Origin of the sequence: Streptomyces sp. NPDC101393 (assembly GCF_044767385.1) — a bacterium.
Classification (GTDB): domain Bacteria; phylum Actinomycetota; class Actinomycetes; order Streptomycetales; family Streptomycetaceae; genus Streptomyces.
In genome coordinates, this window is sequence record NZ_JBIWNU010000011.1 from 225,572 (window position 1) to 280,116 (window position 54,545).

At 69.3% G+C, this 54,545-nt stretch carries 53 protein-coding genes and 1 tRNA gene (2 of these 54 running past the window's edge); 23 read left to right on the plus strand and 31 right to left on the minus strand.

Annotated elements, in window-relative coordinates; genetic code table 11:
* A protein-coding gene (locus ACIRQ7_RS31605) for a flavin monoamine oxidase family protein (protein ID WP_404266039.1) crosses the window boundary here: on the plus strand, nt 1-477 show its final stretch. It extends 837 nt beyond the left edge of the window; only the last 477 of its 1,314 coding nucleotides appear in the window; the start codon falls outside the window, past its left edge; the stop codon is at nt 475-477.
* On the plus strand, nt 470-1,900 hold the full coding sequence (locus tag ACIRQ7_RS31610; RefSeq protein ID WP_404266040.1) for an aminobutyraldehyde dehydrogenase: 1,431 nt from the start codon (nt 470-472) through the stop codon (nt 1,898-1,900). Before ACIRQ7_RS31605 ends, ACIRQ7_RS31610 begins: the two co-directional genes overlap by 8 nt.
* A gap of 72 nt (nt 1,901-1,972) precedes the next feature.
* On the opposite strand, the gene ACIRQ7_RS31615 is transcribed toward ACIRQ7_RS31610, so the two are convergent.
* Nucleotides 1,973-2,701: a L,D-transpeptidase family protein gene (locus ACIRQ7_RS31615; protein WP_404266041.1), complete on the minus strand. Its 729-nt coding sequence runs from the start codon at nt 2,699-2,701 to the stop codon at nt 1,973-1,975.
* A 94-nt stretch (nt 2,702-2,795) separates the two neighbouring features.
* Nucleotides 2,796-3,638, minus strand: a complete 843-nt coding sequence (locus ACIRQ7_RS31620; protein ID WP_404266042.1) for a DUF1206 domain-containing protein — start codon at nt 3,636-3,638, stop codon at nt 2,796-2,798.
* Between the two features lie 237 nt (nt 3,639-3,875).
* Here ACIRQ7_RS31620 and ACIRQ7_RS31625 point away from each other — a divergent pair, with 237 nt between their 5' ends.
* Nucleotides 3,876-4,457 carry a VanZ family protein gene (locus tag ACIRQ7_RS31625; protein WP_404266043.1) on the plus strand — a complete coding sequence of 194 codons (582 nt, stop codon included), beginning with the start codon at nt 3,876-3,878 and terminating at the stop codon, nt 4,455-4,457.
* A gap of 111 nt (nt 4,458-4,568) precedes the next feature.
* On the opposite strand, the gene ACIRQ7_RS31630 is transcribed toward ACIRQ7_RS31625, so the two are convergent.
* From ACIRQ7_RS31630 to ACIRQ7_RS31655, 6 genes are all read right to left on the minus strand, one after another.
* Nucleotides 4,569-6,002, minus strand: a complete 1,434-nt coding sequence (locus tag ACIRQ7_RS31630; RefSeq protein WP_404266044.1) for an FGGY-family carbohydrate kinase — start codon at nt 6,000-6,002, stop codon at nt 4,569-4,571.
* 177 nt (nt 6,003-6,179) lie between these two features.
* Nucleotides 6,180-7,643 (minus strand): FAD-binding oxidoreductase, encoded by a 1,464-nt coding sequence (locus ACIRQ7_RS31635; RefSeq protein WP_404266045.1) that lies wholly within the window; start codon nt 7,641-7,643, stop codon nt 6,180-6,182.
* 94 nt (nt 7,644-7,737) lie between these two features.
* The gene (locus tag ACIRQ7_RS31640; RefSeq protein ID WP_404266046.1) at nt 7,738-8,514 is read right to left on the minus strand and encodes an SDR family NAD(P)-dependent oxidoreductase; all 777 of its coding nucleotides are present in this window, start codon (nt 8,512-8,514) and stop codon (nt 7,738-7,740) included.
* Nucleotides 8,515-8,591: 77 nt separating this feature from the next.
* On the minus strand, nt 8,592-9,899 hold the full coding sequence (locus tag ACIRQ7_RS31645) for a nitrate/nitrite transporter (protein ID WP_404266047.1): 1,308 nt from the start codon (nt 9,897-9,899) through the stop codon (nt 8,592-8,594).
* A 289-nt stretch (nt 9,900-10,188) separates the two neighbouring features.
* The gene (locus ACIRQ7_RS31650; RefSeq protein WP_404266048.1) at nt 10,189-10,758 is read right to left on the minus strand and encodes a glycerol-3-phosphate responsive antiterminator; all 570 of its coding nucleotides are present in this window, start codon (nt 10,756-10,758) and stop codon (nt 10,189-10,191) included.
* A 356-nt stretch (nt 10,759-11,114) separates the two neighbouring features.
* Nucleotides 11,115-11,711, minus strand: coding sequence for a TetR/AcrR family transcriptional regulator (locus ACIRQ7_RS31655; protein ID WP_404266049.1), 597 nt, complete (start codon nt 11,709-11,711; stop codon nt 11,115-11,117).
* A gap of 167 nt (nt 11,712-11,878) precedes the next feature.
* Between ACIRQ7_RS31655 and ACIRQ7_RS31660 the strand changes: the two genes are divergently transcribed.
* The gene (locus ACIRQ7_RS31660) at nt 11,879-12,838 is read left to right on the plus strand and encodes an alpha/beta hydrolase family protein (RefSeq protein ID WP_404266050.1); all 960 of its coding nucleotides are present in this window, start codon (nt 11,879-11,881) and stop codon (nt 12,836-12,838) included.
* Between the two features lie 468 nt (nt 12,839-13,306).
* Here the strand turns inward: ACIRQ7_RS31660 and ACIRQ7_RS31665 are convergent, their stop codons facing one another.
* A complete protein-coding gene (locus ACIRQ7_RS31665; protein WP_404266051.1) occupies nt 13,307-14,869 on the minus strand; it encodes an alpha/beta hydrolase in 1,563 nt (520 codons plus the stop codon).
* Between the two features lie 398 nt (nt 14,870-15,267).
* Here ACIRQ7_RS31665 and ACIRQ7_RS31670 point away from each other — a divergent pair, with 398 nt between their 5' ends.
* The 4 genes from ACIRQ7_RS31670 (at nt 15,268) to ACIRQ7_RS31685 (ending at nt 20,884) form a co-directional block, all read left to right on the plus strand.
* Complete coding sequence (locus ACIRQ7_RS31670; RefSeq protein WP_404266052.1) at nt 15,268-16,170, plus strand: universal stress protein; 903 nt, start codon at nt 15,268-15,270, stop codon at nt 16,168-16,170.
* Nucleotides 16,171-16,684: 514 nt separating this feature from the next.
* Nucleotides 16,685-17,032, plus strand: a complete 348-nt coding sequence (locus ACIRQ7_RS31675; RefSeq protein WP_404266053.1) for a PRC-barrel domain containing protein — start codon at nt 16,685-16,687, stop codon at nt 17,030-17,032.
* A 377-nt stretch (nt 17,033-17,409) separates the two neighbouring features.
* Complete coding sequence (locus tag ACIRQ7_RS31680; protein WP_404266054.1) at nt 17,410-17,946, plus strand: Dps family protein; 537 nt, start codon at nt 17,410-17,412, stop codon at nt 17,944-17,946.
* A 370-nt stretch (nt 17,947-18,316) separates the two neighbouring features.
* The gene (locus ACIRQ7_RS31685; protein WP_404266055.1) at nt 18,317-20,884 is read left to right on the plus strand and encodes an ATP-dependent Clp protease ATP-binding subunit; all 2,568 of its coding nucleotides are present in this window, start codon (nt 18,317-18,319) and stop codon (nt 20,882-20,884) included.
* A 176-nt stretch (nt 20,885-21,060) separates the two neighbouring features.
* Here ACIRQ7_RS31685 and ACIRQ7_RS31690 read toward each other — a convergent pair whose 3' ends face one another.
* Nucleotides 21,061-21,417, minus strand: a complete 357-nt coding sequence (locus ACIRQ7_RS31690) for a PRC-barrel domain-containing protein (RefSeq protein ID WP_404266056.1) — start codon at nt 21,415-21,417, stop codon at nt 21,061-21,063.
* Between the two features lie 371 nt (nt 21,418-21,788).
* Here ACIRQ7_RS31690 and ACIRQ7_RS31695 point away from each other — a divergent pair, with 371 nt between their 5' ends.
* Together ACIRQ7_RS31695 and ACIRQ7_RS31700 are read left to right on the plus strand one after the other, a co-directional pair.
* Nucleotides 21,789-21,917 carry an LPFR motif small protein gene (locus ACIRQ7_RS31695; protein WP_403670140.1) on the plus strand — a complete coding sequence of 43 codons (129 nt, stop codon included), beginning with the start codon at nt 21,789-21,791 and terminating at the stop codon, nt 21,915-21,917.
* A 279-nt stretch (nt 21,918-22,196) separates the two neighbouring features.
* A complete protein-coding gene (locus ACIRQ7_RS31700; RefSeq protein WP_404266057.1) occupies nt 22,197-22,736 on the plus strand; it encodes a MarR family winged helix-turn-helix transcriptional regulator in 540 nt (179 codons plus the stop codon).
* A 28-nt stretch (nt 22,737-22,764) separates the two neighbouring features.
* On the opposite strand, the gene ACIRQ7_RS31705 is transcribed toward ACIRQ7_RS31700, so the two are convergent.
* Nucleotides 22,765-23,928 carry a PP2C family protein-serine/threonine phosphatase gene (locus ACIRQ7_RS31705; protein ID WP_404266058.1) on the minus strand — a complete coding sequence of 388 codons (1,164 nt, stop codon included), beginning with the start codon at nt 23,926-23,928 and terminating at the stop codon, nt 22,765-22,767.
* Nucleotides 23,929-24,501: 573 nt separating this feature from the next.
* Between ACIRQ7_RS31705 and ACIRQ7_RS31710 the strand changes: the two genes are divergently transcribed.
* On the plus strand, nt 24,502-24,675 hold the full coding sequence (locus ACIRQ7_RS31710; protein ID WP_404266059.1) for a CsbD family protein: 174 nt from the start codon (nt 24,502-24,504) through the stop codon (nt 24,673-24,675).
* Between the two features lie 164 nt (nt 24,676-24,839).
* On the opposite strand, the gene ACIRQ7_RS31715 is transcribed toward ACIRQ7_RS31710, so the two are convergent.
* On the minus strand, nt 24,840-25,985 hold the full coding sequence (locus ACIRQ7_RS31715; RefSeq protein ID WP_404266120.1) for an RNA polymerase sigma factor: 1,146 nt from the start codon (nt 25,983-25,985) through the stop codon (nt 24,840-24,842).
* A gap of 16 nt (nt 25,986-26,001) precedes the next feature.
* Complete coding sequence (locus ACIRQ7_RS31720; RefSeq protein WP_404266060.1) at nt 26,002-26,409, minus strand: YciI family protein; 408 nt, start codon at nt 26,407-26,409, stop codon at nt 26,002-26,004.
* A gap of 602 nt (nt 26,410-27,011) precedes the next feature.
* Here ACIRQ7_RS31720 and ACIRQ7_RS31725 point away from each other — a divergent pair.
* Nucleotides 27,012-27,752, plus strand: a complete 741-nt coding sequence (locus ACIRQ7_RS31725) for a hypothetical protein (RefSeq protein WP_404266061.1) — start codon at nt 27,012-27,014, stop codon at nt 27,750-27,752.
* 85 nt (nt 27,753-27,837) lie between these two features.
* Here ACIRQ7_RS31725 and ACIRQ7_RS31730 read toward each other — a convergent pair whose 3' ends face one another.
* Nucleotides 27,838-28,506 carry a restriction endonuclease gene (locus ACIRQ7_RS31730; RefSeq protein ID WP_404266062.1) on the minus strand — a complete coding sequence of 223 codons (669 nt, stop codon included), beginning with the start codon at nt 28,504-28,506 and terminating at the stop codon, nt 27,838-27,840.
* A gap of 403 nt (nt 28,507-28,909) precedes the next feature.
* Here ACIRQ7_RS31730 and ACIRQ7_RS31735 point away from each other — a divergent pair, with 403 nt between their 5' ends.
* Nucleotides 28,910-29,659, plus strand: coding sequence for a dienelactone hydrolase family protein (locus tag ACIRQ7_RS31735; RefSeq protein ID WP_404266121.1), 750 nt, complete (start codon nt 28,910-28,912; stop codon nt 29,657-29,659).
* Nucleotides 29,660-29,938: 279 nt separating this feature from the next.
* On the plus strand, nt 29,939-30,412 hold the full coding sequence (locus tag ACIRQ7_RS31740) for a carboxymuconolactone decarboxylase family protein (RefSeq protein ID WP_401478309.1): 474 nt from the start codon (nt 29,939-29,941) through the stop codon (nt 30,410-30,412).
* 133 nt (nt 30,413-30,545) lie between these two features.
* Here ACIRQ7_RS31740 and ACIRQ7_RS31745 read toward each other — a convergent pair whose 3' ends face one another.
* From ACIRQ7_RS31745 to ACIRQ7_RS31755, 3 genes are read right to left on the minus strand one after another with little or no spacing between them, the layout of a single operon-like run.
* Nucleotides 30,546-31,535: an MBL fold metallo-hydrolase gene (locus ACIRQ7_RS31745; RefSeq protein ID WP_404266063.1), complete on the minus strand. Its 990-nt coding sequence runs from the start codon at nt 31,533-31,535 to the stop codon at nt 30,546-30,548.
* Nucleotides 31,532-31,990, minus strand: coding sequence for a PaaI family thioesterase (locus ACIRQ7_RS31750; protein ID WP_404266064.1), 459 nt, complete (start codon nt 31,988-31,990; stop codon nt 31,532-31,534). The genes ACIRQ7_RS31745 and ACIRQ7_RS31750 overlap by 4 nt, the downstream gene beginning before the upstream one ends.
* A 53-nt stretch (nt 31,991-32,043) precedes the next feature.
* On the minus strand, nt 32,044-32,661 hold the full coding sequence (locus ACIRQ7_RS31755) for a LysE family translocator (protein ID WP_404266065.1): 618 nt from the start codon (nt 32,659-32,661) through the stop codon (nt 32,044-32,046).
* A 111-nt stretch (nt 32,662-32,772) separates the two neighbouring features.
* Between ACIRQ7_RS31755 and ACIRQ7_RS31760 the strand changes: the two genes are divergently transcribed.
* Nucleotides 32,773-33,225 carry an Lrp/AsnC family transcriptional regulator gene (locus ACIRQ7_RS31760; RefSeq protein ID WP_404266066.1) on the plus strand — a complete coding sequence of 151 codons (453 nt, stop codon included), beginning with the start codon at nt 32,773-32,775 and terminating at the stop codon, nt 33,223-33,225.
* A gap of 93 nt (nt 33,226-33,318) precedes the next feature.
* Nucleotides 33,319-33,756 carry a hypothetical protein gene (locus ACIRQ7_RS31765; protein ID WP_404266067.1) on the plus strand — a complete coding sequence of 146 codons (438 nt, stop codon included), beginning with the start codon at nt 33,319-33,321 and terminating at the stop codon, nt 33,754-33,756.
* A gap of 310 nt (nt 33,757-34,066) precedes the next feature.
* Here ACIRQ7_RS31765 and ACIRQ7_RS31770 read toward each other — a convergent pair whose 3' ends face one another.
* On the minus strand, nt 34,067-34,222 hold the full coding sequence (locus ACIRQ7_RS31770) for a hypothetical protein (RefSeq protein ID WP_404266068.1): 156 nt from the start codon (nt 34,220-34,222) through the stop codon (nt 34,067-34,069).
* Between the two features lie 262 nt (nt 34,223-34,484).
* Here ACIRQ7_RS31770 and ACIRQ7_RS31775 point away from each other — a divergent pair, with 262 nt between their 5' ends.
* Nucleotides 34,485-34,733: a hypothetical protein gene (locus tag ACIRQ7_RS31775; RefSeq protein WP_404266069.1), complete on the plus strand. Its 249-nt coding sequence runs from the start codon at nt 34,485-34,487 to the stop codon at nt 34,731-34,733.
* Between the two features lie 261 nt (nt 34,734-34,994).
* Here ACIRQ7_RS31775 and ACIRQ7_RS31780 read toward each other — a convergent pair whose 3' ends face one another.
* Nucleotides 34,995-35,351 carry a PRC-barrel domain containing protein gene (locus tag ACIRQ7_RS31780; protein WP_404266070.1) on the minus strand — a complete coding sequence of 119 codons (357 nt, stop codon included), beginning with the start codon at nt 35,349-35,351 and terminating at the stop codon, nt 34,995-34,997.
* 687 nt (nt 35,352-36,038) lie between these two features.
* Between ACIRQ7_RS31780 and ACIRQ7_RS31785 the strand changes: the two genes are divergently transcribed.
* Nucleotides 36,039-36,506, plus strand: a complete 468-nt coding sequence (locus tag ACIRQ7_RS31785) for a Pycsar system effector family protein (protein WP_401478285.1) — start codon at nt 36,039-36,041, stop codon at nt 36,504-36,506.
* Nucleotides 36,507-36,638: 132 nt separating this feature from the next.
* On the opposite strand, the gene ACIRQ7_RS31790 is transcribed toward ACIRQ7_RS31785, so the two are convergent.
* From ACIRQ7_RS31790 to ACIRQ7_RS31815, 6 genes are all read right to left on the minus strand, one after another.
* A complete protein-coding gene (locus ACIRQ7_RS31790) occupies nt 36,639-37,670 on the minus strand; it encodes an NAD(P)-dependent alcohol dehydrogenase (protein ID WP_404266071.1) in 1,032 nt (343 codons plus the stop codon).
* 38 nt (nt 37,671-37,708) lie between these two features.
* Nucleotides 37,709-39,067: an MFS transporter gene (locus ACIRQ7_RS31795; protein WP_404266072.1), complete on the minus strand. Its 1,359-nt coding sequence runs from the start codon at nt 39,065-39,067 to the stop codon at nt 37,709-37,711.
* Nucleotides 39,064-39,573 (minus strand): alcohol dehydrogenase catalytic domain-containing protein, encoded by a 510-nt coding sequence (locus tag ACIRQ7_RS31800; RefSeq protein ID WP_404266073.1) that lies wholly within the window; start codon nt 39,571-39,573, stop codon nt 39,064-39,066. The genes ACIRQ7_RS31795 and ACIRQ7_RS31800 overlap by 4 nt, the downstream gene beginning before the upstream one ends.
* An 811-nt stretch (nt 39,574-40,384) precedes the next feature.
* Nucleotides 40,385-40,948 (minus strand): GNAT family N-acetyltransferase, encoded by a 564-nt coding sequence (locus ACIRQ7_RS31805; protein WP_404266074.1) that lies wholly within the window; start codon nt 40,946-40,948, stop codon nt 40,385-40,387.
* Between the two features lie 42 nt (nt 40,949-40,990).
* Entirely contained in the window at nt 40,991-41,878 is an 888-nt protein-coding gene (locus tag ACIRQ7_RS31810; RefSeq protein ID WP_404266075.1) for an aminoglycoside phosphotransferase family protein, read from the minus strand.
* A gap of 227 nt (nt 41,879-42,105) precedes the next feature.
* Entirely contained in the window at nt 42,106-42,573 is a 468-nt protein-coding gene (locus ACIRQ7_RS31815) for an ankyrin repeat domain-containing protein (RefSeq protein WP_404266076.1), read from the minus strand.
* Nucleotides 42,574-43,018: 445 nt separating this feature from the next.
* Between ACIRQ7_RS31815 and ACIRQ7_RS31820 the strand changes: the two genes are divergently transcribed.
* Nucleotides 43,019-43,091, plus strand: a tRNA-Trp gene (locus tag ACIRQ7_RS31820).
* 468 nt (nt 43,092-43,559) lie between these two features.
* Nucleotides 43,560-44,255 (plus strand): ScbR family autoregulator-binding transcription factor, encoded by a 696-nt coding sequence (locus ACIRQ7_RS31825; protein ID WP_404266077.1) that lies wholly within the window; start codon nt 43,560-43,562, stop codon nt 44,253-44,255.
* Between the two features lie 328 nt (nt 44,256-44,583).
* Here ACIRQ7_RS31825 and ACIRQ7_RS31830 read toward each other — a convergent pair whose 3' ends face one another.
* The gene (locus ACIRQ7_RS31830) at nt 44,584-45,246 is read right to left on the minus strand and encodes a ScbR family autoregulator-binding transcription factor (RefSeq protein WP_404266078.1); all 663 of its coding nucleotides are present in this window, start codon (nt 45,244-45,246) and stop codon (nt 44,584-44,586) included.
* Between the two features lie 209 nt (nt 45,247-45,455).
* Here ACIRQ7_RS31830 and ACIRQ7_RS31835 point away from each other — a divergent pair, with 209 nt between their 5' ends.
* Nucleotides 45,456-46,385, plus strand: a complete 930-nt coding sequence (locus ACIRQ7_RS31835; protein ID WP_404266079.1) for a ScbA/BarX family gamma-butyrolactone biosynthesis protein — start codon at nt 45,456-45,458, stop codon at nt 46,383-46,385.
* Nucleotides 46,386-46,612: 227 nt separating this feature from the next.
* Here the strand turns inward: ACIRQ7_RS31835 and ACIRQ7_RS31840 are convergent, their stop codons facing one another.
* The 5 genes from ACIRQ7_RS31840 to ACIRQ7_RS31860 form a co-directional block, all read right to left on the minus strand.
* A complete protein-coding gene (locus ACIRQ7_RS31840; RefSeq protein ID WP_404266080.1) occupies nt 46,613-47,386 on the minus strand; it encodes an SDR family NAD(P)-dependent oxidoreductase in 774 nt (257 codons plus the stop codon).
* A gap of 472 nt (nt 47,387-47,858) precedes the next feature.
* The gene (locus ACIRQ7_RS31845) at nt 47,859-48,461 is read right to left on the minus strand and encodes a hypothetical protein (RefSeq protein WP_404266081.1); all 603 of its coding nucleotides are present in this window, start codon (nt 48,459-48,461) and stop codon (nt 47,859-47,861) included.
* 108 nt (nt 48,462-48,569) lie between these two features.
* Nucleotides 48,570-49,346 carry an LPXTG cell wall anchor domain-containing protein gene (locus ACIRQ7_RS31850; RefSeq protein WP_404266082.1) on the minus strand — a complete coding sequence of 259 codons (777 nt, stop codon included), beginning with the start codon at nt 49,344-49,346 and terminating at the stop codon, nt 48,570-48,572.
* Between the two features lie 691 nt (nt 49,347-50,037).
* A complete protein-coding gene (locus ACIRQ7_RS31855) occupies nt 50,038-50,610 on the minus strand; it encodes a transcriptional regulator (RefSeq protein ID WP_404266083.1) in 573 nt (190 codons plus the stop codon).
* Entirely contained in the window at nt 50,610-52,202 is a 1,593-nt protein-coding gene (locus ACIRQ7_RS31860) for a helix-turn-helix domain-containing protein (protein WP_404266084.1), read from the minus strand. The genes ACIRQ7_RS31855 and ACIRQ7_RS31860 overlap by 1 nt, the downstream gene beginning before the upstream one ends.
* A gap of 514 nt (nt 52,203-52,716) precedes the next feature.
* Between ACIRQ7_RS31860 and ACIRQ7_RS31865 the strand changes: the two genes are divergently transcribed.
* Entirely contained in the window at nt 52,717-53,166 is a 450-nt protein-coding gene (locus ACIRQ7_RS31865; protein WP_404266085.1) for a MarR family winged helix-turn-helix transcriptional regulator, read from the plus strand.
* On the plus strand, nt 53,163-54,545 hold the 5' portion of the coding sequence (locus ACIRQ7_RS31870; RefSeq protein ID WP_404266086.1) for an MFS transporter. It continues 99 nt past the right edge of the window; the window shows 1,383 of its 1,482 coding nt (coding positions 1-1,383); the start codon lies at nt 53,163-53,165; its stop codon lies beyond the right edge, outside the window. The genes ACIRQ7_RS31865 and ACIRQ7_RS31870 overlap by 4 nt, the downstream gene beginning before the upstream one ends.

A 54,545-nucleotide genomic window follows, 5' to 3' on the forward strand; every position in this document is an offset into this window, starting at 1 on the left:
TCCCTGCACTGCCAGCGGCAGGCCGTCGCCGCGAAATTCGTGGCCGCCTACGACAAGCCCTTCTGGCGCGCCCTGGACCTCAACGGCCTGTCCGAATGCGAGGGCGTGCTCGGCAGCACCTGGCCGCAGAGCGACGGCATCCTCTCCGCCCTGATTCCCCCCGAGCGCTACGGAGTGCTGCTGGGCATGCCGCCCGCCGCGCGCGACCACGAGCTGCTCGGTGACATCGCCCGCCTGTACGGCGCCGAGGCCCTCCAGCCGTTCATGTCCGCGCTGCGGATGTGGGGCACCGACCCGTGGACCCAGGGCTACGTCACGCACTGGAACCCCGGCGACGTGATGGCCGTCGGCCCGCTGCACGGCACCCATGAACCGCCCTTCTACGTCTGCGGATCCGACCAGTGGGTGGCCGGCTACATGGAGGGCGCGGTACGCACCGGCCGGGCAGCGGCACGGGAGGTGCTGCGCCATGGCTGATCCCCGTCCGCCCGCCCCCGTCCTCAACCACATCGCGGGGGCGGACCGCCCGGCCGACTCCGGCGCCACGATGGAACTCGTCAACCCGGCCACCGGCGTGGCGCACCGCAGCGCCGCCCGCTCCGGGCCCTCCGACACGGACGCGGCCTGCACGGCGGCAGAGACCGCCTTCGCCCGCTGGTCGCTCACCACCCCCGCGGAGCGGCAACAGGCCCTGCTGCGGATCGCCGACGCGCTGGAGGAGCACGCCGATGCCCTGGTGGCCGCCGAGGTCGGGGACACCGGCAAGCCGCCCGAGCAGTTCCGCGGCGAGGAACTGCCCGCGGTCGTCGACACGTTCCGCTTCTTCGCGGGGGCCGCGCGCAACCTGCCCGGAGCGGCGGCCGCCGAGTACACCGAGGGCCGCACCTCGGTGCTGCGGCGCGAACCGGTCGGTGTCTGCGCGCAGATCACGCCCTGGAACTATCCGCTGATGATGGCGGCGTGGAAGGTCGCGCCCGCCCTCGCGGCGGGGAACACCAGCGTCCTCAAGCCCGCCGACACCACTCCGTCCTCGTCCGTGCTGCTGGCCCGCGTCGCCGCGGAGCACCTGCCGCCGGGCGTGCTCAACGTGGTCTGCGGCGACCGCGACACCGGCCGGTCCCTGACGGCGCATCCGGTCCCCCGCCTCCTCGCCGTCACCGGGAGCGTCCGGGCCGGCCGGGAGATCGCCGCCGCGGCCGCGGCGGACCTCAAGCGGGTGCACCTGGAGCTGGGCGGCAACGCCCCGGTCATCGTGCATGACGATGTGGACGTCGACGCCACCGCGGCGGAGCTCGCGGCCGTCGCGTACTACAACGCCGGCCAGGACTGCACCGCCCCCACCCGGTTCCTGGTCCACCGGAGCGTGTACGACGCGTTCGTGGCCGCTTTCGCCGCATGCGCCCAACGGCTGCGCACCGGGGGCCCCGAGGAGCGCGCCGACTACGGTCCGGTCAACAGCGCAGCTCAACTGGCTGCCGTGACCGGCCTGTTGGGCCGCCTGCCGGAGCACGCCGAGGTGGTGACGGGCGGTACGGCACCGGAGCGGCCTGGCTGGTTCCATCTGCCCACGGTCGTCGCCGGACCACGCCAGGACGACGAAATCGTCCAGGAGGAGATCTTCGGCCCGGTGGTCACGGTGCAGCCCTTCGCCGACGAGGCCGAGGCGCTGCGGCTGGCGAACGGGGTCCGCTTCGGTCTGGCCGCGAGCGTGTGGACCACCCGGCACGACCGGGCCATGCGGGCCACCCGCGCGCTGCACACCGGGATCGTCTGGGTGAACACCCACGGAACCACGGTGTCGGAGATGCCGCACGGCGGGGTCAAGCACTCCGGCTACGGCAGCGATCTGTCCCTGGCGGGGCTGTTGGACTACACCCAGGCCAAGCACGTCATGCTGTGACGCGCCGGCACCGGCACGGCTGTGCCCGGTGGCATGGTTCTCGCCACCGGGCACAGCCTCGTGAAGCCGGCCTCAGGTTCCGGACTTGCGGCCGTACACGTGGACATCGTCACCGTTCTTGAGCAGCGACCAGTACTTCTTGGCGTCGCCGCTGCGCATGTTGACACAGCCGTGTGAGCCGGGTGCCGACCACACGCTGCCGCTTATGGAGTGGAATGCCTGACCGCCGTCGAAGAACTGGCTGTAGGGCATGGCCACGTTGTAGAGCGTCGATACATGGTGCAGATTGCGCCAGTAGATCTTCTTGGCTCCGCCGCGGGTCTCGTACCCGTAACGGCCGGTACGGACCGGCACCGGTCCGTACACCAGCTTCGATCCGTCCTGTATCCAGCTGAGCTGGCGGGTCAGATCGACGCAGGCTATGCGGCCTTTGTTGGTGGGGCACTTGTCTGCGCTGTTGGGGTTGTGCCCGGCGGCCTTCTGCTGGGCGACGACGCCCATCACGCCCCAGGTCACGGGCCCTGCGTAGCCGATGTTCGGGCTGATGCCATGACTGGTCTGGAAGGCACGGATCGCACGGCAGTCCGCGGCCGACTGGCGGCCGTCCACCGGGCGTCCGAGGAACTTCTCGGCCTGCTTCTGGTACGGGCCGCGGACAGCGGTGCACGAGGAGGACGCGGCCTCGGCGGTGGAGCCGAGGGCCACCGTCAGGGGAACGGTCAGCGCCGCGACGGCGAGCGCCGTACCGGCCCTGCGGCGTGCGCCGGGTCTCCCCAGGAGGCGGTTCAGTCTGCTTTTCATACACGGTATGACTGTTTGCCCCACCCGCCGGTTGCGGGCGTAACCAACCCGATATACCGGTACGCCGCACCGCCGCGCGTCGGGGCCGACGGCCTCACACATCCCGCCAGCGCGCCATGGTGAACGAGAAGAGCCCGAACAGGGCCAGCCCGGCCGCGACCGCGCCCAGCAGCCAGACACCGGCCGGGGTACCGGCCAGCGCACGAAGGGTGTCGTCCATCCCTGTGGCGCTCTCGGGGTCGTAGGTCACCGCCGCCTTGACGAGGAAGACACCGGCCATCGCGAAGACTCCACCGCGGGCGATGCCGCCGGGCACTCCGAGAACATCGACGCCCCGTCGGGCCCGACGCGACATCTCGCCCCGCTTCAGCTCCTTGTGGAAGGTACGGCGACCGGCACGCACCGCGATCCAGACACCCGCCACCGCGACGCCCAACCCGGCGCAGCCCACCAACCAGGGCCCCGCAGGCATGCCCAGCACTTCGGCCGTCACGTCATCGGACTGCCGGTCGCTCGCCCCGCTCCCGCTGCCCTTCTCGCCGGCGGCGAAGGCGAGCACGGAGAGGCACACCACGCAGTAGAAGACGAACCGGCCGAACGCGAGCAGCCGCTTGCCGGCCCCTTCGCCGCCGGGCCCGGCCGAGCCGAACGCCGCCTCGGACAGTCGCCACAGCGCCATCCCCGCCAGCCCGAGGCCGAGTGCCCAGATCAACACGACGCCGAACGGCTGGGCGGCGATCTCGGCGAGCGCCCCGCCTCGGTCCGCCTGCTCACCGGATGCGCCGAAGGCGATCCGCAGCGCGAGCACCCCTACCAGCAGATAGATCACTCCGCGGGCGGCGAAGCCGCAACGGGCCGCTCCCCGCACCGCCGGACTCCGGGCCGCCCGACGGGCTGTGCGCTTCCCTCTGTGCGGTATCGCCGTGAGTGGATTCATGAGCCGGCCCGCCTCCGAGGTTTCTCCCCCGGCCATCCGAGGTGCACTGCGGGTGCCCTCTTATCCCCCTGACAAACGCGATCGCCCAGGGCTCCGGGTGAGTGTCGCCGCCCACCACGGCGGCTTCCGGCACGGCCGCGGCCGCGATCCCATCCGGCCCGCATGATTCGTTTTACCTCGGGTAACTGAACGATCCATCCGGCGCTTGGCGCACCGCGTACACCAGGGAGAACTCCCATGCCACATACACAGCAGGGCAACAGAGCGGCGTGGTCGCCGGTGGCGGACCGCGCGCCGTTGGCCGTACGGATCATTGTGCTGATCCTGGCTTTTGCCGGAATGGTGGCGTTCGCGGTCGCTCTGGCCAAGGTGACGTTGACCCCCTCGGCGGCCTCGGTGCCGTTGACCCACCCCAACCTCCGCCCCGGCGACTCGATCAGGGACTACCTCGGGCAACCGCATCTGACGGACACCGTCAAGCAGCTCGGCGGCAACATCCTGCTGGGCGTGCCGTTCGGTGTACTGCTGCCGGTGCTGCTTCCGCGGGCACGTGGGGCGCTCCGGGTGGGGGTGGCCACCGCGTTGGTGATGGTGCTGGTGGAGCTGGTTCAGGGCGCGCTGATCACCGGCCGGGCCTTCGACATCGACGACGTGATCCTCAACTGCTCCGGCGCGGTGATCGGTTATCTGCTGCTGGGGCTCAAGCTGGGTCGCGTCGTCCACCCGCGGCGCCGTCATTGGTGGCATCGCCTGAGCGGCAGGCGGACGGCCGTCGGCTCCGGGACGGCGCACAAGTCGAGCGCCCGCGTGGGCGGCTGATCTGCCGGCACGCGGACGTGGACCGCTGGTCTAGCGAGGCCGGGAGCGCATCATGACCGCAGCCTGCGCTCGGGTCACGGGCGTTGCGAGCGCTCCGCGGCCGGCGCACCGTCAGCGTTCGTACGTACGGCGGTAGATCGCGTCCGTATGGCTTCGGACGTCCCGGTAGACCTCCTCCAGACGCCGGTAGAGGCTGTGATGCGCCCGGCTCGGCAGGAAGACCCTGCCGGGGCGGACCATCGATTGCACCGCCTGGTCGAAGTCGGGGTACACACCGAGCCCTGCCGCCGCGCAGATCGCCGCGCCGAGGCCGGCCGCGCTGGTGGCCTCCGCGCGGCGGGCCGGGATGCCGTGGACGTCGGCCTGGATCTGCATCATGAGGTCGGAGTGGGAGCCGCCGCCCGAGACGATCACATCGCTGTACTCGGTGCCGAGTTCGGCGGCCATGCGGGTGGCGGAGTCGTGGACGGTCATGGCGAGGGCTTCGAGGATCGAGCGGTAGAGGTGGAAGCGCCCCTGGCGGCCGTCGAAGCCGAGGATGGTGCCCTTGCGGAAGGGAGCTTCCGCGGGGGCGAGCCAGTCGAGGACGGTCATGAGGCCGTCGGAGCCCGGCGGGACCTTCTCCGCCTCGGCGTTGAAGTAGTCCTCGACCGAGAGGCCCGCCGCCCGTGCCTGGACGACCCCTTCCTCACCGAGCAGGTCGCGGTACCAGCTGACCGTCCACATGCCGCGGCGGACGCCGTGCGACTCGTAGAGGTAGGAGTGCGGCGTGGACGCGTAGTTGGTCCAGAAGTCGGTGGCGTGAGTGATGTTGCGCGGGCCGGTGGCCATGCCCGCGACATAGGTGCCCAGTGACACGAGCAGGGTGTCGGGGGTGCGCAGACCGCAACCGAGGGCTTCGACCGCCTTGTCGTTGGCGGTGGCGATGACGGGGATGCCGACCGGGATGCCGGTGTGGGCGGCGGCGGCCTCGGTGACCTGGCCCAGGGTGTCTCCGGGCAGTACGAGATCGAAGAGCATGGCCCGCGGGATGCCGGACCTGGCCAGTTCGGCGTCGTCGTCCGTCCACTGCCAGGTGTCGGGGTCCAGCGGCCACAACCCCGCGCAATTGGCTGCGGTGTCACGGAAGTTGCCGGTCATACGATGGCCGAGGTAGCCGGATGAGGTGGTCACGTACGCGGCGTCGGGGGCGGTGTGGACATAGGGCACGGACACGCGCTCGTCCATCCAGCTCATGACGGGCTGGGCGAGGGTGCCGTCCGCCTTCAGGACCGCTCGGCAGAACCGGATGGTGCACAGGCCCACCCCCATGATGTCGGCCGTGTCCCCGGTGAACGCCGCCATCGCCTGCCGGCCGGCTTCGCCGATGGACGTCCAGAGGTCGTCGTCCGGATGTTCCACGACGCCGGGGCGGGGGGTGTCGTAGGGACGCAGTGCCGCGCGTCCCTCGCTGACGGCGTGGCCGTGTTCGTCGAAGACGGTCACCTTGGAGGACTGGGAGCCGTTGTCGATGCCGATGAAGTAGCGGGGACGGGTGCTGGTCATGCCCACTCCGGGGTGCGGGGCCCGGACAGCGGTGTCCGGGACGGTGTTGGAGGGAGGGTCGGGGCGGGTGGGGCCCCGGCTGTCGCGAAGGTCAACCGGGGCCCCACCGAGGGATGTTGGCGAGCACGTCCCCGCCGACGGGTGTTGGCGAACGCGGCGGCTCGGCTGCGCTCGGATTCAGGCGTCGGTCGGGAAGATGGTGCCCTTGTTCATGATCCCGTTGGGGTCGAAGGTCTCCTTGAGCTTTGCCAGGATGGGGTAGGCGCTGCCGTGTTCCTGGGTCGTCCAGGGTGCGCGGTACTTGCCGATGCCATGGTGGTGGACCATCGAGCCACCGGCCTTGAGGGCTTCCTCGACGATGATCGCGTTGAGCGGGATGTGGTACTTGTCGATCTCTTCGCGCGGCTCGCAGTTGATCTTGTAGTCGTAGACGAAGTAGAGGTTGGTGCCCGTCTGATAGCTGTGCGAGGAGTGGGCGCCGAGCATCACCAGGTCGTCGGCCGCGGGGAACTCGCCGCGGATGCGGCGGATGACGTTCTCGTACAGCTCGACCGTGCGCGACCAGTCGACCGAGACCTCGGTGGTGTAGCCGAGTTCGGCCTGCTGGAGCATGACCTGCTTCTCGGCCTCGATCTTGTCGACGCCCCAGTTGAGGTGGTCGAACCAGTTCTCGATGAGCTTCGGGTCGACCTTGGTGTGCGGGTACTGGCCGATGACGCGCTCGATCTCCTCGCTGGTGGCGCGCACGATGCCCTGCGGGCCCTCGGCGACGAAGACCACGACGACCTTGCCCTCGTAGAAGTGCGCGAAGTGCTGGCGGGCGTCCTCGGGCGAGTAGACGCGTACGACGGACGGCTTGAATCCGCCGGTGACCACCTCACGGATGACCTTGATGCCGGTCGCGATGTCGTCGACGAGGAAGCCGTGGAACTCGTTGTTCTCCGGCTGGTACTTGAAGATCTTGACGGTGACCTCGGTGATGTAACACAGCGCGCCCTCGTTGCCGATGACGATGTGCCGGATGTCCGGGCCCGCCGCGCGGCGCGGCACGTTCTTGATGCGGGTGACGGTGCCGTCGGGGAAGACCGCCTCCAGGCCGACGACCATGTCCTCGATCGCGCCGTAGAGCGTGGAGAACTGGCCGATGGAACGGGTGGAGACCAGACCGCCGTACTGCGCCAGCGGCTTGGACTGGGGGGAATGGCCGGTGGTCAGGCCCTGCTCGCGCAGCGCGTCCTCAAGGACCTGGAGCGGGACGCCGCACTGGACGGTGGCCTGCATGTTCTCGGCGTCGATCGTGAGGATCTCGTCGAGGCCGGAGCCGTCCAGGACCAGGGTGTCCTCGACGGCCGTCTCCAGGCCGCCTTCGGTGCCGGTGCGGCCGGTGCGGGCCACCACATTGATCTTGTTCTGGTTGGCGAAGGCCAGGACCTTGGCGATGTCCTCGGTGGAGCGGGCGTTGACGATCGCGGCCGGAAGCGGGCCGTCGAAGATGTCGTGTACGGACTGGTACTTCTTGAACCGGTCGACGCTCGCCTCCTTGAGCTGCGCTGCGTCCGTGACGACCTGTCCGGCGGGGACCAGGTCCGTCAGACGGGCGACGATGTCTTCGCGGGTGAGCTCGGAGAGCGACTTGGCCATCGGGATCTACCTCGTGGAGTTCTGTGGGGGTGCGGGCGTACGGAGTGGGTGTTTGTGGGCGTACGGAGTGGCGGGCCGGCGTACGGCGGCGGGCTCAGCGGACCAGGTAGCCGCCGTCCACGGGCAGGACGTGGCCGTTGACGTAGTCCGATGCGCGGGAGGCGAGGAAGACGGTGGCCCCCATCAGGTCGGCCGGCTCGCCCCAGCGGCCGGCCGGGATGTGGTCCAGGACGCGCTGACCGGTCACCGGATCGGCCCGTGTCGCCTCGGTGATCTTCGTGGCGAAGTAGCCCGGGGCGATGGCGTTGACCTGGATGTTGTGCTGGGCGAGCTCGTCGCAGTACGCCTTGGTGAAACCGGCGATGCCGTGCTTGGTGGCCGCGTACGCGGGCGACCACCGGCCGCCGAGGAACGAGAACATCGACGCGACGTTGATGATCTTGCCGGAGCGCTGCGGGATCATGAACCGGATCGCCTCGTGGCTCAACTCGAAGGGAGCCGTGAGGTTCACGCTGACCATCGGGTCCCATTCGGCGCGGCCGAACTGCTCGACCTCGGCCAGCTTCGCGATGCCCGCCGAGTTCACCACGATGTCCACCGAGCCGAAGGCGTCGACACACCCCTCGATGATCTGCCGCGGCACGCCCGGCTTCGTCAGGTCGGCCTCCAGGACCTCCATCCGGCCCCCTTCGGCCTCGATCAGCTTCCGGGTGGTGCCGTCGTCGGCGGCGACGGACGGTACGAAGATGTTCGCTCCCGCCTTGGCCAGAGCCAGCGAGAAGGCCTGGCCGAGGCCGGTGTTGCCGCCGGTGACGATGGCGTTCTTGCCGCCGAGGGAGAAGAAGTCGAGGTGGAACTCGGTGATATCCATGCGGAGTTCGCTCTTTCTGGATGCGCTACGAGGTGATCCGGGCGGGTGTGGCGGGGCGGACGGGCGCCCGCGGAGCGTCAGGTGCCCATCGACACCGGCTCGGGCGACGCCGTGTCGGCGCGGGCGCGGGCGTCAAGATCGCGCCGCCGTGCACGGTCGGTGAGGGTGGTGAACAGCAGGCCGAGCAGTGCCATGGCGAGCAGGAAGACGAAGAGGGTGGTGTAGCCGCCGCCGCGCTCGGGCACCACGGGCGTGGCCGAGGGATCGCCGATCCACCAGGCGCACAGGGCGGGCAAAAAGGCATCGGGCAGGTACGCGAGCCCGGAGGCAAGGCCGATCACGCCGCCCCGCTCGCTCTCGGGCACCTCGACCTCGCCGACCTGTGCCCAGTACACGCCGCGGCTGGCGAACACCAGAAGGCACAGCGCGAACATCAGCCCGAGCGCCACCCACATGAAGCCGGAGTTGCGCGGCAGCACGAGGAAGACCAGGGCGACGACGGCGCTGCCCGCGAACATCCAGCGCAGGAAGCGGGGCGAGGACTTGGTGACCTTGTCCACGACGATCCCGCCGGCCGGCCCGGCCACGAACTGGAAGACGTAGGTCCGGGTGACACCGATGACGCCGATGAGCGCGGCCGCCATCCCGTACCGGTACTCCAGCAGCGGGGAGAAGTAGCCGAGGGTGGTGTAGAAGCAGTACATCAGCATGACCGTGAAGCCGATCAGCCAGGTGTACTTGTTCTTCGCGGCCAGCCACAGCTGCTTGAAGGTGACGGTGCTCGAACCGAGGGCCGCCAGGCGTTCCTCGTCGCCCTTCACGAACAGCCACACCAGCGCCGCGAAGACGAAGCACAGGACGCCGTAGATCCTGATCAGCCACAGGACCCCCGCGGCCTCGGCCACGGAGAGGGCGACGATGGCCGTCCCGGCGAAGCCGACGATCGTTGAAGTGACACCACGCACGCCTTCCAGGAAACCGAACAAGCGGCCCTGTTCCGTGGAATCACCCAGCATTCCGATGGCTTTCACCAGAGCGGACCAGTAAAGGCCCATTCCCATGACGGCCATCAGCAGGTGCGCGGCGAGTGTTCCCCAGTAGCCCGGGACAGTGCCCAGGTACAGGTCCGCCACTCCGGTACCGGCCAGGGCCACCACGATCAGGGTCTTGGGTGAGAATCTGTCGGCGAACCAGCCGCCGAAGAAATACATCACCATCGCGACAATGCCGAAGACCGACACGATGTTTCCGTAGTCCTGCGCCGAAAGGTCGAGCGCATGCGCGGTGGGACCGAGGAAAACAAACCGGATGTAGGCGACCTGGAAGATGACTCCGCCGGTCATCGACAGGATCACGAAGCTGATCCGCCGCTGGGACCTGGTCATCGGATGGTCCGCTCACCGGGAGCGGCCTGGGGGTTCGACGTCACGCTGACCACCTCGTCGTGGAAAGGCAGGGCAGGGGGCACGCCCGGAAAAGGGCACAAAAAAAGAACAGTAATCCTCCACAGGGAAGGGTTACTGTTCTCTGGTCTCTAGTAACTGCCACGGAACACGCGGCTAATGCCATGCGCTCCGGAAGCCGATATTTGTTTGTCGCCGCCCCTGTTCCAGGGCTGCTCCGCAAAAGTAAATGGGCGCTGTCCGCGGTGTCAACCCCCGTCTCGGCCGGGCGTCACATCTTCCAGACTTCCCTGTTGGACGAGGCGATGGCAGCGGCGCCCGCCTTCAGTGCCGCGAACACGTCCTCCCGGTCGCAGACAAGGCCACCCGCGATCAGCGGCACGTCGATGTCGGCCACGACCCAGGAGATGACCCGCGGCATGCAGCCGGGCAGGATCTCCACGCAGTCCGCCTTCGATATCCGTACCTGCGCCGCGAGATTGCGGTACGAGAGGGAGTCGATGAGGAAGAAGCGGTGCACCGCGAAGAGGCCGTGCTCCCGGGCCGCGCGGACCATGAACGCCTTCGAGCTGAGGACACCATCGGCGGCCGTCTTCTCCTTGACGTACCGCACGACGACCTCCTTGCCGGCGAAGCCCTCGATGAGGTCCACGTTCACGAGGACGATCCGGCCGTTGTCCTTCAGGCGCTGCACGATCGAGGGCAGGTCGAGCACCGACCCGTAGAGCAGGAAGACGATCCTGCACTCCGACCGCAGGACGGCATCCAGGCCCTCCTCGTCCTTCACGCTGGCCACGACCGGGTACTCCTCCAGGAGCGAGGGCAGTGAGGTGGTGTCCATGACGATCTCCCGGAGTGCGATGAAGCGAGAACACCCCCAGCCTAAGCTCGCCGGCTCCGCCCCCACCCCGCCGACCTTGGGGTTACCGCACGGGCCCGCGCCGGGTACGTCAGGTACGTACTCGCGGCCTTCGGCGCCAGGAAATGCAGGTGCCGACGCGGCGGAGCGCGACTGCTCCCGCACGGGGGGAACAGCAGGGGGCTGGGCGCGGGGGCCGTGGCCGTGGCATCACTGCCACCTATAGGGCACTGGCGCTTGCCGGCGTCTCCGGTTGTTGCGAGGCAGCCCGTTCGGTTCGCGTGGACGTCTCGCGGAGGGGCCGGGTAGGGGCCGGGTGGCGGTGTTGCTCGTCGGCATCACGACGTGTGGGGGCGCTGGAGTCCCTGGAGGAGGAGGGCGACCAGGCGCCGGGGGTCGTAGCGGGGGTCGTTGTCGCGTCCGATGCAGAGGTTGCCGATGCCGCGCATCAGCTCGTAGGGCTGCGTGCCGGGGGTGATGTCACCGGCCTCGACCGCGGCGTTGAGCAGTTGGGCGCAGACGGGCAGCAGGCGGTCGAGGAAGTAGGCGTGCAGCGCGGCGAAGCGGTCGCTGTCGGACTGCAGGGCGTCGGCGAGTCCGTGCTTGGTGACCAGGAAGTCGACGAAGAGGTCGGTCCATTGGCGCAGTGCGTCGAGCGGTGAACCTGCACTGGCCAGCAGGTTCGGGCCGGCCTCGGCGCATGCCTCGATCTGGTGCCGGTAGACGGCGGTGACGAGATCGGCCCGGGTCGGGAAGTGGCGGTAGATCGTGGCCATCCCGACGCCCGCCTTGGCCGCGATCTGGCGGATCGGCGCGTCCACACCGGAGGTGACGAACACTTCGGCGGCGGCGGTGAGCACCGTCTGGCGGTTGCGCTGGGCGTCGACCCGCTTGCTTCGGGACGACGACTCCCCTGCACGGCCCTCGGTGGCCATGACGTACTCCTTCACACCGATTGACAAAACGGAACAGCGCTCCGGATACTAAATGGAGCAGCGTTCCGTTTCAGGTTAGCCGAAACGGAACGCTCCTGACCGCCTTGTCCATCGCCGGTCGCAGGAGACCGGCGGGCGGCAGGTGTCACCGAAAGGGAACCCACATCGTGAGCACATCCACCACCGCCGACGCCTTGGGCACGCCCGCCCCGGTCCTGTCCTTCGGCCCCGTGGTCCTCTCCGTACCCGGACGTCCCGTGGACCTCCACATGCGCGTCTCCGCACCCGCGATCGGAGCCGGCCTTCCCGTCATCCTCCTCTCCCACGGCCACGGCCCCTCGAACAACCTCTCCTCGCTGAACGGCTACGCGCCGCTCGCCAACTACTGGGCAGCCCACGGATTCGTCGTCGTCCAGCCCACCCATCTCACCTCCAGGACACTGGCCGACCTGGTCTCCGACGCCCCCGGAGCCCCCGACTTCTGGCGCTCCCGCGCCGAGGACATGACCCATATCCTCGACCGGATCGACGTGATCGAGAGCGCCGTGCCGCAGCTCGCCGGGCGCATCGACCGCACCAAGGTCGCCGTCGCCGGACACTCGCTCGGTGGCTTCACCGCCGCCCTCCTCCTGGGCGCAGGGCTCACCGACCCCGACACCGGGGACGTGGCGCACCTCGTGGAACCTCGAATCAAGGCGGGCGTTTTGCTCGCCGCGCCCGGCAGGGGCGGCGACGTCTTCAACGGGCCCATGGCCGAACAGTGGCCGATCATCGGGGCCGTCGACTTCTCCACCATGACCACACCCGCATTGGTCGTCGCCGGCGACAAGGACCACTCCCGGCACTTCACGGACATGGGGCCGGACTGGCACGCCGACCCCTACACCCTCGCTCCCGGCCCCAAGACCCTGCTCACCCTGTTCGACGCGGAGCACGGACTCGGTGGGATCGCCGGATACGACGCCGCCGAGACCACCGACGAGAACCCCGTACGAGTCGCCGCCCTCGCCCGACTCACCGCGGCCTACCTCCGCACTCAATTCTCCCCCGGCGCTCCCACTTGGCAGACGACGTGCGAGGCGCTGACAACTGGCCCCGACCCGGTAGGACGAGTCGACTCCAAGTAGGCCCCCTGCGACCGTCCCGTACCCAACGGCCGGTCCCGTATCCAACGTCCCGTTCCGTATCCAGCGGCCGTTCCGTCGTCGTCCGGCTCGCCTCGTCCGGCGCGCCAGGGGGCGCAACCCCTCGCGCGGCACGAACACGGTGAGGCCCAGGGCCCAGGGCCCAGGGCCCAGGAGTCGCAGGGAACGGGGCGCAGCTAAGGCGCCCTGCCGCGGGAGGGGGCGAGGGGCGAGGGGGCAGTCGGCGGACCGGCACTCGACAATGGTGTCCGGGCAGGTGACCGCCACGGTGCGAAGTGCCTCCCCCCCCCGGATCCGCAGTCGTCATCAGCTGCCTCGGCGCTGTCCGGACACCCTCACTCACCGTGCAGATCGCAGACGACCGGGGAGAGCGCTCGAAGAGTGAACAACTGCTGTCGGTATCCGCGAAACTGAGCCGCCCCCTCTCAAGAGCGTGCCCGGGGAGCTGTCTCACCCGGTCGGCTCGACGGCCGGGCAGCGCGTGCCGCGGGCCGGGACCCTCAACGAGATCAGATAGTCGTCGATCGTCTTCCGCGCGCAGGGGCTGCTGCTGTACGTGCCGTGACCCCAGCCCTCGTAGGTGTGCAGGACTCCGTTGCGGCCGAGCTGCTCGGCGACGCCGGTGGCCCACGTGTAGCCGGATGCCGGGTCGTGGACCGAGTTGGTCAGCAGAAGGGGACGGGTGGTCCGCACCTTCAACCGGTGCTGTGGGTTGGCGGGTTCGGGGGCGCCGAGGCAGGCCGAGACGGACATCAGGGCGCGGGGGTACCGCATGTCGGGCGCGATCCTGGCGACGCGGCGCAACTGCCGTGCGTAGTCCTGGTAGTTGCGCACCGGCAGACTCCAGTCCTGGCAGAAGATCTCAAACGGACTGGCCTCGAGGACGGGCTCGGGCTTGCCCTCGGCCCGTATGGACACCGGATCCGCCGTCGCCTTGCCCGCGCTCAGTCCGCGCAGGAACTCCCCCAGCCTCCCCCACTCGGGGTCGTAGAGCAGCTTCATCACCTGAACGTTGAGGTCGAACGGGGCCAACACCCTGCCGCTGGCAGACAATTCCCCGCGCTCGGCCCGGTCCAGCAGATCCGCCCAGAGCGCCCGCACGTCGGAGCCGTGCAGGGCACAGCCCGTGGCCCGCTCACACCACGCCACGAACTCGTCAAAGGAATCCTGGAGCGTGGCGGCCTGCGTGGCGAGGAACTCCCTCGTGCCCAGGCTGTGGTCCACCACGGATTCCAGGACCACGGCACGGACCCGCTTCGGATACTGCTCCGCGTACTGCTCGCCGAGCAGCGTGCCGTACGAACTGCCGTGGAAGGTGAGGGACTTCTCGCCGAGTGCTGCCCGTATCGCATCGAGGTCCTGCACCATGCTGAGGGAGTCGACGTGGTCGAAGAGTCCCTTCTCGGTGTTCCTTCTGCAGTCCGCGCGCAGGTCGCGGTTGTACGTCACTGTGGCGTCGAACTCGGCCTGGCTCTTGATGACCGTAGAGGGACGCCTGCCCAGGCGCTCGTGCGAGCAGCGGATCGGATTGCTGGTCCCCACACCGCGCGGGTCGAAGCTGACGATGTCGAACCGGCTGCGGAGGTGGTCGCTGAACCGGCTCATGTTGCCCTTCTCCACGATCCGGTCCACGCCCGAATCCCCGGGCCCGCCGGGCCCGAACACCATGGAGCCGACACGCGCACCCGAGTCCGTGGCCTTCCGCCGGGCGAGCCGGAGGTCGAAGCGTTCCCCCTCCGGCTTGCGCCAGTCCACCGGCACCGACAGCCCTCCGCACTCCGCTGAGGCGTCGCCCTTGCACGGCTTCCACGCGATGTGCGAGCCCGCCCCCGGGGGCCCCGGCACCCGCTCCTCGCCCGCCTCTGCGCGGTCATGTCGGCTGGGCGCCCCGGACGCGATCTGCACACCCACGGCGCTGACCGTCACGGCCAGCGCCGCACCCCAGACCAGCGCTGAGCGCCGTCTCCAGCGACGATTGCGCCGCTCGCCCGATGCCTGATGGACCGCCACCATGCCTCCCCCTTCGACGTTCCCGAGGTCTCGATCTTCGCCCGCTGCGCGTCCGCCCGGTATCCGGCAAGACCCTGGAATGCCCCGTAGGGGTCTGCCCCAACACACCCTGATAGCGGCTGAATTGAGGTCCGGTCAGTCCGCAGCGAGGACCGTCCGCCGCCCACGACACGACTCCGCCCGCACACCCGGTGCCGCTCCGATGCCACCCCGTCGCCACCCGCGCCGGCGCACCACCGCCCCGGCTCAGCACCGCACTCGTCCACCCGCCCAACACCCAGCCCCTACGGCGTTCGGCCGTGACGGTGCCCCTGTGCTTGAGAGCCGATGGCACGGGTACCCGGAAGCACCAGCGGACAACAAGGCTTGCCGGCGTAATCGATCGGAAGAGGAGCGGCTCGATGAGCAACGCCACCGCACCAGTTGGTCCCGTCCTGGTGGGAGTCGAGGAGGGCAGCCACCAGCAGGACGTCGTCCGGCACGCGGCACGACAAGCAGAACTGCACCACACCCCTCTGCACATCTTGCACGTCGTCGAGGGGCACGGCCCGGCCGGGGGCGACGCAGACCAGGAAGCACGCCAGGGAAGCGACGCCACCCTGGCGGCGCGGGGAGCCTCCCTCGTGGAACCCCTCGCGGCCTTGGTGCGGCTGGAGTTCCCCGGTCTGATGGTGACGGCGGAGGCCGTGGCCGGCCGGGCCGCCGAAGTGCTCCTGGACCGTTCCTCCAAGGTGGCCTCGCTCGTGCTCGGCCATCGCGGCAGCGGCGGGTTCCCCCGCCTGCCGCTGGGCTCGGTCAGCTGGCAGGTGGCAACCCATGCCAACTGCCCGGTTCTCATCGTCCGCCCCCAGGAGAGTTCGGCTGCTCCGGAGCAGCGGGTGGTGGTCGGAGTGGACATCTCCGATGTGTCGGAGGAATCCCTGGACCTGGCGTACGCCGAAGCCGCGGCTCGCGGAGCACGGCTGGAGCTGCTGCACGCCAACTTCCATGTCAGCGAGCTGCCCACCGGCCCGGGAATGGTCGTACCGGACTTCAAGGCCCTCGACGACTCGGCACACCGCGCTCTTGAGGCGGCGGCCGCCGAGCGGCGCGATCGTTTCCCTCGCGTCCAGGTGGACACCCGGGTCGAGCGGGTGCGCCCCTCCACGATCCTGACGGAGGCCTCACACGGCGCCGCACTGCTGGTGGTCGGCTCTCACGGGCGTACCGGTCTGCGCAGGCTGATGCTCGGATCGGTCAGTGCCGAGACGCTGCACACCGCCGCGTGCCCGGTCCTGGTCGTACCACCGCTGACCCACGACTGAAGGATCGCCGCTGACGAGTGAGGGGCCGGCGCGCGCCCACGTGCGGCGGGCCCGCCGGCAGAACGCCACTCACGACGCCTGGGGCACCGCGGCTCACGAAGGCCGGACGAGTTCGAGGAGGCCGAGAGCCGGGTGGCAGAGACAAACGAGTGTGGCTGAGAGGGGGACCGTCATACCCTCTCTTTCAGGCTGCGCCCTCAGGGTAAGAGACGTTTATACCGGTGAGCTCTCCAGCTCACCGGTAATCCATCCAGGCCCTTCCATACGCGCCTCGGGTCACTCCATCAGTCAGTGCAGTCTTCGCATCCAGTGCGGTCTTCACATCGGGCAGCTCGGGAGCTCGGGCGAGGGAGTTCCGTCGCGTCCCCAGCGACCCGCGCCCGCAGGCAAAATCATGACGGCCGACGAGAATACGAGCCGATGTCGCGGGCACGTGACTTCGCAGCGGGCGGTCACCGCATCTCAAGAACCCGCCCGTCCGGAAAGGCATCGTCAGCGAAGGAGCGGATTTCTCATGAGCAATATCTGGGGATACCGTCCGACCGTCGCTCACGCCACGGACAATGCCCTGACGGGGTACAAGGTCGAGGCGACCGACGGAAGCATCGGCAAGGTCGACAAGCACTCCGGCGATGTGCGAGCGCAGTATCTCGTCGTGGACACCGGCCCCTGGATTTTCGGCGCTCAGGTGCTCCTGCCTGCCGGGACCGTCGTAGGGGTCGACGAGGAGAACGAGGAGATCTTCGTGGATCGCACGAAGGAGCAGATACGGAACGCCCCGCAATGGGACCGGGAAAAGCACATCGGCGATGCGCGCCTCCTCGATGAGATCGGCCGTTACTACGGCAGCACCCGGTTTTAGCCCGGCGCCCCTCAAAGCGGCCTCGCGCACCGGTCCCACGGCCACCTCCGCACGTATGCGAGTTCACACGTTTTCGAGCCGATTCACCGGGCATGCGAGGTTTTACACAGCTGCCAGGAGTACGAGATGTGGCGTGGCGAAAAAATGAGTCCATGAACGGCGGGCGGATGAACCGGACCGCGAAACGCTGAAAACAGGTACTGGTACGGCCCGGATGCGAGTGACGCAAGTGTTCGCCTGCACAGTTCATCTGTGTGCTGGTCGTCTGCGCTGTCGTCTGTGCAGATAAGCACTCCCCCACTCACATCCGGCATCACCACGAATAGGAGATTCTCACCGTGGCTGCGAGCAATACCCCTCAGTACACCGTTCCCGGAATGACCACGGCCGAGGGAGAAGAGGTCATCGGGCGCCTGCGTCTGCGACTGCATGCGCTCAATGACCTGGCCCTCACTCTCAAGCACGTGCACTGGAACGTGGTGGGGCCGCACTTCATCGCCGTCCACGAGATGCTCGACCCGCAGGTCGAAGCTGTCCGCGGCATGGTGGACGCCCTGGCGGAGCGCGTCGCGACGCTCGGCGGATCGCCCAGCGGCACGCCCGGCGCGCTGGTCAAGGAGCGGACCTGGGACGACTACTCCGTCGGACGGGCCCAGGCAATCGAGCACCTGGGCGCGCTGGACGTCGTCTACAGCGGGGTCATCAAGGACCACCGGGAGGCGGTGGCCGCCACGGATGCCACCGACCCCGTGACGCAGGATCTGCTCATCGAGCACCTGAGGTCCCTTGAGCTCTTCCAGTGGTTCGTCAGGGCGCACCTCGAAAGCGCCGGCGGGAAGCTCAGCACCGGCTCGGGTGACGGAGAAGCCGAGGCGGGCCGGGCAGCGGCGAAGCAGGCGCGCAATCAGCCCTGATCCGCCGGACAGGCCCCTGTCCTGCGGGGGGCGCGCCGTTCGGCCGGCCGAAGTCGACCGCAGTGCGTGAGGCGGGCGCCCGGCCCAGGACGAGCAGTGGGCCCCCATCCAGGATCGCACCCGGGGCCGAGCCCGGTCCCGGTGCGATCCCCAGCCCGGTCCCGGCCCGGTCCCGGTGCGATCCCCGGCCCGGCCCCGGGTGCGGATGCTCCCTGCCACCGTGATCCTGAAGTAGGAGCCAAGGATCCTGAAGCAGTGGTAGCCGAAGCAGTGGTAGCCAAGTAATCGTGGGGTGATCAGGTGCCCCGCCGCAGCAACGCAACGACAGCCAGCACGCCGCGGCACCGTCGTGGCAGCGGAACGGACGTACATGAGCAATGGATTCATGGGTCCGGAGGGCTACGGCCCGGACCCGTTCGGCGAATTCCTCGCCCGTCTCTTCCGCCGGGCGGCCGAAGGTCCCGGCGGCGCAGGTCCGCTGCCGCGGCAGGCGGACATCGCACACCTGATGAGCGAGCCGGCCCGTGAACTGGTCACCGAGGCGGCTGCTTACGCCGCCGAGCACGGGAGCCCCGAACTGGGCACCGAGCACCTGCTGCGGGCGGCACTGGCCACCGAGCCGACACGCAGCCTGATGGCACAGTCGGGCGCCGATCCCGAAGCGTTGGCCGCCGATATCGACAACAGCGCCGGGGAAGGCCCCCGGCAAACGCGCGTCATCGTCACGCCGGCGGTCAAGCGGGCATTGCTGGGCGCGCACGATCTGGCGCTGGGCTCGGGGGCCTCGTACATCGGTCCCGAGCATGTTCTGGAGGCGCTCGCCGACAACCCGGACTCGGCTGCGGGCCGCATTCTGAACGTCGCGCACTTCGATCCCCATGCCGCCGCCGCGGGAAGCAGTCCCGGGCACGAGACCACGACCGCCGAGCAGAGCGCCGCCCCGCGGCATGACACGCCGACGCTGGACAAGTACAGCCACGACCTGACCGATATGGCGCGCGCCGGCCGGATCGACCCGGTCATCGGCCGCGAGGACGAGATCGAGCAGACCATCGAGGTGCTGTCCCGCCGGGGCAAGAACAATCCCGTACTGGTCGGTGATGCCGGGGTGGGCAAGACCGCGATCGTCGAAGGCCTGGCGCAGCGTCTCGCCGACGGCGAGGTTCCCGCGACGCTGACCGGTCGGCGCATCGTGTCCCTGGACCTGAGCAGCGTCGTTGCCGGCACCCGCTACCGGGGTGACTTCGAAGAGCGCTTCCACGCCATCATCGACGAGGTCCGCGCACACGCGGACTCCTTGATCGTCTTCATCGACGAACTGCACACGGTGGTGGGCGCGGGCAGCAGCGGCTCGGAGGGAGGGTCGCTGGAAGCGAGCAACATGCTCAAGCCGGCGCTGGCCCGTGGCGAAATGCATGTCATCGGCGCCACCACCCTGGAGGAATACCGGCGCCACATCGAGAAGGACGCGGCGCTGGCCCGGCGCTTCCAGCCGGTCCAGGTGCCCGAGCCGGGCATCGCGGACGCCATCGAGATTCTGCGCGGGCTGCAGGACCGCTACGAGGCCCACCACCAGGTGCGCTACACGAACGAAGCGGTGACCGCCGCGGTCGAGCTGTCGGACCGCTACCTCGCCCACCGCTATCTTCCGGACAAGGCCATCGACTTGATCGATCAGGCAGGCGCCCGCGTCCGGCTCCGTTCGGGCACCCCCAGCAGCAGCGCACGCGACCTCGAACGCGAGGTGGAGCAGCTGGTCAGGGACAAGGACCAGGCTGTCGCCTCGGAGCAGTACGAACGTGCCACGGAACTGCGCGACCGCATTGCCGAACTCTGCGGCCGGATCGAGGCCTCCAAGGGCACCCAGCCGGGCGATGGAACGGTCGTCGAGGTCACGCCTCAGGATGTCGCCGACATCGTGTCGCGGCAGACGGGCGTCCCCGTCAGCAACCTGACAGCGGAGGAGAAGAGCCGGCTGCTCGGGCTGGAGGAGCGGCTCCGTGCGCGGGTCATCGGGCAGGGGGACGCCGTCAGAGCCGTGTCGGAGGCGATCCTGCGTTCGCGGGCGGGCCTCGCCGACCCGGAACGGCCCATCGGCAGCTTCCTCTTCCTCGGGCCGACGGGTGTGGGCAAGACCGAATTGGCCCGCGCGCTCGCGGAGGCCCTGTTCGGCAGTGAGGAACAGTTGGTGCGGCTCGATATGAGCGAGTACCAGGAGCGGCACACGGTGAGCCGGCTGGTCGGCTCACCGCCCGGTTACGTCGGCCACGAGGAGGCGGGCCAGCTGACCGAGGCCGTACGCCACCGCCCGTACTCCCTGCTGCTGCTCGACGAGGTGGAAAAGGCCCACCCCGACGTGTTCCACATGCTCCTTCAGGTGCTCGACGACGGACACCTGACCGACGCGCAGGGCCGCACGGTCGACTTCAAGAACACCGTCATCGTGATGACGAGCAACCTCGGTTCGGACGCCCTCAGCGGCGGCCGCGGCGTCCTCGGATTCGGTGCGTCCGAAGGCGATGCCGAGGCGGCAGGTGAGGGCGCGCGAACCCGGGCACTGGCGACGCTGCGTGAGCACTTCCGTCCGGAATTCCTCAACCGGCTCGACGAGATCATCGTCTTCCGGCGGCTCACGGACGACCAACTGCGCCGGATCACGAGCCTGTTGCTGGAGGCGACGAGCCGTCGGCTCAACGCCCAGGACATCGCGATCGACTACACCCCTGAGGCCGTCGACTGGATCGCCCGCCAGGGCCACCGGCCCGAATTCGGTGCACGACCGCTACGCCGCACCATCCAGCGCGAGATCGGCAATGTGCTCTCCCGGCTCCTCCTCGACGGTGGCGTTTCCGCCGGCGACCGGGTGCGCGTAGAGGTGGAGAACGACGGCCTGGCCTTCCGCACCTCGCCGGACAAAGCGGCGAGCGAGGAGGGTTAAGGGGCTCGTGTACTTGTGGACTCGTGTGGGACGGCGGGGGCAGGCGCGAGGCAGCGGCAGCACCTGCCCCATGCTGCCCCTGCCGCTCCGCAGGTCCGTGCCAGAACCACGCAGGTTCGTGCCAGATCTACGCAGGTCCGACGCGCACGCCTCTCGCGCACGCCGGTCACCCCACGTCAGCCGGTCGCGCTGCTGCCGTAGTAGGAACCGACCTGTTGGTGGTAGCCGGGGTCGCCGAGATGGGTGTCCTTGTCGAACTCCGGCGCATCCTTGATCTGTTGCTTGTCCCGGCTCACGTAGATCTTCTCCTCGCCGGCGTCGACACCCGTAACGGTGCCGGCGGGCAGCAGGACCTGCTTACCGAAGATCCATACTCCCGTATCGACGACCAGGTAGGCGGCACCGACCTCATCGGAATGCTTGTCGACCTTTCCGATACTGCCATCGATCGCCTCGACCTTGTAGCCGATCAGATTCGCGCCCGCGACAAGACCGGTCGTCTCCGACGGGTAGCTCCAGATATTGGCCGTCATTATCATTCTCCCTCTGCGGTGAGTAGTTGTTCCGTCACGCCGAAGTCATCCGGCCATGAAATTCCTTGTGCCCTGCACCGGGGCACGCACACCTGCATGAGCAAGGCGATCGAGAGCACTTTGCGACGGGCCTACCCGAACGGGAATACGTACCTGCCTATTCCCATCGAGCGAGGGAGATTCCCACCGGGTGGGGAAGGCGATTCCGTGCGGCTGATTCCACGCGGCCCGGAATTCGACAGGACGCCCCTGCTCTCCGTTTTGGCGGGCACGTGCCGGGCACACGGGGACAGGCAACAACCGCACAGCGGCACGTTGCCGGTACAGCCGGACGGAACACGACCGGACAGAACACCATCGGAGGCTCGCTCATGCTCAAGGCCATCGCAGACGTTTTCCGCGCCATCGGAGGCGCCATCGCCACCGTCATCACCCTCCCCTTCCGCGCCATCGCCCGACTCTTCGGAGGAGCGTCGGACAGTGTCCACGGCCGCCACTGAACGCTGGTGGGGGCGGGCAGGCCGGAGAAGGCCGCCGCGGCCCCCGTCCGCCGCCTCCCCCCGCCGCACCACAGCCCGCACCCCCGGGGCGAGGTGTGCGGCCGCGCCCGACGGGGCATGCGCGCCAGCAGAGATACGATTGCGGTGCGGGACGCATGATACGGGGACAAGCCCGGTGACTGCGGGCCATGCGAGAGGCGCGAGACTTTCGTTCGTTCGTCGTGCGACGCATTGAAGTGGTGATGTTGACGACCGAATGAGCGGATCGGAGTGTCAGTTATGGGCGGTAATCCCCTTAAGGGCGGTACCCCCGCACGGAATGCCTCCTCACGGAAAACCTCGTCGAATAACGCCGCTCTGGGCGCTTCCGAGGTGATCGAATTGCTGGAAATTCTCTGGGGTCGCGGCCGTGATGCGGCAGGAACTCCCGCAGTCTCTCCCTCGCAGCTGCGCGTGATGTACACCCTCGACCGCGAGGAGGGAATCAATATGCGCATGCTCGGCGAAGCACTCGGTGCGGCCCCGTCCTCGGTCAGTCGGCTGTGCGATCGCATGCAGGCCACCGGCCTGGTGGAGCGCAGCCCAAGTGCCGCAAGCCGACGGGAACTTGAGCTCCGGCTGACCAGCCGCGGCAAGACGTACCTCGCGGATCTGCGGGCGCAGCGGGAAGAGGTGCTGCTGGAGGCGATCGCGGCCATGACGCCCAAGGCCCGGAAGGCGCTGATCGAGGGGCTGTCCGGCTTTCAGGGCGCGGTGGCCGGGCACCACTCCGCCCTTTCCTTGTCCCCGCAGTCCGTATCGCCCCGCAGGCCTGCCTGAGCCTGCTGCGGAGCGGTCGTGGTCGTCCTCACCGGCCGTGCCAGTCGAGACACAGGATGAGGGCGTCGTCCTCCACCGGGACACCGCCCCGGTAGTCACGCAGATCTCGCAGGACCGCCTGGGGCACCTGGGGCGGCGGCAGGAAGCTGTTGGCGGTCAACGCCCTGGCGAGGGCGCGTTCCCCGTAGTGCTCGCCGGCCGCCGAGGTGGTGTCGTAGACGCCGTCGCTGCCGATGAGGAGCCGGTCACCGGGACGCACCTCGAAGCGTTCGGTGACGTACGCGGTCTCCTCGAACATGCCCAGCGGCAACTGAGCGTCAAAGTCCACCGCGTCTACCGTGCGCCCCCGCAGGCGCCACATGCGCGGGGAGCCGGCGTCGACGGCTTCGACCCCGCCGGTGGCGAGGTCGAAGCGCAGCAGGAGCACCGAGGCGTACGCGGCGCCCCGGTAGTGGGCGTAGACGGCCTGGTCGGCGAGGGCCGCCTGACCGGCGAGGTCGATGCCGGCGCGGCGGGCGTTGCGCAGCGCGTTCACGACGAGACCGGTCAGCAGCGCGGCTTCGATGCCCTCCCCCATGCCGTTGGTGACGGTCAGGGTCAGGTGGTCGGTGGAGACCGACCAGTCGAAGTTGTCGCCGAAGATCGCGTAGGCCGGTTCGAGGTGAGCGCCGAGGGAGAACTCGGCACGGGCGCAGGAGCGGCCCGGGAGCAGCTGCCACTGCATCTCGGCGGCGAGGGTGAGACGGGCGGCGCGGCGGGCGAGCACGTAGAGGTCGGTATCCCGTTCGGCGACGAGAATTTCGTGGCCGAGCGCCTCACAGACGTGCTGAATCTCGGGAAGGAGAGCCTGGGTGAAACGGTCCCTGGGCGCCGAAACGCTGAGCACCCCCATACGGTCGCCGCGAATCGTGATCGGAAAGTGCGCGGCGACCGAGGGGCCACCGGACCAGGGCTCCACGTATGGCTCCTGCGTACCGAAGGCACGGCCCTGGGGGCTGCTGTGGATGAACACCGCTTCGGTGGTGAGCGGCACCGGCTCGACGACCTGGAGCGAGGTCACGCTGTAATCGGCGAGGCGCAGCTCCACCCAATCGACGCCGTAACGCTCGCCGAGGGCGGCCCTGATGACGTCGAGCAGGGTGTCGGGGGCGGCGTTGCGCAGTGCTCGCTCGATATCGTCGAATCTGTCCACGTGTTCCTGCTCTTCCCGATGCCCGGTCCTGATAAGGCGGCTGGGCGCTTTCTCCCAGCGTGCCCGACGCGAGGGCGATACCGCGTCATGGGTCGTTGTCGTCGGCTTGCCGTCAGCCTGTTACCTGATCCCGCTGCGGCGTCCGGCCTCAACAGTTTCCCTACAGCAAACATATCGCGCCTCCGAGCGGAACGTACCGAGAAGGGCGCCTTTGCCCAGGTCAGAGCGGTACGAATGCCGCTCGACCGCGCCCGCGGGCCTACCGAACGGGGCGCCGCCGGCAGCGCTGGCTCGATCCGCGCCTTCGCCTTCGCCTTCGAGAATCCGGAAAGCGCGTCCTGAAAACCATATGAAAACGCACCTATAATAGGCATAACGGGATCTACCGCCGACGCCTGCGTCTGCGTCTGCGTCTGCGTCTGCGTCTGCGCCCAGGAAGACGTCTCGCCCGAGCCGCGATGGCTTCCCGGGTATCCCCCGTGCCCGGTCGTTCATCGCGCCGAGTCGGCGCAGCGTCATGACGACCCACCGTGTGATCGGAACCGTGTTGACGGAAGGGAAGGGTTACGTGCGATGAGCGCCAGCGAGAAGGCAAAGGCGAAGACCGAGCAGCTCAAGGGCAAGGTCAAGAAGGAGGCGGGACGCGCGGTCGGAAACGAGAGCGCCGCCGCCGAGGGCAGCGCCGAGGAAAGCAAGGGGAATCTTCGCGACGCCAAGGAAAAGGCGAAGGACGCGTTGAAGGACTGACGGCGAAGACCGCCCGCACGGCGGAAACTCGGCGGATCACACTGATCCGGCCGAGCTTCCGCCGCCGTGGCCCCCCACACGCTTCCTCGCCCCCACACGCGGCGACCGCTCTGTCCGCAGGGGCGGGCACAGCGAGTGCCGCGGGAAGGCCTAAGCGCGACCCGTCAGCGACTCCGGAGGGCGTTGAGCCGGGCGGCTTGGCGCGTCAGGTGGTCGCGCTCGGCAAGGTTGGGCGCCTTTGCGGCCGCCTCGGCGTACATCCGTGCCGCCGTCGCCAGGTCGCCGTCACGCTCGTGGAGGTACGCCGCCACCGCGGAGTGGCGGGGCAGTGAGTCGTCCAGCGCCGCGAGTGCCGCCAGGCCGGCGCGCGGCCCATCGGCCTCGCCCACGGCCACCGCGCGGTTGAGGCGGACGACCGGGCTGTCGGTCAGGCGCGCGAGCTCGTCGTACCACTCGACGATCTGCACCCAGTCGGTCTCCTCGGCGGCGGGCGCGTCGGCATGGAGTGCCGCGATGGCCGCCTGGGCCTGGAACTCGCCCAGCCGGTCGCGGGCGAGGGCCGCCTGCAGGATCTCGACGCCCTCGGCGATCGATTCGGTGTCCCACCGGCCGCGGTCCTGCTCAGCGAGCGGCACCAGGCTTCCGTCAGCCGCGGTCCGGGCAGCACGCCGGGCATGGTGGAGCAGCATGAGAGCGAGCAGCCCCGCCACCTCCGGGTGATCGATCGCGGCCGCGAGCTGCCGGGTGAGCCGGATGGCCTCGGCAGCGAGGTCGACGTCGCCGGAGTAGCCCTCGTTGAAGACCAGGTAGAGGACCCGCAGCACGGTGGCGACGTCGCCGGGCTGCTCGAACCGCACGCCGGAGACGGTGCGCTTGGCCCGGCTGATGCGCTGCGCCATGGTCGCTTCGGGCACGAGGTAGGCCTGGGCGATCTGGCGGGTGGTCAGCCCGCCGACGGCGCGCAGCGTGAGCGCGACCGCGGACGACGGTGTCAGCGACGTGTGGGCGCACAGGAAGTAGAGCTGGAGTGTGTCGTCCACCGAGGGCGCGGGGCCCGGCGCCGGCTGCTCGTCGACGAGGTCCTCACGACGGCGGCGGGCGGTGTCCGCCCGCGTCGCGTCGAGGAACCGGCGCCAGGCCACGGTGATCAGCCAGCCCTTCGGGTCCCGCGGCGCCTCGGACGGCCAGGCGCGGACCGCCTCGACCAGCGCGTCCTGCACAGCGTCCTCGGCCGCCGCGAAATCGGCTCCGCGGCGGACGAGGATGCCGAGCACGCTCGGTGTGAGGCTCCGGAGCAGGACCTCGTTCACCTCAGAGTTCACCCGTTCACTCCGTGATGGTGGGCGGCTCGGTAAGGAACGGGCGCAGTTCGAGCCACTCGTGGATCGCCTCCCCACCCTTACCGGGGGCGGCCGACAGTTCCCCGGCCAGCTCGACGGCACGCTCGTGGCTGTCGACGTCGATCACCATCCACCCGGCGATGAGGTCCTTCGTCTCGGCGAACGGACCGTCGGTGACCGGCGGCCGCCCCTCACCGTCGTAGCGGACCCACGTTCCCTCAGGGGCGAGCGCCTGACCGTCGACGAACTCGCCGGTCTGCTCCAGGCGGGCCGCGAAGTCGTTCATGTACTGCATGTGCGCCGAGATCTCCTCCGGCGTCCACTGGTCCATCGGCACGTCGTTGACCGCCGCCGGAGCGCCGCGGTAGTGCTTGAGCAGCAGGTACTTGGCCATGGTGATTCTCCTCGGTACTGGTGCGGCCCATTGTGGTCGCTTTCACCACGGGGACGGAGCCGGCCGCGGGTTCTCGACATCATCGACAGAATTTCTTTGACTCTCGTGGATGAGCCCGGGTGAGCGGCCTCGTGGCGTCCGGATCCGCGGGGGCGGGGGCGTGCGGGCGAGGGCGTGACGGACGGCGGCGAGACGGGCGAGGCCTTCCAAGATCGGCGGGCGAACGTCTCGTTCTTCCGCCGGCGTGCCAACGCGACGGGCCAGGTGGAAGCAACCGGGCTCGCACCGGCGCGGCGTGATCGCACGCCGCCGGTCGTCCAAGAGCCAGGACACGATGCTCGGCGGGTTCGTGGGTGTCGCATGCCGAGCACGGCAGGTGGCAAAACCGCCAAGGCCCTCTGGCCACCGGTGTGTTGAGTACGGACACCGCGGCGACGCCGAGGGGCCACCGCCTCGTCACCAGCCCCGCTGTCCAGCCCCTTCCGGCCCGTCAGCACTGGGTGAAGGGGGTTGGGTTAGCCTGAAACTTTCCGTATGGCGATACCAGCACGTGTGCGTTCACCGGGAGCAAGTCCCGCTTGCCGGTGCGCCCAGGAGTACCCATGTCCATGGATGAACAGGGCGGCCGGACGCTGCCGACCAAGGAAGCGGCACGCAAGGCGCGCGTCGCACGCAGGCTGCGGCGCATCCTCGCCGTGCCGTTCTGGGCGCTGCTGGTGCTCTTCATCGTCTCCTGGCCGGTCGGGGAGATCCATCCGACCACCGGGGGGAACGTGGCCCGTTTCCTCGCCCCGATACTGCTGATACCGATCACCCTGATACGCGCGATGCCCACCGCGCGCGTCGTCGGTCTCTCCCACTACCGGAGCCCTCGCTTCCGTCGCCGGCCCGGCTGCCTCGTGGGGTTCGGTGTCTTCTTCGGGGTCTTCGCCCTCTCCGGAGCCGCGAACGTCCTCGCTCCGGCGCTGGTTCCGACGATCCCGGTGAACGCCAAGGTCACCAAGTGCCACGTTGACGCCGGCGGCGACGATGTCGACTGCTTCGGCAACTGGACCGTCAACGGCATCCGCGAGACCGGTCAGGCCCTGCCCGTCAGCGCTCGGACCGGCAGTACGGTCCGCATCGAGGTCAGCCAGGTCGCCCCCCACGCCGCCTACGCCCGGCTCTCCGACGGACGTGAGGCACTGGGCGTGGTGGTCGGTGCGGTCGGTGTGCTCGTGACGGGTGCGAGCCTGTGCGAGCTGATTGTGGCCCGCGGCCGGATCCGTCGGGGGCTCGACGACGTGATTGCGGGGCGCGCAGCCGTACGCGCACAGGTCCTGACCATGCGCCAGGCAGGCTGACGGCGTCGCAGCCGTGAGCTGGTGTGACGGGCCGGAATTGGCGGCCCTCACAGCCCATGGGAGGGGTGAGGCACCGACGCCTGGGTCAGCCGCCGGTGTGCCACGGGGCCGGCCCGGTGCCTGCTTCCCAGGCGAAGAGCATGTCGTGGTCGAGACACCGGATGCCGCTCCGCTCGGCGTACTCCACTGCGGGCTCGGTGAAGGTGCTGGTGGTGACGACTGCCGCGATATCGGCGTCATGGACGGTGAAGCAGGTCCCGCCGAAACGTTGGACGTCCTGCGACCCGACCTTGTTGGTGTCGCGGTATTGCTTGCACTGGACGACGAGACGGCGTCCGTCCGGCGTCACGGCAAGGACATCGGCGCCCAGGTCGTTGGCGCCACCGACGACACGGACCTCCCGGCAGCCGTCGCGTTCACACAGGAGCGCCACGGCTCGCTCGAATTCATCCGGGATCAGCTCGGCGTCGTCGGCCAGATAGTCGACGTCGTCCGTTACGTCCTCCTCGCTCTGGAGGCTGATTTCGGGGGCAGCCGGGGCCACTTGGGCACGCACGGTGCCGGTGCGCCGAGGCGTGGCCCCGCCGCGCATTCTGCGCCGGACGATCACCAGGGCCGTCGCGACAAGCACCAGTCCGAGCAGTACGACTGCCCGGGGGTGGATCGCCGGGCCCTGGAAGAGGGCCTGAAGGGCGAGACCGATACCGAGTACGCCGCTGACGACGAGCCCGAAGGCGATGGTCAGCTTCCGCATGCTGAATCGAGGGCGGCGAGTGGTTGCATGCTCCCGGCGTATCGGTGTCACCATGAACAGTTGTCTCCCAGCAGTGAGTCGAAGATCGTTTGGATCTTGTACCCCACCGCCCCCTGATCATTGCCGCAAGATCACTCCGGACGCGCGCGCTCCACACCCCACATTCATTGCGCCGCATGACGTTTGCTGCCCAGGCGACCTCCGAGGGCTTCAGGCCTCCTCGGCCGCTCCTCGCCCCGCCGTACCCGCCGTACCCGCCGTACCCGCCGTACCCGCCAGAGAATGATCTCTGGTCTCCGACCTCTGGTCTCTGGTCTCTGGTCTCTGGTCTCTGGTCTCTGGTTGACCCTCAACCCCGATAGCGGCTGTGCGCCTGCATCAGCCCATGGAAGGAAGATCCGCCATTCCCATCAAGACTCTGCAGATTCCCACCACCGACGGTCAGGCCGACGCTTTCGCCGCCTTCCCGGACCGGGGTGAGCGGCACCCGGGGGTGCTGCTGTACACGGACGCCTTCGGCGTGCGGCCCGAGTTGGAGGAGAGGGCCCGCGAACTGGCCGGGCACGGGTACTACGTGCTCGTCCCCAACCTCTACTACCGGCACGGCCCGGCACCGGTGATCGAACTTCCCGAGCACATCGGAGAGGACGTCCGGTCCGCGGTCTTCGCCGAGCTGATGCCCTTGATCGAGGCGCACACCACCGAACGGGTCCTGCGCGACGCCGACGGCTACCTCAGGTTCCTCACCACCCAGCCCGAGGTCGGCGCCGGACCGGTCGCCGTGATCGGCTACTGCCTGGGCGCCGCCCTGGCGATGCGCACCGCGACAGCCCACCCCGACCAGGTGGCCGCCGTCGCCGGATTCCACCCCGGCTTCCTGGTCACCGACGCACCCGACAGCCCGCACCGCCTCGCCCCCAAGCTCACTGCCCAGGTACACATCGGCCTCGCCGAGAACGACCTGTCGCCCGAGGCGCTCAGCGAGCTCAACCAGGCCCTGGATGCCGCGGGTGTCGGCTACACCACCGAGATCTACCCCGGCACCCTCCACGGCTTCACGATGTCCGACACCGATGCCTTCAGCCCCTCCGCACTGCAGCGCCACTGGGACCGTCTGCTCCCCCTCCTCGACCGCACCCTGGCCAACAACTGACGCTCCGGCTCGGAACCGCACCCCGATCAGACGGCACGTACACGACTCCGGAGCCCTTGGCTCGCTCCCCGGCCGCAGTCCAGCGGCGGTATCGGCCAGGGCCCGGCGATCGTGACGACCGGGCCCGATGATCGTGGTCCCGCGCTCCGCGCCGCCCGTACGTCCGAAGCTCCCGCTCCCGAGCGTGAGAGAAGACGCAGGTCAGGCGCCCATGTCACATCCCGCCGAGCTGTGCCGTCGTACGTGTGCAAGCATCAATAAACGGCAGAGGAGATCACCATGAGTGCCCGTTTGGACGCCTTCAGCAGCCCGACCGTGGGCAAGGTCTTCAAGCACATCATCGCCGCAGGCAAGATCCTCGAGGACTCGACACTGCCGACCGCGACGCAGGAGCTGGTGAGGCTTCGCGCCAGCCAGATCAACGGGTGCGGTTTCTGCACCGACATGCACAGCAAGGACGCGACTGCGGCCGGTGAGACCTCGCTGCGTCTCAACCTGGTCGCGGCATGGCGGGAAGCCACGGTCTTCACCGAGGCCGAGCGGGCCGCGCTGGAGCTGGCGGAGCAGGGCACCCGCATCGCGGACGCGGCCGGCGGGGTCACGGACGAGGCCTGGGCGAACGCCGCCAAGCACTACGACGAGGAGCAGCTGGCCGCTCTGGTGTGCGCCATCGCCCTGATCAACGCCTTCAACCGGGCGAACGTCATGATCCAGCAGCCCGCCGGCGACTACCAGCCCGGCCAGTTCGGATAACCCGGATCGCCCGGCCGGACCGCCGGCGCCCCGCGGCTGCCGCACCCACGCCCCGGACACCCCTCGCCGGGACCCGGGGCGTCGCGGCGGCCCACCCCGCGGTCCGGCTGTTTCCGTACGGACGACACGCCATCTAGCGGGGCGGGGTCGCTGCCGGCCACGCACGCGGGTACGGCACGCGTAGCGACTCCGGCCGGACGGGGGTGTGGGGGGCGGCGGCGTACAGGCGCCCCTCGCGCAGGACGATGGCGCCATTGCGGAGCATCGTGTCGATCAGCTCGGCGGCGAGCGTCTCGGGCGTGCGGTCCAGAAGCCGTGCCGCGTCGGTGAGCCAGGCACGCGCGTGCAGGTACGGCTCGACCTCACCGGTCGGCATCCCGTCGCGGATCATCAGGGCGAAGGCGAAAATCCGCCGTGCGCCGTACCAGACGGCCCCGGCCGGGTCGTCGACAAGACGTTGGGCCCGGCGCAGGGCGGTGGTGAACGCCGCCTCCGTATCGGCGGGGATCGGCCCGTGGGAGGGCAGCAACACCCGTGGGGCGAGGCCGGCCAGCCGCTTCAGGGAGGCCAGTGCGGTGGTGGCGGCATCGGGCCCGTCGAGGGCGAGGTTCACCCAGCCGACGTCGTAGTCCGAGAGTGCGTCACCGACGACCAGCATCCGTTCGTCGGGCTGCCACAGCGCCAGGTGCCCGGGTGTGTGGCCGGGGGTGGGGATGACCTGCCAGTCGGCTTCCCCGAGGCGGAGGGTCTGTCCGTCGTCGAGCGACATGTCGACCGTGTACGGGGCGACAGGTTGGTCGAGGTACTCCGCTGCGCAGCAGCCCGGGTCTCTGCGGGTGAGGGCCTCGGCTTCGGGGGCCCCGGCCGCGATGCCCGCACCGCCCGCCTGCAAAAGGGCGTTTCCGCCGACGTGGTCGCAGTGCCAGTGGGTGTTCACGACGAGGTCGATGTGGCCTGCGTGCGCGCGGGCCCAGGCGGCCGTCGTGTCGGCGTGGGCGACGAACCCGCTGTCGATCAGGGCCGGTTGTCGTCCGTGAAGCAGGAGGAGGTTGGCGTCGGGGAACGGCTTTTGCTGCCAGGTCGCCCAGCGCGGCAACGGGTGCGGATGTGCATGCGGGCTCACTGCTCGGGCCTGTTCACACGGATCAGGGTCTGCTGGCCGTTGGCGACGAGTGTCTTTCGGCCGTCCTGGACGCCGAACACCTCCAGCCGGCACACGGTCAGGGTGCGTCCGGACTTGAGGACGGTTCCGACCGCTTCGATGTGGTCGCCGACGGCGGGGGCGAGGAGGTTGATCTTGTACTCGACGGTGAGCACCTCGGTGTCCTCGGGGAACAGCGTGTAGGCCGCGTAGCCGCCGGCGCTGTCCGCGATGGCGCTGGTGGCGCCGGCGTGGAAGTAGCCGTGCTGCTGGGTCACTTCGGGGCGGCTGGTGAGCGCGATGTGCACGCGGCCCGGCGCGATGTGGGTTATCCGTGCACCGAGGTGGCTCATCAGACCCTGGCGGTCAAAGCTCGCCTGGATGCGCTTTTGCACCTCACTGTTCGCCTGTTCCTGCTGCTGCGTCTGGTCTTCCACGTGCTCTCCTTCGACGGGCGTCACGGTCTCCGCGGACGGGTGAGGCGGGTTCGTCAGCCGGCCAGGCGTTCCACCAGCAGGACGCCGCCGATGACGATCATCATGGCACCGGAGCCGCGGGTGACCGCCCTGGCTGCCGAAGGCCGGGTCTTCAGCACGGTGCGGGCGAGCACGCCGACGGCGACGTAGACGAGGGCGCACAGCGCCATGTGGAGAGTGCCGAACAGTCCCGTCTGCACCGCAACCGGCCAGCCGCCCGCGGTGTCGATGAACTGCGGGAAGAGTGAGAAGTACACCAGCAGCGCCTTGGGGTTCAGTCCGCTGATACCGGCACCCTTGAGCATGATCTGCCCGGACGAGGAGGCCATGGGCTCCGTGGTCGCGCCCAGGACCACCGGCCGCGACAGCACTCCCCAGCCGAGCCACATGAGGTAGCCGGCGCCGGCGACGGTCAGCGCGGTGAGCACGGTCGCCGAGCTCGCCACGATCACCACCAGCCCGGCCACCGCGAGCAGCGTGTACCCCGCGTACCCGGCTATCAGCCCGGCGACGGCAGGGACGACGGACCGGTCCCGTAGTCCCGCCGCGATCGCGTAGGCCCAGTCCGCGCCCGGGGTGCACACCAGCAGCAGATCCACTGCCAGGAAAACCGCCAACGTCGTCGTATCCATCAAGCAATCCCTCTCGTACCCCTGTCCCAAGAGGGAAGATTAGGCCGCATTTGCCCGAAAGTGTTTTCGTTCTTACCCCACATCGCGCGCAGAAGAGGGAGAATCTTCTCCATGGATGCCCTGGACCGGAAGATTCTTACTGAGCTACAGCAGGATGGCCGCCTGACGATCACCGAGCTGGCCGCCCGCGTGCAGTTGAGCGTCTCGCCCTGCCACCGCCGGCTGCGCGACCTCGAACGCACCGGCGCGATCCGCGGCTATCGCGCCGTCGTCGACCCGCCCGCCGTCGGCCTGAACTTCGAGGCCCTGGTATTCGCCACGCTGCGCTGGGAAGACCGCGACACCGTCAGCACCTTCGAAGAGGCCGTGACTGCCATCCCGCACGTCATCCAGGCTCAGCGACTCTTCGGCGAACCCGATTACCTCCTGCGTGTGGCCACCACCGACCTCGTTGCCTACCAGCAGATCTACGACCAGCAGTTGGCCAAGCTGCCGGGAGTGCAGCGGCTGACGAGCACTCTGGTGATGAAGCACATCGTCAACGATCGCCCGCTGCCCGAGTAGCAATCGCTAGGATTCCGAGCCGGGCCTTTCACCAAGGCAACCGCCCCGGAACGACCACCCGGGCAGTGATTCACCACCTCATGGGGGAAACCGATGCGCACTCTCACCTCAGCCGGAGCCACCATCGCCGCCGTCGGCATCACCGTCGGCCTGATGTCCGCACCGGCGTACGCGGCGCCCGCCGCTTCCGCCGCACCGACCGCCTCCACGGCGTCCGCCCTGACCGCGCCGCACGCCCAGGCCGCTCCCCGCCCCCCGAAGTCGGGGAAGGACAGCATCAAGTGCAGCAAGCACTCCTCAGCGCGGGTCAACTTCTCGTGGAAGAACGGCTGGGAGACCACCACGCTGTACTTCAACAACCACTGCACGAAGGGCAAGCGCATCACCGCCGCCATCAAGTGGGCTCCCGTGGACGGGAAGCCGTGGTACGAGTGCTTCAGCACCAACGGAAAGACCAAGGGCAAGCACAAGTTCGGGCACCGCACCCGGATCGCCGACATCAACACGAAGACCAAGTACTGCGGTAAGTAGCCCACCCCGGCTTCCGACTGCGGCACCGACGCCACCCGCACACGAACACCGCCCGCCGGCCGATGAGTTGGCCGGTGGGCTACCCGGACCCCGGATGGCCAAAGGGGAAGAGAAGGCGTCGGACGATCTCACCGGTGGCATCAGAGGCGGGCTCGAAGCGGCGGCGCCGCGCGTGGACGTGCCGGCGCGCACAGTGGGCGATCCGCTCGGTGCGCGCCGGCTCGGACAGTCAGGTGCCGACGCACTCGGCACGCCGTACCCCGACCGCGCGCAGGTGGTTGAGGGCCTGCCGGGTCGCCACGCGCACCCGCTAGGCATGCGCATGCTGGACCGAAGGCGGGCCGACCGCACCCCACCGCAGGGAGCCCTCCTGCAGCACCTCCTCGGCGCCTGCGGCGCCGCCGAGCATCTTGTAGGCGGGGCTCAACAGCGGCGGACGGTGCTCGGCGAAGGCGCCGTCAGGCAATGACGCTCCCCCGCTCCCCTTGGCGGGTAGGCGTTCCGACGGTTGGCCGGCGTCCGGTCGACGAGCCTCGAACTTTGGTGACCAGACGTCAGTTACCGATGGCGGCGACCCGATCCGCACCCGCAGTTCCTGTGCACCATTGACGGCCCCGACTCCCCCAGTCGACGGACATTGACGCCGATTCACGCCGATATGTGAGGTTTTGAGCATCTCCGTCACCGAAACTGATGGGACATCAGTCGTCTCACGGCAAGGAACCGTTATGCGTCGAACCACTTCCGTCCTGGTAGGAGCCATCGTGCTCCTCGGTGTGCTCGCGCCGACCGCATCGGCCGACGAGCCTGCGTCCGGCAACGTCGAGCAACAGATCACAGGCAGCAGCGCCAACCCGTTCGACGGGAACTCCGGGCCCGCCGGGTTCGAGAACGCCGGGCAGCCGCAGAACGACATGTCGGGCTTCGAGCCCGCGGGTGTTGAGCAGGGCCAGACCCCGGGCTCCACAGGCCTCTAGGCCTCACCTGGCTTCGGGGGCAGCGCCCGGATCCTTCCGCCAACGGGCGGGCGTCAGTTACTTCAGCCCGGCTGACGCCGGCTTCCCCTCGCAGGTCACGGCTCTGGGCAAGCTTGCGGGCACGACCTTCCGGATTGCCCACAAGCTTGCCCGGCCGCGCCGCCGGCGCCTTCCCTTCCTGCCGCTACCCGAGTCGGGAGCACGAGCGGGAGAGAACGCCACAGGATGTGCGTTCAGCGTCGGCGGGCGGCACGGTCCGCGTCAGTGATGCGCCGGCGCGGGGAGCCTTGCGTAATACGTGCCGACGTCGGCCAAGTAGCCGGGGTCGGTGGTCTGGCTGTCGACCGTGAAGCGGGGCGCCGCCTTGATCTCCTCCTTGGAACGGGCGACGGTCACCACCTTCGCCGCGGGGTCGATGTGGGTCACGAGGCCGGCCGGGATGAGCAGGCTCTTGCCGAAGACCCAGACACCGGTGTCGACGACGAAGTGGTGCGCACCGGGCTGGTCGCTCTGACGCTCCACCTGCCCGACGGTCCCGTCGCTCGCCTCCACGGTGAAACCCGTCAGGGATTTGTCCTGCAGGTCCATGCCCGGAGCGTACGTCCAGATGCTGTTCACGACGGTCACTCCTCCTTGCTGTGTGCAGTACGGGCCGGGGCGGCTCCACGAGGTTGACCGCCGCCGTGGTCCGCCCCGGCCGTGCGCCTCCCCTACCCTCCGTCACGGAACGTATACCTCCTCTCTCCCCATTGGCCCTACTCGCCGCTCCGTGTCGGCCTGCGCGTACCCGTTCACCTGGGCTCAGGGAGTTCCCTGCCCTGCAACGCGTTCGGACGCCTTGCGCACACCAGCACGCCTGGTCGCCCGAACTGACCCCACACGAAGGCAGGTTGGGCTCCCGAACACGTTCACGCATCGGCCGCCGCAGGAAGCACCTCCTACGCGCGCATGAGGTGGAGACAGAGGTGAGCTACCGCGTCTCGACTACGCCACTCAACTGATGAGCATCTCGCACTCACCGACCGGCACCGACCTCGCCCCGGACACGGTCACCTGACGGCCGACCCAAGGCGGGGGCTTCGGTCAACCACCCCGGGGGGCGGCTTCGGTCGAACTGCTGCCGCGACAGGACCCATCACTTCTCCCCAGGGGCCGAGTCGCCAGTGGTGAGGTCACCAACTGGACACAGCCCTGTCGTCGCAGTCGTGCACATGCTCAACTGTCTCGCGATGGTTGCGCAGAGCCTTCCCGGGCGGTCGGCAGGCCCTGGGCACGTTGGAGTCGGCGGCAAGGAAGGGCACACCGATGGCAACCACCGCACCTGATCCGCAGCAAGAGTCGGCGCAGGACCGTATCGCCGCGACGGTCACCTCTCTTCAGGCCGACCTGGCTCGCACCGATGCCAAGGCAAGCCTGTTGCTGGCACTGTCCGGAGCCGCGCTGGTGGCGCTGGCCTCGTCGGCATCGAGCCTCCACCCGACGGTTCCGGCGGCCGTGGCAGCGTCCCTCGCCGCCGCTGCGCTCCTCGCCTCGACGGTGATCCTGTTGGTCGCGGTCCGCCCCTACCTCGGAGGCAACGGCTGGACGAGTTGGTCCGGGCTGAGCACCGATCAATTACGTGATCTGCTGACCGCCGGCTACCAGGTGGAACACCTGAGGTTCATGGCCGTACTCGCCAAGCGGAAGTTTCGACTCATCCGGGCCGCGGTGGACTGCATGCTGGCCGGGCTCGCTCTCCTGACTCTCGCGGTTCTCCTCGTCGCAGCGGCCTGAGCTTGCCGTCGGGACGGGGTCTCCCGCCAACGCAAGGGCCACCGCAGTCCGGGGCAGCTGTCGCCGAAGAGCCTGTTTCCGCTTCGCCAGGGCGCCATCGGTCACAGCGTACGCGGCGGCGGCCTCGTGCCCTTACTGCTGGGGATAGATCACGCTCTTGATCGCGGTGCGGTCGCGGGCGCCGACAGTGAGGGCCTGTTCGGCATCGGCGAGGCCGTAGCCATGAGTGGCCAGGGGGTCGAGCCGGACGCGGCCGGAGGCGGCGAGCGCGATGGCGGTGGGCCAGGTGTTGGCGTAGCGGAAGGTTCCGGTGACCTCCAGCTCGTAGTTCTGGACCTTGGCGAGCGGCAATGGCACCTCGTCTCCGCCCATGCCGACCAGGACGACGCGGCCTGCCCTGGCCATGGTCCGGATCGCCTCGTTGATGACGGCGGGGACACCGCTGCACTCCAGCAGGACGTTCGGGGCGTGGCCGAGCTCCGCCAGCGAGGTACGGGAGACGTCGACGGCGGTGGCGCCGAACTCCCGGGCGACATCGAGGCGGTGGGGGACGATGTCGGTGACCAGCACCTCGGAGGCGCCGAAGGCCAGGGCCGTCTGGGCGGCGACCAGGCCGATGGGCCCCGCGCCGGTGATCAGGACCCGGTCGCCCGGGGCGACGCGGGCCTTGCGGCACGACCACACGCCCACCGAGAGGGGTTCGAGCAGTGCGGCGGCTTCGTCGCTGAGCGAGTCGGGTACGGCGTGGGCGAACTCCTCGTGCACCGCCGCGTATTCGCAGAAGACGCCGTCGACCGGTGGGGTGGCGTAAAAGACCATCTCGGGGCAGAGGTTGTAGCGGCCCAGCCGGCATTCGGTACAGGTGCCGCAGGGGGTGCCCGGTTCGATGGAGACGCGCCGGCCGACCTGGTGGCGGGTGGCTCCGGGCCCGCAGGCAACCACCGTGCCGGACGGCTCGTGCCCGAGGATCATCGGTTCCTTGACGACGAAGTCGCCGATCCGGCCGTGCCGAAAGTAGTGCACATCGGAGCCGCAGGTGCCGACGGCGTCGATACGGACCAGGACCTGGTGCGCACCCGGTGCCGGTACGGGGCGCTCCTCGATCACGAGCCGCTCGGGGCCGTGCAGGACGGCGGCACGCATGGTGGCGGGGATCTGGGACATGACGGGTGACGGCCTTTCAGGCGAGTAGGGAAGAGCGGTCAGGCAGACGGTTGCACGGCGGGCGGCTCGACGGTGCGCCGCGCCTCGGTCGCATCGACCTCCTGCGGCATTCCGTCCCCCGGGGAGGTGACGAACATGCAGAGCACCGCGTTGAGCAGGAGCAGCGCTGCGTAGATCCACATCAGGCCCTGGAAGCCCCAGGTGCTGTAGGACAGGGTGCCGATCAGCGGTCCGACGGCGACGCTCAGCCCGGCGCCCAGGGTGTACACGCCCATCACCTGGCCCCGGCGTTCGGGTGCCTGGGCGACCATCATCGCCGGGAGCGGCACATAGCCCGCCAGGCCGGCTCCGTAGACGGCGACGGCGAGGGCGGCGATCGGGAAGTTGTAGCCGGCCGCCGCGGGCAGGTAGTAGCAGACCAGGCAACCGGCGGCGCCCAGCGCACCGCCGAAGACCGCACAGGTTTTCCGGCCGCTCCAGTTGTCGCCGAGCACGCCGAAGACGAGGAGGGCGCCCAGGTTCGTGACCATCATGATCACGAGCAGGGTGTTCCATTCGCCGTCGCTGAAGCCGAGGTCCCGTACGAAGAACGGCATGAAGACCCACATGCCGAACGAGGGAGTGGTGTTGATCAGCCGGATGATCAAGCTGATGCCGAGCTTCGGCCGCTCGAAGAGGATCTTGAAGGTTCCCGCGAGCTCCGAGCGGGAATCGCGACCGGGCGCCAGACCCGTGAACCCCGTCCGTTCGCGCACCAGGAGCAGGACAATCAGGGAGCCGGCGCCGATCACCGCCAGGGAGAGCCACAGCGTGGAGTAGAAGCCGATCAACGGCATGGCCGCGGCGAAGAGGAACGAACCGATGATCGGGTAGCCCGAGCTGTAGAAGAACCAGAACCAGCCCACGGCCTTGCTCTGATGCGCCTTGGGCGCCACCGCCATGATCCAGGACAGGAATCCGTACGCGAACATCGGATAGCCGAAGCCGCGGATCCCGTACGTGGTCAGGACGAGGGCGTAGCTGTGCGCCGGGATGGCCACCGCGAGCATCAGGATGTGGAAGACCCCCCATACCCCCGCGCCCATCGCCATCACCCGGCGCGGACCCCAGCGGTCCGACAGCACGCCGGCCCCCAGGAACGAGGCGATCGCGGCGGTGACGCCGTAGATGGTGATGATGGTGCCGGCGCCGGTCTCGGAGAAGCCCAGGCCGCTCGCGAAGTACTTGGAGAGATAGCTGGTCTCGATGCCGTCGCCGATCATGAAGAACAACAGGCCGACGTAGCCCCAGAAGAGCGGCTTGGGGATGCCGATCCTGTCCAGCGGATACTGCGGCTGCGGAGTTCGTCCCGCCGTCTCCGGCGCCTCAAAAAGCCGGGATGCCTGCGTGAACTTCATGCCTGTGCCACCTCTGTCGGCGCTACGGAGATCGTGCGACCGGTACCGGTCCTGACGGCGGCCACGGCCTTGTCGAAGCCGTCGAGCGTGCTGATGGCGCCGACCTGCGGGGCGGGGGCGAGACGGGAGGCGAGGGGGTCCGTGGTGGACCGGAAGCGGTTCATCAGGCCGTCCGCCCGGTAGTCGCGCCAGAGGTCACCCCGCCCCGTGCGGCCGTCATCGCAGGTGTCGCACGGCGTACCGGGGTCGCCGGCGACCCGGGTGCCGACCGGCGGACCGGTCACGCCCATTCCCTGGGCGACGACGTGGCCGGCGCTCTCACACACCGGCACCAACGCGCGGTACGCGGACGGGAGTTGGCCGCCGAGGGCGCACGGATCCGTGCCGAACGGGCCGCACCGGCCGCGCGAGGACACTTCGACGATCACCTCACCCGGGCACGGCGTGGGATCAGGAGGGTCGATCACCGTGACCTGCCCGGGACCACCGACCAGCACTGCACGCATCAGCTCGCTCCTCGCCGCCTCGTGGGATGCCCGGGACTGTAACCATGACGTAAACGCTTACGCAAGCGTTTACGCAATGGACGCATTGCGCTAGGTTCGACTGCGGGAGACAGGCGCGATGCACGCAGCACGGGAGGTCCAGGGACGTTGGCGGTCATGACCGATGCGGCCCAGGGTGCGGGGTCTGGGCTACTGTCCCGCGCATCGCCCCGTGTGTCCTGTGCGTCCCGTGTGTTCCGTGTGTTCCGTGGCCACCGTCCCGCAGGTCCCGCGTGTGTCCGTGTGTCCTCCACCCCCTCCTCTCGTCCCTCCCCCACGTCGCCGCATCCGTCGACTTGCACGGCCGGTCCACCGGGCGGGCGGGACCCGTGCCGGCGGTCGGCACGCGCGTCCGACGGGGCCCGCACGGGATGGCGGTGGGCGCGGGCGGCGGGCGGGTCTTGGCTGAACTCGACGCCGGCGAAGAGGAGTTGGCCATCCACAAGACCGGCGCGGGCGGGCTCCCGGCACCGACCTCGACCGGCCCCGGAGGGCGCTGCGAGTCAGCGAGGCGGCCGTCACCGGGTTCGCGACCGAAATCTGCGGGGACACGACGGCGCGGCAGACGCTGAGCCGCCGGTACGACCTCACGCTGGTCGCCGACGGGCACACCGCATCCGTACGGCACGACATCGGCGAGTACGCCTCACCGAAGGGGTCGATCGCGGATCAGCAGGAGATCTTCCGGCACCTCGATTTCGCGACGAGACGGACGGGCGAACGAGCGGGCAGACCGACCGGCCGACCGACCGACCTGAAGTGTTCTGCCTCGTCAGGGCTTCAGGAGGCCGCCCACCCACCAGTCGTGGGGACGGCCGTTGACCAAGCTGCGGTTACGGAGGGTTCCTTCGAGGGTGATTCCGAGTTTCTCGGCAAGGGCGCGCGAGGCCGTGTTTCCGACCATCGCCCACCACTCGATCCGGTGGGCCTCAAGTGCGGTGAAGCCCCATTCGCACATCGCCCGCGCGGCCTCTGTCGAGAGCCCCTGCCCTCGTTCCTCAGGGGCTGCCCAGTAGCCGAGTTCGTAGACGCCCTGGGACATCTTGGTCAGGCAGAAGGAACCGACCAGGGCGTCCTTGTCCTTGCGGAAGACGCCGAGGATGAAGTCGCGGCCGGTGGCCCAGCCCTGGGGTGCGGTCTCCCCGACGTACTTCTCCGCGTCCTCGTACCGGAACGGTGAAGCCACCGGCGTGTAGTACTGGATGTCCGCGTCCTGGCAGGCCGCGTGGACGGCCTCCGCGTCGGTGGCGACGAAAGGCCTGAGGTGGAGCCGGTCGGTCTCCAGGGTCACGGGCCCCAGGGCGGAAGCGCGGCCGGGGTCTCCTTGGTCGTTCACCGTGTGGGGCCTTCCTGCTGGTCTTGTGGTCGCCGGGTCCGTTCAGCCCGCGAGGATCTGGCCGATCACGTAGCGGGCGTTGGCGGAGATGACCGGGTTGGTGTGCCGGTAGTACGGCAGTTGGGTGACCGCCATGGACAATGCCCAGCCGCGGCCCCGGGCCCAGGTGTCGTCGTCGACGTCGACGCAGTCGCGGAAGACCTGTCGTGCGGAGGGCGGCAGCAGGTTCCATGCCGGGATGAGGTCGGCGGCGGGGTCGCCGGTGCCCACGGTGCTGAAGTCGAGGACCGCGGCAAGACGGTCATCGACGACCAGCAGATTGCTGGGCATGAGGTCCGAGTGGATCCAGCGCAGCGCCGCCGGCCAAGCCGGGACGGCGAGCGCCGCCTCCCAGGCGGCGAGGGCCGCGTCGGCATCGAACGGTTCGTCCGTGAGCCGGAGGTCCTCGATCGCGGTCCGGGTTTCCGTGTCAGCGGTGACCAGGGGTGCGCCTCTGTGGGCCGGGGCGCCTCCGTCGAGGTCCACCTTGTGCAGGGCGGTGACGAAGGCAGCGAGGTCGCGGGCCAGCGGCTCGGGCGCGGCCACCCGGCCCTCGACCAGCACCTCACCGTCGATCCACCGATGGACGGCCCACGCCGACGGGAAGTCCTCCGAGGCCACGCCGATCCCGGCGACCGCCGGGATGACGACGGGCACCAAGGGGTCCAACTGCTCCAGACACCGGGCCTCGCGGTCCAGCACCTCGGTGCCGGTCGCGGTGAGCGGAAGCCGGACGGTCAGCTCCGTGCCGACCCGGTAGATCGCATTCACCGTCCCTCCGGACGGCAGGCGCCGGATCGGCAGGCCCGCCCACTGGGGGAACTGAGCGCTGAGCAACCGCTGGACGAGGTCCGCGTCGGTCTCTGCTTCGTCTGCATGCATCTTGGCCATGACTCGACCGATCGTCCTCACTCTTCGGATTCGTCCTTGTCGCTCCCCCACAGGGTCTCCACAAAAAGCGCGATGCTGAGGTGAGGGAGACGCCCTTCGCGCTGCGCGGCTGCGCGGCTGCGCGAGAACCACGTGGACTTCCGCCTGGGGCCCATGCCGAGTTCGGCGAGGCCTTCAGCCGCCCGCGCATACGTCATCGATCGAACGCCCGGCACGGTGGTGCTCTCTCAGCTGAGGGTGCTCCCCGGAGCGGCTCCTGCCAGATCTGCGGTTCCCCCAGGGGAGGCTCCCGCCGCGACGAGGAGAGCGGCAGTTTCGGCATGGCCGCCCTCGTTCGCCCACTTCAGCGGGGTGATCCCCGTGCCGTGGTCTTCGCGAAGGTTCGGATCGGCGCCGTGCGCCAGCAGTTCGCGCACGGTCTCGGTGCTCCCCCAACAGGCGGCCGCGCACAGGGGCGTGCCGGCCAAGCCGGGCGCGTTGCTCTCGGTGTCCGGGGAGGCCCCGGCAGCCAGCAACAGGCGCACCAATTCGGCTTGCCCATTGACCGATGCCAGATACAGCGGGGTGATGCCGTCGCGGTCCGCCCGCTCCGCGTCGGCCCCGGCCCGCAGAAGCGCCTTCACTCGCGTGACATCACTCAGCAGGATCGCTTCGACAAGGTTCCGGGAGTGCTTCTTCCGCTGCCGCTGATTCATGGGCGCCGAGGCTAGCGGCCTGTTACGCGGCGGGGCCAGCCAATATTTTTCCAGGCGTAGAGGGCGTAGGGGGCGTAGGGGGCGTAGGGGGTGGCAATCAGCACGTTCGCTACGCAGCGAACAGCTGCCCTGCAGCCTCCCGTTGTCCGTCACCGCGCGTGATTCCGACGTCATGACGCACCGCACGTCGTCGGCGAGCAAAATGTGCTGTTTCCGGCCTGCCGCGCTGCCCACCAGGCGCGCCCGTCGACAGCGCGCGAGGGTCCCACCTCCGCCCATCTCCACCAACTACCCGTCACACAGGGCGCGTTCCTGGGCATCACCCGTAGGGGCCGCCGGCGCGCTCCACGCGCCGTCCCGCCCGTCCTGCCCCGTTCGCAATATTCGAATATCGGTGGCATCCGCTGAGCCTCGTCTGCGAAGCTGGCGTCATCGAATTCATCGAAGGGGTGTAGCTCAGAGGCCAGAGCGCCGGTCTCCAAAACCGGATGCCGCAGGTTCGACTCCTGCCTCCCCTGCAACGTTCCGAGGCGCGGGATGCTCCCGCGGGCGACGGGCCGGTGGACCGCCTTCCGCCGCGACACCGATCAGTTCGCGCACTCCCGCGCGCCATCCTGCTCTCTCACCATCCCGCCCTCTCACCATCCCGCTCTCGCGCCGTCACTCTCCCTGCGCTCGCGAGCCCCCCGCCCCACCCTTTCGGGACCCAAATAACAAACCAAGTGGTTGGTCTGCTGCCGGGGCAGCCCCTGGGTTCATCCACATCAGGCACATTCCGGACCGGATCCAGCTCACGAGCACCCTTCTTGTCGATGATTCGCGCCATTTCCGCGGAGATCGCGTACAGACAGTTGAACAAAACCAGCTGGTTGGTTTGATAGCTCCATGATGAACCCCTCGCGTCAGGCGGCCACGTCGCATGCCGCCGCCTCACCTGCCTCCGAGGCCGGGAAAGCGCAGGACCCGATCTGCGGCAGGAGCCACTGATGACACGTCAACTGAGGTCCGCGCGCACCCGGCACGCACTGATCCGGTCCGCGGCCCAGTCCTTCGACCAACTCGGTTACGCCCAGGCGAAGCTCTCCACCATCAGCGCCGGGGCGGGCGTGAGCACCGGCGCGTTGCACTTCCACTTCGAGACGAAGGCTGCCGTTGCGGCAGCTGTGGAGGCGGAGGCATCCCGGGCCCTGCACACCCTGTCCCAGAGTGTCCAGCGCAAGAACTCGCAGGCACTCCAGGCCCTGATCGACGCCACACACGTGCTGGCCCGTCTACTGCGCCAGGATGTCGTGGTCCGGGCCGGTTTCCAGCTCAACTGCGGCGCGCTGCAACGCCCGGAGCTGGACCTGCGCCGCCAGTGGACGGACTGCGTGCGCGAGCTGCTCGGGCGGGCCGAGGCGCAGGGTGCGGTGGAGCCGGGCTCGTCTTTGGAGGGCCTGGTCGCGATGATCGTGGGTGTGACCGTCGGCTTCGAGGTGCTCGGCCGGGACGATGCGAGCTGGCTCTCGCACGAGTCCATCGCCGGGCTGTGGCGCACTCTGCTTCCCCGGCTCGCGGCGACGGACACACTGGGCCGGTGGGAGCCCTCGGGAGCTACCGTGCTGACGGGTGGCGAGGGCGTGGGCCTGGCTCAGGCGGGCGAACGGGCCACCCCGACACCTCAGCCTCAGCCTCAGCTCTGACACCAGCGACGACGTGGCGGACGGCCGCACTCCCATGCGGCCGTCGGGCCAGCGGAGTTGAGCCGACTCGGGAAGCCGGCTCATCAGGTCTGCGGACACCTCTGGGCGTCGCGGCTCCATGTTTCGCGGCTCTGTGCTCCGCGGCCCGGAAGGCGCAGCTCGTACGCGCTTCGCGGCTCCCGGCATCCACGTCCCGCCGGCTGTCCGCACCTGGCCAACCCGTGACCGTCCCGCGCACACAGAGAGCCGACTGGACAGCCGGCCCCACCCGTCACTCCTCGGCCCCCGACCACCTCGACCACCCCGACGCCCTCAACTCCCCCTCGCCTCAGGCGTTGACGAGCGGATCGCCCTCCCGGAACGACTTCTGATGCGCCTCCCACATCCGGGCGCCACGGTCCGGCGCGGTGTCCAGGCGGCTCAGCACACCCGGAACTGCGATACCGGGCAGCAGATGGTCGTAGAGCGAGGCGATCTTCTGCTCCAGATCGCCCTTCTCCACGGCCGAACTCACGATCTCCACTCCGGTCCAGGCGCCGACGAAGAGCATCGCGGTCTGCTCGGGCACGATGTGCGGCAGCACCTCTCCGCGGGTCTTCGCGATCTCCAACTGGCCGGCGATGAAGTTGATCCAGCCCGGCCAGGACGTGCCGAACAGATCACGGCCGCGCTGGTCGACGGAGAGCCGGATACCGGCGCTCAGCAGCGGCTGGCGCGGAAGCCGATGCGCCATCACCATGCCGACGTCCACCCACTCCTGCAGCTTGGATTCCTGCGGCAGGATCCCCTCGGTGGTGAGGGCCTCGCCGAGCACTCCGCGGGCCAGCTCCTCCTTGGACGTGAAGTGGAAGTACAGGGCACCCTTGGTGACCCCCGCACGCGCCAGGATCTCCGCGATGGTGGCCGCGTCGTAACCCCGCTCGTCGAAGACCGCGCCGGCCGCCTGCAAGATCGCGCGGCGAGTCTGGATCGCCCGTGCCTGCTGCGCCATGGGCACCTCACTCCTTGTCGTGTTGCTGTGCTCCTGCATCCTGCCGACAGGGCTTTCGTACTCTTCGACGTCAATGCGTTGAAAATCAAACCGGGTAGTACGTATCTTAACATCGGCCCAACAGCCGACTCAGGATGCAGGTCACCGCCCCAGGGGGAGTCGTGTCCCAGATAGTGCTCATGTCGAGATCCGCAGAAAGATCTGAACCAGTGGGCGCCACACCGTGGTCGACGACCGCCGCGCCGACCGCCTCGGCGGTCCCCAAAGAGCTCGTCCATCTCAGCTTCGACGCATACGTACTGGTCACCGGCTACACCCAGGTCGACGACTCCACGTTCACCCTCACCGCCAAGTGGCCACCGGGTACCGGCCGCGCCGTCCCCGGACTCGGCACCCGGTACGAATCCCTGGTCGTGGCGCAGACCATCCGGCAGGTCGGGCTGGTGCTCGCGCACGCCGCTTTCGGCGCGCCGAGCAATCACGCCACGCTGCTGCGCACCTTCGATTTCGCGCTGGATACGACGTCGCAGCCGACGGGAAGTAAACCGGACGACCTGTTTATCGTGGTCTCCTGCAAGACCAACAATCACCGCACCAACCGCCGTCTCACCGGACTCCGCCTGGACATGGACATCCGGTCGGGCGGCCGGTCGATCGGCACCGGCGCCACCGACTTCGAGTGGATCGCCCCCGCGGTCTACCGCAGGCTCCGGGGCGACCACGCGCAGGCCGTCCATGAACAGCCGCCGCTGCCCACACCCGTTCCGGCGGTCAGAGTGGGCCGGGCCGCCGACTCCGAGGTGGTGCTCGCTGCCACCACCGAGCCCCACCGCTGGCAGCTGCGCAACGACTTCTCCAACAAGATCCTCTACGATCACGCCGTCGACCATGTCCCCGGGCTGGTCCTCATCGAGGCCGCGCACCAGGCCGCCCGCCTGGTTACCTCCCCTGGCGCCTTCCTCCCCCATTCGGTCACCACGACCTTCGACCGCTACGTCGAATTCGACAGCCCCTGCTGGATCGAGGCGGAGGTCGACACCAAGGGCCCCACCACCACGGTCGTCACCGTTACCGGACACCAGAACGGCCGGCCCGTCTTCAGGACGGAGCTCACGGGGCGCCCGCACCACGCCATCTGAGCCGTCTTCCGGCCCGTGACGGCGCGCCGGCCATCGGGAACGGCCCGACGGCCCCGACGGCGCGCGCCCGCCGGACGCGGTGCGTGCGGCCGTCGCGTGCGAGCGCGACTGCCAGGGGCCTACTGTCGACCTGCGCGAAACCCGACCTCCCCTGTCGAGCAGACGCGCCGTCAACTCTCTTTCCCACCAGCCGCGTTCGGCTCTCACCCGGCACCTTCGGCGGCGGGTCACACCATGCTGTATCCGCCGTCGACCGGCATGATGGCGCCGGTCACGAACGACGAGCGGTCGCTGCACAGCCAGGCGGCAGCCTCGGCGATCTCCTCGGCGCGCGCCGTCCGCGCCTGCGGGGTCGCCGCGTGCAATTCCGCCTCCAGCTCGGGATTCCGCTGGAACCAGTCGATGATGTTCTCGCTGCGCGTGACGCCCGGGGCCACGCTGTTGACGCGAATTCCGTGAGCCGCGTATTCGGCCGCCGCTGCCTTGGTGAGTCCGACCACCGCATGCTTGGATGCGACGTAGGGCGCTGCGGCGGGAATGGCCTGGAGGCCGCCCACACTGCTGTTGTTCACTATCGCTCCGCCGGCCGGATTCTCCAGCATCGCACGGATCTCGTAGCGCAAACAATTCCAGGTGCCACGCACATTGGTTTCCATGATCGAGTCATAGACCGAGTCATCCATCAGATGCATGGCATTCTGATCCCCGCCGATTCCCGCATTATTGAAGGCCGCGTCCAGGCGCCCGAATGTCTCCACTGCCAGGTCCACCGCCCGGCGCACGTCATCCGCCCGGACAATGTCCATCACCGAGGACACCACTTCCGTGCCCTTTCCGCGCAATTCGGTGACGATTTCGTCCAGGCGGTCGGCCCGCCGGGCGGCGATGACCAGCTGCGCGCCCTCCGCGGCGAACACCCGCGCCGCGGCAGCCCCGATACCACTGCTGGCACCGGTGATCAGAACAACTTTATCGGCGAGAAGGCCATGTTGGGTAGTCACGGCCGCATTCTGCCACACGCCTCTCGGCCGCAACACAATCAATGGCTATGGAATCAATATGACAACGGGACCCCGAAGGGTCCGAGAATCGCATGATTCGATCCCAGGATACGAAAAGGAGAGTCAACGGATTCCGATCGCCGATGTCACATTGAAGTGAAGAATTCACCGCCGGAGACTTGACATCGCGCCCGCCGATTGCGTGGTGCGCGTTCAGCTCCGCGGTGGCCCGCCGACCATTGACCTGACCACCTGAAACAGCGAGCGACTCGCCCAGGGGCCGTCGTCAAAGATCGTCGAATGACGCATCCCGGTGGGGTGATACGTCGCCAGGAACGAGAAGACCGCTGCCTCCTACGAAGCAGCGGTCACCCTCGCATCCAACCTGCCTGCTCTGAGCAAGATGCGTGTGAAGACGGGCTCCAGGGGGCTGCCGCCGCCGGGCCGCGACGGCGGCAGCCCACCTCAGATCTCAGCCCTTACGGGGGAAGAAGCCGCCGCCGGCGTCGCCGTGGGCCGTGCAGTCCATGTCGCGGTAGCGGTCGACGAAGGTGCCGGTGAGGCTGGTGAACGCGTCGTACGACTGGTCCAGGGGCAGGTCTTTGCTCACCCTGAACCGCAGCTGCACATGGACGGACTCACGGGGCTTCAGAGCCTTCGGGCCGGGGATGGCGCCGCGGGCGTTTCCATCGGCCTCGCGCAGCGTCTTCCAGGCGCGCTGTGAGGTGTCCCAGTACTGCAGATCGCCGTACGGGCTCAGGTCGCGCTCGCCCTCGTTGTAGATATAACTGCCCAGCTTGGCGCTGAGTTCGAAGGACTTCAGCTCCTTCGCCGAGGCGTTGGTGAGCGTGGCGGTGTAGGTCGTCCAATGAGTGCCGAGAGTGATCGACTTGGGTATGCCGAACGAGCGGCCCACGAAGGTGTTGTCGTGGTACTGCCCATAGGCGGTGTCGAGGTCGTAGCACGTCGGGATGTCCGCGGCAGGGGCCGCCTGGGAGGCGGGCGCGGCGGCCATCACCACGGGGAGCAGGGCGGCCGTCGCGGCCGAGACCGACAGGGCGCGGCGCAGTTTCATGAAGTTCTCTTTCCCGGTTCTTCGGACCCCTGGAGCCTTGTTTCCCATGTCATTGAGTCCTCAGGCCGTGGATCCATGGGTTATCAGGTTCTTTGAGGAATGGTGGGGCTACGCGGTGACGTCCGCGGCGCCCGGACCGGCCGTGCCCTTCCGGCGGCGCACGCCGATGACCGCACCCGCGCCGACCACCATGGCGGCTCCGCCGGCGAGGGCGATCGCCGGGAGCGCGGACGAGGAGCCGGTCGCGGCCAGGTGGGCGCCGCTCTGCGGGCTGAGGCCACCGGTGGTGTCGGAACCTCCCGTATTGCCGCCGGGTGCGGCGCTCGGGCCGGGCTCGGCCGTGCCACCCGGCTTGCCCGGCTCACTCGGCTTGGAGGTCGGGGGCTGCGTCGGCTTCGCGCCCGCCGGGAGGATGGTGAAGTCGTACCAGGCTTCCTTGGCCGAACCACAGGAACCGTCGCGGTTGCGGTAGTCGCCGGCGGCGAGCGCGTACCCGGCGCCGGGCTTGGCGTCCTTGACCACGTGGGTGCGCAGTTGGAGGGTGACGGTGCTGCGCGGACCGACGGCGAAGAAGCCGAACAGGTCGTCGGGCGTCGCGTCATGGAAGGTCTTCCACCGCCCCGTCTTGGCGTCGCGGTACTCCGTCTCCAGCTCCCAGTACGGCCGGTCGACATCTTCGGCGGAGGACACGAGCAGGAAGGGCTGCACCTCCTCCAGAGGCTTGCCGGTGGTGTTGGTGAGGGCCATGGAGAAGGTGGTCCAGGCGCCGCCCGCAGTCAGCTGGTGCGGCAGCCCGTGGACCGCCACCTCCAACTGATCGGACTCGAACGCGCAGGACTGACCCGCGCCATCGGCATCACCGGCGGCCTTGCCTCCACCCGTCACACCACCCGCGCCGGTTCTCCCCTCAGTGGTCCCTTCGACGGTCCCGGCGGCTTTCGGCGGCTTCCCGGGGGCGGGACGGGCTGCCCCGTCGCGGTCCTGGACTGCCGAGCCACCGGCAGCGGCTTCGCCCGGCAGCCGGGGCTCGCCGGGGTTATCCGTTCCGCCGCCGCTCGTTGCGGAATCGGCCGGCCGGTCCGCCGGTGTTGCGGCATCGGGCGAGTCGGGAGAGGCGGGCGTACGGGCACCGCCCTCGGACACCGGCTCCGTTGCGAACGCGGCGGAGGGCACGGCCAGTAAGGCGGCGGGCGCTATCACAGCAGCCACAGCGGCGCCCGTCAGGGCGCGGCGAATCTTCATCCAGCAGACCTCTCGGATCCCAAGTGCCGCCTGAGCGGCGCAGGTTGACGTTCATCATGGTTAGGCCCTGCATGACGCCGGCGTGCGTGGGTGCGTTCCAAAAAATGCGTACATGCGCACATCTGCGGCCTCGTACAGGACCACTCGCGCGGCGAAAAGGTTGCAGCGGCGGCACCATCGCGCAGCCGCCCGCCGGCGGACGGGCCGCAGGCAGGTCGGTGACGGGGGCGGGCACCGGAGCGGACGCTTCCGGCCAGGCGAACCTGGCGGCCCGACCGTCCGGCGGCCCGACCGCCAGACGGTCACGCGGTCACGCGGTCACGCGGTCACGCGGTCACGCGGCCCAGCCGATGGAGGAGACGTGGCTGTAGGCGTCGTAGTCGGAGCCGAGGCCGGTGATGATGTCGTCCCAGATGGCGTCCAGGGCCGTTTCGTCCTCGGCGAGCCAGGCGTCGACGGCGGCGTCCCACACTCCGCGGACGTTGATGGTGCGGGTGGACAGGTCCCGCCAGTGCGGGCGGGCGACGCGGGACTGGTCGACGGGGTTGATCTCGATGCGGGTGCCGCCACGGGAGTTGAGGCGGCGCTTGAGGTCGGTGGCGACGTTGCGGCGGCGCAGGTCCCAGTAAGCGGCGTCCAGGCGGGTGAGGTTGGCGCGGTTGGGGGTGCGTTCCTCGGCGAGCCAGGCGATCAGGGTACGGGGGGTGAGGTGGATGCCGGCACGGTCCATGGCTTCGTAGCCGGCATCGGAGGCGGTCAGATAGCGCAGGCGGGCGGCCAGGCCGCGTTCGGAGTCGACGGGTGATTCGATGCCGGTGACCATCCGCTCGATCCCGGCGCCCAAGGCCACCCAGCCCGGGACGCCCTCGGCGCCGTACTGCCCGAGGTTCATCCAGCGGCCGGCCATCAGCGGGCCACCCTGCCGACGGTGTATTCGCCGGAGGCCTTGGCGTCACCGTGCTTGATCTTCATCTGGGCGACGCCTCGGCCCTCGGGGAAGACCTGGCGCCAGTCACCGGTGACATGGAGTTCGTCGGTGCCCATCATGCTGATGATGTCCAGTCCGGCCTGGTGGGCCTTGTACGCCTTGCCCCACAGGATGGCGTAGGCCTGACTGTGGATCAGGTGCATCCAGTCGGGGCGGACCATTTCCCTGTTGTGGATCGACTCCCCCATCGTGGAGATGAACTTGGAGTACATCGCCTTGATGTACTCCAGGGTGATGGTGTCGTCCTCGGCGATGGCCGTCTCGCGGGCGGCGGTGAGGGTCTTGCGCAGGGCGTCCAGGAAGTTCTCCGTCGCGCCGGATGTCCAGGATTCGTGGATGGCGGGCGCGTCGAGAAGGCCGTACCTCGGGCCGGAGAGGCGCAGCAGGAGGCGGAGGGTGGCGTCGGTGACCCACAGCGCGCCGGGCTCGTCGCGGTCGCCGAGCGGGTCGGGCAGGTGCGGGTGGTGCCATTCGGCGGGGGTGATGAGGTGGACGCCGGAGCGCTTGGGGTCAACGCCGTCGCTGCCGGTGGAGTGCTCCAGCTTCCCGATCGGCAGCCACGCCTTCAGGGCGGAGAGGTAGGCGGCGTTGGCGTCCAGGGCGGTGACCGCGATGTCCCCGGGGATCTTGAGGGAGTAGCCCGGGTGATGGAAGTTGGGGCGGGCCTCCCAGATGGCGTCCGGCTCCTTCTTCGAGGGCTTCTGGAGGATGTCGGGCAGCGCCGGGTAGGCGGTGTAGGCGTAGCGGGCCGTCGCCCGGGTCTCGTCGAACATCGCCATGACGTCCGGGATGGCGCGCTTGATCAGCGCCCGGGTCGCCGCGTCGGCGTCCCCTTCCGCGCGCTCCAGCTCCTCGCGCACCGCCCGGCCGATGAGGCCGGTGGTCTCCGTACGGGCGCGGGCCGCGGACTTGGCCCGGCGCTGCGGACGCGAGGGCACGGGCGCGGGCGTGGGGGAAACCGCGGGCGCGGGAGCGGGGACCGAAGGCGGTTGCGTGGCGGAGGGCGCGGCGGTGGGGGTGATAGCTGCGGCGGGGCGGGGTGCGGGGGTCGACGGCCGGCACATGGCGCCGGCGTGCAGCGAACGGCCGTCGGTGGCTTTGTACGGAGTCACGACGCCGCAGCGGATGCACGGGGCGGGCTCGCCCTGAATGGCCCGCCCGTCGGGGCCGCGTGCGGTCTGGGGCGCGGCGGGCTCGGGCGCGGGAGTCTCCTCGGTCTGCTCCGGTGCCGCGTTGGCCTCGGTGGGCGCGGCGGGTGCGGGGTGGATCTTGGCCAGGCCCTCCAGCAGTCGCATGTACTTGGCGCGGCCCGGCGGCTGCGGGTCGGTGGTGCCGTCCTCCCAGTTGGCGACGGTCTGCCGGCCGACCCCGACCGCGGCGGCCACCTGGCTGCGTGAGAGGTCGGCCGCCTGGCGAAGCCGCAGGCGCTCGGCCGGCTCCGGCATGCGGGCCGTCAGCCGCGCCTCCTCCAGCAGAGCTTCCACACCGTCGAACTGTTCCTCACCCGTCATGCCCCGACCGTACAGCGGAATGGGCCGTTCACGACAGAGGATTGGGCGGTGATTGGCGCCGGTCGGCAGGGTCACGTGCCTCTTCCGGGCCGCCCCCGAGCACCGGTGGGCGGGGCGACGACAAGTGGGCAGGGCGGAGCGATCGCTCGGTCCCCCTTGACCACGCGGCGCACGGCAGCGGAATGAGGCGACCCCTCGCACCTCGTGGTAGCGGACCCCTCGGAGCGTCACCGGCACGCGCCTCGGGCCGGGCGGCCGGAGACGGGCAACCGCCCGCACGGACGACACCTCCCGCACGGCTTCGGTAACTCCCGCCAGTGCGACGAGACTTGGGCATGCCGCGCTGCCCGCCGGGGTGGCATCCGGACCGGCGAAACGGTTCGCCCGGCGCAAGGGGCGCAGGCAGGTCCGGGGCAGCGGGCGGCGCCGACCACATGGCGCGGGCCAGGGCGCGCAAGCCGACTTACGCAGGCTGACTTGCGCAGCCCAGCCTGTATAAATTAACTTGGAGAGTATGGAAGGGAATCCCGAGGGTGTGTCCGAGTCGGCTGTGCGCGCGGCTCATGAAGTGCGGGTGGTGTTCAGCCGCCTGCGGCGGCGGCTGCGGGAGTCGAACGCCGCCGGCGAGCTCACGCCGTCGCAGTCCTCCGTACTCAGCCGGCTGGACAGCGACGGTGCCGCGTCCGTCACCGATCTGGCGGGCGTCGAGCGGGTCCGCCATCAGTCGATGGCGTCCACGGTCGCGGCGTTGGAGAAGCGTGGGCTGGTATCCCGTCGTCCGGATCCGGACGACGGGCGGCGCCAGCTGATCGCGCAGAGCGAGGCCGGCCGCGCGTTCGTCGCCGACCGGCGCCGGGCCAGGGAGGAGTGGCTGACGCGGGCTCTGGAGGACGGGTACACCGAGGCGGAGCGCCGGACCGTGATCGAGGCGATGGCCTTGCTGGATCGGCTGACCCGGCCATGACCGCGAAGGCCGGGGTGATACGGAGGATCCGCTCATGGCCGAGCCGCTCATGGCGTCCCGGCGGCGGAGCGGGGGCGCAAGCGGCCTTCGATCGCCGGCTGCTGGCCCCGATGATGCTGGGATCGGTACTGAATCCGGTCAACTCCTCGATCATCTCGGTGGCGTTGGTGCCGATCGGCGTCGCCTTCGGGGCGCCGCCCTCGCAGACCGCGTGGCTGATCTCCGCGCTCTATCTGGCCACCGCGATCGGGCAGCCGGTCGTCGGTCGGCTGATCGACCTGTTCGGCCCCCGGCGGCTGTTCCTGGCCGGTGCGGCGCTGACCGGGACCGCCGGAATCGTCGGCGCCCTGGCCCCGAATCTGGGCGTGTTGATCGCCGCACGGGTGCTGCTCGGCTTCGGCACCTGCGCGGGCTATCCCGCCGCGATGTATCTGATCCGCAGCGAGGCCGGGCGCACCGGCCATGACAGCCCGGCCGGTGTGCTGACCGCGCTCGCGGTCGCCACCCAGACCATCGCCGTCATCGGACCCAGCCTCGGCGGCCTGCTCATCGGCGTGGGTGGCTGGCGCACCACCATGGCCGTGAACATCCCGCTGGCGGCAACCGCGCTGGTCCTCGGCGCCCGGCGCCTGCCCAGGACGCCCCGCGCCGGGCGCACCCCGGGGCAGCGGCCGGTGGCGGGCCTGGATCTGCCGGGCATGGCGCTGTTCGCCGCGATGCTGATCTGTCTGCTGCTCTTCTTGATGAACCCGCGCCGGGGCGACTGGTATCTCCTGGTGCTGACGGCCGCGGCGGGCGCCGGTTTCGCATGGCGCGAACTGCGGGTGGCGCAACCGTTCATCGCCCTGCGCGTCCTGGGCGGCAATCCACCGCTGCTGGCCACCTACGCCCGCGCCCTGCTGGCCTACGTCGTCTCGTACGCCGTCCTCTACGGCTACACCCAGTGGATGCAGGAGGGGCGCGGGCTTTCCGCCTCCCAGGCCGGACTCGCGCAGCTGCCGCTGTTCCTGACCGCGATCATCGTGTCCACGGCCACCGGGCGCCGCGCGGGCGTCCGTGGCAAGTTCCTGGTCGGCGCGGCCGGGCAGATAGCCGGCTGCGTGTTGCTCCTGCTTCTGCACCCCGGCAGCAGCCTCTGGCTGCTGCCGGTCATCGCGGTCGTCTTCGGGATACCGCAGGGCCTGAACTCCCTCGCCCTGCAGAACGCCGTCTACCACCAGGCCGATCCCGAGCGGATGGGCTCCTCGGCCGGGCTGCTGCGGACGTTCGGCTACCTGGGGGCGATCATCGCCTCCGCCGCCGGCGGTGCCGCCTTCCAGCAGCGCGCCGATACCGGCGGTCTGCACCAGCTGTCCTGGTTCATGCTCGCCGTCGCGGTG

What these genes read in the sequence shown, in the direction of transcription:
- ACIRQ7_RS31610 (WP_404266040.1), top strand. Translation starts at nt 470, where the DNA reads ATGGCTGATCCCCGTCCGCCCGCCCCCGTCCTCAACCACATCGCGGGG.
- ACIRQ7_RS31615 (WP_404266041.1), bottom strand. Translation starts at nt 2,701, where the DNA reads ATGAAAAGCAGACTGAACCGCCTCCTGGGGAGACCCGGCGCACGCCGC.
- ACIRQ7_RS31620 (WP_404266042.1), bottom strand. Translation starts at nt 3,638, where the DNA reads ATGAATCCACTCACGGCGATACCGCACAGAGGGAAGCGCACAGCCCGT.
- ACIRQ7_RS31625 (WP_404266043.1), top strand. Translation starts at nt 3,876, where the DNA reads ATGCCACATACACAGCAGGGCAACAGAGCGGCGTGGTCGCCGGTGGCG.
- ACIRQ7_RS31630 (WP_404266044.1), bottom strand. Translation starts at nt 6,002, where the DNA reads ATGACCAGCACCCGTCCCCGCTACTTCATCGGCATCGACAACGGCTCC.
- ACIRQ7_RS31635 (WP_404266045.1), bottom strand. Translation starts at nt 7,643, where the DNA reads ATGGCCAAGTCGCTCTCCGAGCTCACCCGCGAAGACATCGTCGCCCGT.
- ACIRQ7_RS31640 (WP_404266046.1), bottom strand. Translation starts at nt 8,514, where the DNA reads ATGGATATCACCGAGTTCCACCTCGACTTCTTCTCCCTCGGCGGCAAG.
- ACIRQ7_RS31645 (WP_404266047.1), bottom strand. Translation starts at nt 9,899, where the DNA reads ATGACCAGGTCCCAGCGGCGGATCAGCTTCGTGATCCTGTCGATGACC.
- ACIRQ7_RS31650 (WP_404266048.1), bottom strand. Translation starts at nt 10,758, where the DNA reads ATGGACACCACCTCACTGCCCTCGCTCCTGGAGGAGTACCCGGTCGTG.
- ACIRQ7_RS31655 (WP_404266049.1), bottom strand. Translation starts at nt 11,711, where the DNA reads ATGGCCACCGAGGGCCGTGCAGGGGAGTCGTCGTCCCGAAGCAAGCGG.
- ACIRQ7_RS31665 (WP_404266051.1), bottom strand. Translation starts at nt 14,869, where the DNA reads ATGGTGGCGGTCCATCAGGCATCGGGCGAGCGGCGCAATCGTCGCTGG.
- ACIRQ7_RS31670 (WP_404266052.1), top strand. Translation starts at nt 15,268, where the DNA reads ATGAGCAACGCCACCGCACCAGTTGGTCCCGTCCTGGTGGGAGTCGAG.
- ACIRQ7_RS31675 (WP_404266053.1), top strand. Translation starts at nt 16,685, where the DNA reads ATGAGCAATATCTGGGGATACCGTCCGACCGTCGCTCACGCCACGGAC.
- ACIRQ7_RS31680 (WP_404266054.1), top strand. Translation starts at nt 17,410, where the DNA reads ATGACCACGGCCGAGGGAGAAGAGGTCATCGGGCGCCTGCGTCTGCGA.
- ACIRQ7_RS31685 (WP_404266055.1), top strand. Translation starts at nt 18,317, where the DNA reads ATGAGCAATGGATTCATGGGTCCGGAGGGCTACGGCCCGGACCCGTTC.
- ACIRQ7_RS31690 (WP_404266056.1), bottom strand. Translation starts at nt 21,417, where the DNA reads ATGACGGCCAATATCTGGAGCTACCCGTCGGAGACGACCGGTCTTGTC.
- ACIRQ7_RS31695 (WP_403670140.1), top strand. Translation starts at nt 21,789, where the DNA reads ATGCTCAAGGCCATCGCAGACGTTTTCCGCGCCATCGGAGGCGCCATC.
- ACIRQ7_RS31700 (WP_404266057.1), top strand. Translation starts at nt 22,197, where the DNA reads ATGGGCGGTAATCCCCTTAAGGGCGGTACCCCCGCACGGAATGCCTCC.
- ACIRQ7_RS31710 (WP_404266059.1), top strand. Translation starts at nt 24,502, where the DNA reads ATGAGCGCCAGCGAGAAGGCAAAGGCGAAGACCGAGCAGCTCAAGGGC.
- ACIRQ7_RS31720 (WP_404266060.1), bottom strand. Translation starts at nt 26,409, where the DNA reads ATGGCCAAGTACCTGCTGCTCAAGCACTACCGCGGCGCTCCGGCGGCG.
- ACIRQ7_RS31725 (WP_404266061.1), top strand. Translation starts at nt 27,012, where the DNA reads ATGTCCATGGATGAACAGGGCGGCCGGACGCTGCCGACCAAGGAAGCG.
- ACIRQ7_RS31730 (WP_404266062.1), bottom strand. Translation starts at nt 28,506, where the DNA reads ATGCGGAAGCTGACCATCGCCTTCGGGCTCGTCGTCAGCGGCGTACTC.
- ACIRQ7_RS31740 (WP_401478309.1), top strand. Translation starts at nt 29,939, where the DNA reads ATGAGTGCCCGTTTGGACGCCTTCAGCAGCCCGACCGTGGGCAAGGTC.
- ACIRQ7_RS31755 (WP_404266065.1), bottom strand. Translation starts at nt 32,661, where the DNA reads ATGGATACGACGACGTTGGCGGTTTTCCTGGCAGTGGATCTGCTGCTG.
- ACIRQ7_RS31760 (WP_404266066.1), top strand. Translation starts at nt 32,773, where the DNA reads ATGGATGCCCTGGACCGGAAGATTCTTACTGAGCTACAGCAGGATGGC.
- ACIRQ7_RS31765 (WP_404266067.1), top strand. Translation starts at nt 33,319, where the DNA reads ATGCGCACTCTCACCTCAGCCGGAGCCACCATCGCCGCCGTCGGCATC.
- ACIRQ7_RS31775 (WP_404266069.1), top strand. Translation starts at nt 34,485, where the DNA reads ATGCGTCGAACCACTTCCGTCCTGGTAGGAGCCATCGTGCTCCTCGGT.
- ACIRQ7_RS31785 (WP_401478285.1), top strand. Translation starts at nt 36,039, where the DNA reads ATGGCAACCACCGCACCTGATCCGCAGCAAGAGTCGGCGCAGGACCGT.
- ACIRQ7_RS31790 (WP_404266071.1), bottom strand. Translation starts at nt 37,670, where the DNA reads ATGTCCCAGATCCCCGCCACCATGCGTGCCGCCGTCCTGCACGGCCCC.
- ACIRQ7_RS31795 (WP_404266072.1), bottom strand. Translation starts at nt 39,067, where the DNA reads ATGAAGTTCACGCAGGCATCCCGGCTTTTTGAGGCGCCGGAGACGGCG.
- ACIRQ7_RS31800 (WP_404266073.1), bottom strand. Translation starts at nt 39,573, where the DNA reads ATGCGTGCAGTGCTGGTCGGTGGTCCCGGGCAGGTCACGGTGATCGAC.
- ACIRQ7_RS31810 (WP_404266075.1), bottom strand. Translation starts at nt 41,878, where the DNA reads ATGGCCAAGATGCATGCAGACGAAGCAGAGACCGACGCGGACCTCGTC.
- ACIRQ7_RS31815 (WP_404266076.1), bottom strand. Translation starts at nt 42,573, where the DNA reads ATGAATCAGCGGCAGCGGAAGAAGCACTCCCGGAACCTTGTCGAAGCG.
- ACIRQ7_RS31825 (WP_404266077.1), top strand. Translation starts at nt 43,560, where the DNA reads ATGACACGTCAACTGAGGTCCGCGCGCACCCGGCACGCACTGATCCGG.
- ACIRQ7_RS31830 (WP_404266078.1), bottom strand. Translation starts at nt 45,246, where the DNA reads ATGGCGCAGCAGGCACGGGCGATCCAGACTCGCCGCGCGATCTTGCAG.
- ACIRQ7_RS31845 (WP_404266081.1), bottom strand. Translation starts at nt 48,461, where the DNA reads ATGAAACTGCGCCGCGCCCTGTCGGTCTCGGCCGCGACGGCCGCCCTG.
- ACIRQ7_RS31855 (WP_404266083.1), bottom strand. Translation starts at nt 50,610, where the DNA reads ATGGCCGGCCGCTGGATGAACCTCGGGCAGTACGGCGCCGAGGGCGTC.
- ACIRQ7_RS31860 (WP_404266084.1), bottom strand. Translation starts at nt 52,202, where the DNA reads ATGACGGGTGAGGAACAGTTCGACGGTGTGGAAGCTCTGCTGGAGGAG.
- ACIRQ7_RS31865 (WP_404266085.1), top strand. Translation starts at nt 52,717, where the DNA reads ATGGAAGGGAATCCCGAGGGTGTGTCCGAGTCGGCTGTGCGCGCGGCT.